Annotated in this window: 59 protein-coding genes (2 of these 59 cut by a window edge); 31 read left to right on the top strand and 28 right to left on the bottom strand. The window is 67.1% G+C overall.

The annotated features are described in order from the left end of the window. Positions 1–138, top strand: partial view of a mycofactocin-coupled SDR family oxidoreductase gene (locus QN358_RS03815; RefSeq protein WP_136640681.1) — the 3' end only. It extends 681 nt beyond the left edge of the window; only the last 138 of its 819 coding nucleotides appear in the window; its start codon lies off the left edge, out of view; its stop codon occupies positions 136–138. Here the strand turns inward: QN358_RS03815 and QN358_RS03810 are convergent. Next, positions 125–871 (bottom strand): glycosyltransferase family 2 protein, encoded by a 747-nt coding sequence (locus tag QN358_RS03810; RefSeq protein WP_323511649.1) that lies wholly within the window; start codon positions 869–871, stop codon positions 125–127. The genes QN358_RS03815 and QN358_RS03810 overlap by 14 nt on opposite strands. Before the next feature lie 164 nt (positions 872–1,035). Here QN358_RS03810 and QN358_RS03805 point away from each other — a divergent pair, with 164 nt between their 5' ends. After that, positions 1,036–1,176 carry a hypothetical protein gene (locus QN358_RS03805; protein WP_323511648.1) on the top strand — a complete coding sequence of 47 codons (141 nt, stop codon included), beginning with the start codon at positions 1,036–1,038 and terminating at the stop codon, positions 1,174–1,176. A gap of 146 nt (positions 1,177–1,322) precedes the next feature. On the opposite strand, the gene QN358_RS03800 is transcribed toward QN358_RS03805, so the two are convergent. Further along, entirely contained in the window at positions 1,323–1,502 is a 180-nt protein-coding gene (locus tag QN358_RS03800; RefSeq protein ID WP_323511647.1) for a hypothetical protein, read from the bottom strand. Between the two features lie 2 nt (positions 1,503–1,504). On the opposite strand from QN358_RS03800, the gene QN358_RS03795 reads away from it, so the two are divergent. Continuing rightward, entirely contained in the window at positions 1,505–1,966 is a 462-nt protein-coding gene (locus tag QN358_RS03795) for a HipA domain-containing protein (RefSeq protein ID WP_323511646.1), read from the top strand. Between the two features lie 25 nt (positions 1,967–1,991). Here QN358_RS03795 and QN358_RS03790 read toward each other — a convergent pair whose 3' ends face one another. Then, positions 1,992–3,044 carry an LLM class F420-dependent oxidoreductase gene (locus QN358_RS03790; RefSeq protein WP_136640684.1) on the bottom strand — a complete coding sequence of 351 codons (1,053 nt, stop codon included), beginning with the start codon at positions 3,042–3,044 and terminating at the stop codon, positions 1,992–1,994. A 113-nt stretch (positions 3,045–3,157) separates the two neighbouring features. Here QN358_RS03790 and QN358_RS03785 point away from each other — a divergent pair, with 113 nt between their 5' ends. Continuing rightward, positions 3,158–4,135, top strand: coding sequence for an SCO6745 family protein (locus QN358_RS03785; RefSeq protein ID WP_201799210.1), 978 nt, complete (start codon positions 3,158–3,160; stop codon positions 4,133–4,135). Position 4,136: 1 nt separating this feature from the next. Next, complete coding sequence (locus tag QN358_RS03780) at positions 4,137–4,754, top strand: GNAT family N-acetyltransferase (protein ID WP_323511645.1); 618 nt, start codon at positions 4,137–4,139, stop codon at positions 4,752–4,754. Here the strand turns inward: QN358_RS03780 and QN358_RS03775 are convergent. Further along, a complete protein-coding gene (locus tag QN358_RS03775) occupies positions 4,747–5,835 on the bottom strand; it encodes a hypothetical protein (RefSeq protein WP_323511644.1) in 1,089 nt (362 codons plus the stop codon). The genes QN358_RS03780 and QN358_RS03775 overlap by 8 nt on opposite strands. Before the next feature lie 203 nt (positions 5,836–6,038). On the opposite strand from QN358_RS03775, the gene QN358_RS03770 reads away from it, so the two are divergent. From QN358_RS03770 to QN358_RS03750, 5 genes are all read left to right on the top strand, one after another. Next, a complete protein-coding gene (locus QN358_RS03770) occupies positions 6,039–6,980 on the top strand; it encodes an NADP-dependent oxidoreductase (protein WP_323511643.1) in 942 nt (313 codons plus the stop codon). Positions 6,981–7,022: 42 nt separating this feature from the next. Then, positions 7,023–7,610: a hypothetical protein gene (locus QN358_RS03765; protein ID WP_323511642.1), complete on the top strand. Its 588-nt coding sequence runs from the start codon at positions 7,023–7,025 to the stop codon at positions 7,608–7,610. Between the two features lie 210 nt (positions 7,611–7,820). Next, positions 7,821–9,341: a chromosome partitioning protein ParA gene (locus QN358_RS03760; RefSeq protein ID WP_323511641.1), complete on the top strand. Its 1,521-nt coding sequence runs from the start codon at positions 7,821–7,823 to the stop codon at positions 9,339–9,341. A 36-nt stretch (positions 9,342–9,377) separates the two neighbouring features. Beyond that, positions 9,378–10,418 carry an ABC transporter ATP-binding protein gene (locus QN358_RS03755; protein WP_136640690.1) on the top strand — a complete coding sequence of 347 codons (1,041 nt, stop codon included), beginning with the start codon at positions 9,378–9,380 and terminating at the stop codon, positions 10,416–10,418. Next, the gene (locus QN358_RS03750; protein ID WP_136640691.1) at positions 10,408–11,322 is read left to right on the top strand and encodes an ABC transporter permease subunit; all 915 of its coding nucleotides are present in this window, start codon (positions 10,408–10,410) and stop codon (positions 11,320–11,322) included. The genes QN358_RS03755 and QN358_RS03750 overlap by 11 nt, the downstream gene beginning before the upstream one ends. A 24-nt stretch (positions 11,323–11,346) precedes the next feature. On the opposite strand, the gene QN358_RS03745 is transcribed toward QN358_RS03750, so the two are convergent. The 9 genes from QN358_RS03745 to QN358_RS03705 form a co-directional block, all read right to left on the bottom strand. Then, positions 11,347–11,832, bottom strand: coding sequence for a pyridoxamine 5'-phosphate oxidase family protein (locus tag QN358_RS03745; RefSeq protein WP_136640692.1), 486 nt, complete (start codon positions 11,830–11,832; stop codon positions 11,347–11,349). A gap of 121 nt (positions 11,833–11,953) precedes the next feature. Next, positions 11,954–12,994, bottom strand: a complete 1,041-nt coding sequence (locus tag QN358_RS03740; protein ID WP_136640693.1) for an NAD(P)-dependent alcohol dehydrogenase — start codon at positions 12,992–12,994, stop codon at positions 11,954–11,956. 70 nt (positions 12,995–13,064) lie between these two features. Next, complete coding sequence (locus QN358_RS03735; protein ID WP_323511640.1) at positions 13,065–13,763, bottom strand: N-acetylmannosamine-6-phosphate 2-epimerase; 699 nt, start codon at positions 13,761–13,763, stop codon at positions 13,065–13,067. A 39-nt stretch (positions 13,764–13,802) separates the two neighbouring features. Continuing rightward, a complete protein-coding gene (locus tag QN358_RS03730) occupies positions 13,803–14,849 on the bottom strand; it encodes an ROK family protein (RefSeq protein ID WP_323511639.1) in 1,047 nt (348 codons plus the stop codon). Next, positions 14,846–15,772 carry a dihydrodipicolinate synthase family protein gene (locus QN358_RS03725; RefSeq protein ID WP_323511638.1) on the bottom strand — a complete coding sequence of 309 codons (927 nt, stop codon included), beginning with the start codon at positions 15,770–15,772 and terminating at the stop codon, positions 14,846–14,848. Before QN358_RS03725 ends, QN358_RS03730 begins: the two co-directional genes overlap by 4 nt. 50 nt (positions 15,773–15,822) lie before the next feature. Then, on the bottom strand, positions 15,823–16,623 hold the full coding sequence (locus QN358_RS03720; protein ID WP_136640697.1) for an ATP-binding cassette domain-containing protein: 801 nt from the start codon (positions 16,621–16,623) through the stop codon (positions 15,823–15,825). After that, positions 16,620–18,644 carry a dipeptide/oligopeptide/nickel ABC transporter permease/ATP-binding protein gene (locus QN358_RS03715; RefSeq protein ID WP_136640698.1) on the bottom strand — a complete coding sequence of 675 codons (2,025 nt, stop codon included), beginning with the start codon at positions 18,642–18,644 and terminating at the stop codon, positions 16,620–16,622. Before QN358_RS03715 ends, QN358_RS03720 begins: the two co-directional genes overlap by 4 nt. Positions 18,645–18,646: 2 nt before the next feature. Further along, entirely contained in the window at positions 18,647–19,600 is a 954-nt protein-coding gene (locus QN358_RS03710; RefSeq protein WP_136640699.1) for an ABC transporter permease, read from the bottom strand. Further along, positions 19,597–21,198: an ABC transporter substrate-binding protein gene (locus tag QN358_RS03705; RefSeq protein WP_136640700.1), complete on the bottom strand. Its 1,602-nt coding sequence runs from the start codon at positions 21,196–21,198 to the stop codon at positions 19,597–19,599. Before QN358_RS03705 ends, QN358_RS03710 begins: the two co-directional genes overlap by 4 nt. A gap of 106 nt (positions 21,199–21,304) precedes the next feature. Between QN358_RS03705 and QN358_RS03700 the strand changes: the two genes are divergently transcribed. The 4 genes from QN358_RS03700 to QN358_RS03685 are packed head-to-tail and all read left to right on the top strand — an operon-like array spanning position 21,305 to position 25,279. After that, positions 21,305–22,039: a FadR/GntR family transcriptional regulator gene (locus QN358_RS03700; RefSeq protein ID WP_323511637.1), complete on the top strand. Its 735-nt coding sequence runs from the start codon at positions 21,305–21,307 to the stop codon at positions 22,037–22,039. Next, on the top strand, positions 22,036–23,040 hold the full coding sequence (locus tag QN358_RS03695) for a Gfo/Idh/MocA family protein (RefSeq protein ID WP_201799211.1): 1,005 nt from the start codon (positions 22,036–22,038) through the stop codon (positions 23,038–23,040). The genes QN358_RS03700 and QN358_RS03695 overlap by 4 nt, the downstream gene beginning before the upstream one ends. Then, a complete protein-coding gene (locus QN358_RS03690; RefSeq protein ID WP_323511636.1) occupies positions 23,037–24,182 on the top strand; it encodes a Gfo/Idh/MocA family oxidoreductase in 1,146 nt (381 codons plus the stop codon). The genes QN358_RS03695 and QN358_RS03690 overlap by 4 nt, the downstream gene beginning before the upstream one ends. Beyond that, positions 24,179–25,279 carry a DUF4862 family protein gene (locus QN358_RS03685; RefSeq protein WP_323511635.1) on the top strand — a complete coding sequence of 367 codons (1,101 nt, stop codon included), beginning with the start codon at positions 24,179–24,181 and terminating at the stop codon, positions 25,277–25,279. The genes QN358_RS03690 and QN358_RS03685 overlap by 4 nt, the downstream gene beginning before the upstream one ends. Positions 25,280–25,311: 32 nt before the next feature. Here the strand turns inward: QN358_RS03685 and QN358_RS03680 are convergent, their stop codons facing one another. Next, positions 25,312–26,091 (bottom strand): glucosamine-6-phosphate deaminase, encoded by a 780-nt coding sequence (locus QN358_RS03680; RefSeq protein WP_136640703.1) that lies wholly within the window; start codon positions 26,089–26,091, stop codon positions 25,312–25,314. Positions 26,092–26,219: 128 nt separating this feature from the next. On the opposite strand from QN358_RS03680, the gene QN358_RS03675 reads away from it, so the two are divergent. Beyond that, positions 26,220–28,259, top strand: a complete 2,040-nt coding sequence (locus tag QN358_RS03675; RefSeq protein ID WP_323511634.1) for a sialidase family protein — start codon at positions 26,220–26,222, stop codon at positions 28,257–28,259. 10 nt (positions 28,260–28,269) lie between these two features. Here the strand turns inward: QN358_RS03675 and QN358_RS03670 are convergent, their stop codons facing one another. After that, a complete protein-coding gene (locus tag QN358_RS03670) occupies positions 28,270–29,055 on the bottom strand; it encodes a hypothetical protein (protein WP_323511633.1) in 786 nt (261 codons plus the stop codon). A gap of 86 nt (positions 29,056–29,141) precedes the next feature. Further along, a complete protein-coding gene (locus QN358_RS03665) occupies positions 29,142–29,534 on the bottom strand; it encodes a PPOX class F420-dependent oxidoreductase (protein ID WP_323511632.1) in 393 nt (130 codons plus the stop codon). A 103-nt stretch (positions 29,535–29,637) separates the two neighbouring features. Here QN358_RS03665 and QN358_RS03660 point away from each other — a divergent pair, with 103 nt between their 5' ends. Continuing rightward, a complete protein-coding gene (locus QN358_RS03660) occupies positions 29,638–31,065 on the top strand; it encodes a protein kinase domain-containing protein (RefSeq protein ID WP_323511631.1) in 1,428 nt (475 codons plus the stop codon). A 63-nt stretch (positions 31,066–31,128) separates the two neighbouring features. Here QN358_RS03660 and lipA read toward each other — a convergent pair whose 3' ends face one another. From lipA to QN358_RS03635, 5 genes are all read right to left on the bottom strand, one after another. Next, positions 31,129–32,070, bottom strand: a complete 942-nt coding sequence (lipA, locus tag QN358_RS03655) for a lipoyl synthase (protein ID WP_201799212.1) — start codon at positions 32,068–32,070, stop codon at positions 31,129–31,131. After that, positions 32,067–32,714: a lipoyl(octanoyl) transferase LipB gene (gene lipB / locus QN358_RS03650; protein WP_323511630.1), complete on the bottom strand. Its 648-nt coding sequence runs from the start codon at positions 32,712–32,714 to the stop codon at positions 32,067–32,069. Before lipB ends, lipA begins: the two co-directional genes overlap by 4 nt. Before the next feature lie 121 nt (positions 32,715–32,835). Further along, positions 32,836–33,432 carry a DUF1992 domain-containing protein gene (locus QN358_RS03645; RefSeq protein WP_136640708.1) on the bottom strand — a complete coding sequence of 199 codons (597 nt, stop codon included), beginning with the start codon at positions 33,430–33,432 and terminating at the stop codon, positions 32,836–32,838. Between the two features lie 91 nt (positions 33,433–33,523). Further along, on the bottom strand, positions 33,524–34,468 hold the full coding sequence (locus tag QN358_RS03640; RefSeq protein ID WP_323511629.1) for an alpha/beta hydrolase: 945 nt from the start codon (positions 34,466–34,468) through the stop codon (positions 33,524–33,526). A 99-nt stretch (positions 34,469–34,567) separates the two neighbouring features. Continuing rightward, positions 34,568–35,587, bottom strand: a complete 1,020-nt coding sequence (locus tag QN358_RS03635; protein WP_323511628.1) for an LLM class flavin-dependent oxidoreductase — start codon at positions 35,585–35,587, stop codon at positions 34,568–34,570. Positions 35,588–35,764: 177 nt separating this feature from the next. Here QN358_RS03635 and QN358_RS03630 point away from each other — a divergent pair, with 177 nt between their 5' ends. The 5 genes from QN358_RS03630 (at position 35,765) to QN358_RS03610 (ending at position 40,024) form a co-directional block, all read left to right on the top strand. Continuing rightward, positions 35,765–36,679, top strand: coding sequence for an alpha/beta hydrolase (locus QN358_RS03630; RefSeq protein WP_323511627.1), 915 nt, complete (start codon positions 35,765–35,767; stop codon positions 36,677–36,679). 194 nt (positions 36,680–36,873) lie between these two features. Next, the gene (locus QN358_RS03625) at positions 36,874–37,548 is read left to right on the top strand and encodes a FadR/GntR family transcriptional regulator (protein ID WP_323511626.1); all 675 of its coding nucleotides are present in this window, start codon (positions 36,874–36,876) and stop codon (positions 37,546–37,548) included. A 113-nt stretch (positions 37,549–37,661) separates the two neighbouring features. Then, positions 37,662–38,555 carry a fumarylacetoacetate hydrolase family protein gene (locus QN358_RS03620; RefSeq protein ID WP_323511625.1) on the top strand — a complete coding sequence of 298 codons (894 nt, stop codon included), beginning with the start codon at positions 37,662–37,664 and terminating at the stop codon, positions 38,553–38,555. Continuing rightward, on the top strand, positions 38,552–39,340 hold the full coding sequence (locus QN358_RS03615; protein WP_323511624.1) for an SDR family oxidoreductase: 789 nt from the start codon (positions 38,552–38,554) through the stop codon (positions 39,338–39,340). The genes QN358_RS03620 and QN358_RS03615 overlap by 4 nt, the downstream gene beginning before the upstream one ends. Positions 39,341–39,376: 36 nt before the next feature. Next, positions 39,377–40,024: a Pr6Pr family membrane protein gene (locus tag QN358_RS03610; RefSeq protein WP_323511623.1), complete on the top strand. Its 648-nt coding sequence runs from the start codon at positions 39,377–39,379 to the stop codon at positions 40,022–40,024. Positions 40,025–40,041: 17 nt separating this feature from the next. Here the strand turns inward: QN358_RS03610 and QN358_RS03605 are convergent, their stop codons facing one another. From QN358_RS03605 to QN358_RS03595, 3 genes are all read right to left on the bottom strand, one after another. Continuing rightward, positions 40,042–40,908: an NAD(P)-dependent oxidoreductase gene (locus QN358_RS03605; protein WP_323511622.1), complete on the bottom strand. Its 867-nt coding sequence runs from the start codon at positions 40,906–40,908 to the stop codon at positions 40,042–40,044. A 91-nt stretch (positions 40,909–40,999) separates the two neighbouring features. Next, positions 41,000–41,437 carry a hypothetical protein gene (locus QN358_RS03600; protein WP_323511621.1) on the bottom strand — a complete coding sequence of 146 codons (438 nt, stop codon included), beginning with the start codon at positions 41,435–41,437 and terminating at the stop codon, positions 41,000–41,002. 206 nt (positions 41,438–41,643) lie between these two features. Further along, positions 41,644–42,009: a VOC family protein gene (locus tag QN358_RS03595; protein WP_323511620.1), complete on the bottom strand. Its 366-nt coding sequence runs from the start codon at positions 42,007–42,009 to the stop codon at positions 41,644–41,646. A gap of 52 nt (positions 42,010–42,061) precedes the next feature. Here QN358_RS03595 and QN358_RS03590 point away from each other — a divergent pair, with 52 nt between their 5' ends. Both QN358_RS03590 and QN358_RS03585 read left to right on the top strand, forming a co-directional pair. Continuing rightward, positions 42,062–42,418 (top strand): hypothetical protein, encoded by a 357-nt coding sequence (locus tag QN358_RS03590; RefSeq protein WP_323511619.1) that lies wholly within the window; start codon positions 42,062–42,064, stop codon positions 42,416–42,418. 90 nt (positions 42,419–42,508) lie between these two features. Further along, entirely contained in the window at positions 42,509–43,102 is a 594-nt protein-coding gene (locus QN358_RS03585; RefSeq protein ID WP_323511618.1) for an RNase H family protein, read from the top strand. On the opposite strand, the gene QN358_RS03580 is transcribed toward QN358_RS03585, so the two are convergent. Continuing rightward, positions 43,099–43,743, bottom strand: a complete 645-nt coding sequence (locus QN358_RS03580) for a TetR/AcrR family transcriptional regulator (RefSeq protein WP_323511617.1) — start codon at positions 43,741–43,743, stop codon at positions 43,099–43,101. The two genes, QN358_RS03585 and QN358_RS03580, sit on opposite strands and share 4 nt — an antisense overlap. Before the next feature lie 137 nt (positions 43,744–43,880). On the opposite strand from QN358_RS03580, the gene QN358_RS03575 reads away from it, so the two are divergent. Next, a complete protein-coding gene (locus QN358_RS03575) occupies positions 43,881–44,756 on the top strand; it encodes an LLM class flavin-dependent oxidoreductase (protein WP_323511616.1) in 876 nt (291 codons plus the stop codon). A 60-nt stretch (positions 44,757–44,816) separates the two neighbouring features. Here the strand turns inward: QN358_RS03575 and QN358_RS03570 are convergent, their stop codons facing one another. Then, complete coding sequence (locus QN358_RS03570; protein ID WP_323511615.1) at positions 44,817–45,596, bottom strand: SDR family NAD(P)-dependent oxidoreductase; 780 nt, start codon at positions 45,594–45,596, stop codon at positions 44,817–44,819. Positions 45,597–45,697: 101 nt separating this feature from the next. Between QN358_RS03570 and QN358_RS03565 the strand changes: the two genes are divergently transcribed. Then, entirely contained in the window at positions 45,698–46,567 is an 870-nt protein-coding gene (locus QN358_RS03565) for a helix-turn-helix transcriptional regulator (protein WP_323511614.1), read from the top strand. An 11-nt stretch (positions 46,568–46,578) separates the two neighbouring features. Here the strand turns inward: QN358_RS03565 and QN358_RS03560 are convergent, their stop codons facing one another. Next, positions 46,579–48,861, bottom strand: coding sequence for a transketolase-like TK C-terminal-containing protein (locus tag QN358_RS03560; protein WP_323511651.1), 2,283 nt, complete (start codon positions 48,859–48,861; stop codon positions 46,579–46,581). A gap of 193 nt (positions 48,862–49,054) precedes the next feature. Between QN358_RS03560 and QN358_RS03555 the strand changes: the two genes are divergently transcribed. Then, the gene (locus QN358_RS03555) at positions 49,055–49,573 is read left to right on the top strand and encodes an Lrp/AsnC family transcriptional regulator (RefSeq protein ID WP_136640724.1); all 519 of its coding nucleotides are present in this window, start codon (positions 49,055–49,057) and stop codon (positions 49,571–49,573) included. On the opposite strand, the gene QN358_RS03550 is transcribed toward QN358_RS03555, so the two are convergent. Beyond that, positions 49,522–50,460 carry an undecaprenyl-diphosphate phosphatase gene (locus QN358_RS03550; protein WP_136640725.1) on the bottom strand — a complete coding sequence of 313 codons (939 nt, stop codon included), beginning with the start codon at positions 50,458–50,460 and terminating at the stop codon, positions 49,522–49,524. The two genes, QN358_RS03555 and QN358_RS03550, sit on opposite strands and share 52 nt — an antisense overlap. A gap of 281 nt (positions 50,461–50,741) precedes the next feature. On the opposite strand from QN358_RS03550, the gene QN358_RS03545 reads away from it, so the two are divergent. From QN358_RS03545 to QN358_RS03525, 5 genes are all read left to right on the top strand, one after another. After that, positions 50,742–51,776 (top strand): LacI family DNA-binding transcriptional regulator, encoded by a 1,035-nt coding sequence (locus tag QN358_RS03545; protein WP_136640726.1) that lies wholly within the window; start codon positions 50,742–50,744, stop codon positions 51,774–51,776. Positions 51,777–51,929: 153 nt separating this feature from the next. Beyond that, complete coding sequence (locus tag QN358_RS03540; RefSeq protein WP_323511613.1) at positions 51,930–53,204, top strand: ABC transporter substrate-binding protein; 1,275 nt, start codon at positions 51,930–51,932, stop codon at positions 53,202–53,204. A 62-nt stretch (positions 53,205–53,266) separates the two neighbouring features. Further along, complete coding sequence (locus tag QN358_RS03535) at positions 53,267–54,220, top strand: carbohydrate ABC transporter permease (RefSeq protein ID WP_136640728.1); 954 nt, start codon at positions 53,267–53,269, stop codon at positions 54,218–54,220. After that, a complete protein-coding gene (locus tag QN358_RS03530) occupies positions 54,217–55,092 on the top strand; it encodes a carbohydrate ABC transporter permease (protein ID WP_323511612.1) in 876 nt (291 codons plus the stop codon). The genes QN358_RS03535 and QN358_RS03530 overlap by 4 nt, the downstream gene beginning before the upstream one ends. A 65-nt stretch (positions 55,093–55,157) precedes the next feature. After that, on the top strand, positions 55,158–56,084 hold the 5' portion of the coding sequence (locus QN358_RS03525; protein ID WP_136640730.1) for a family 1 glycosylhydrolase. 345 nt of this gene lie beyond the right edge of the window; 927 of the gene's 1,272 nt are visible here — the first part of the coding sequence; its start codon is at positions 55,158–55,160; its stop codon lies beyond the right edge, outside the window.

The following is a 56,084-nucleotide window of genomic DNA, read 5'->3' as shown; positions in this document are numbered from 1 at the left end:
GCACTGCAGAACCTGCTGCCGGTCGAGCTGATTCAGCCCATCGACATCAGCAACGCGATCGCGTGGCTGGTCAGCGATGAGGCGCGGTATGTCACCGGGGTCACGCTGCCGGTCGATGCGGGATTCACCGCGAAGTAGGGGCAGCCAGCGACCGCAGCAGCACATGCCGCCAGCGCAGAACCGACGAACTCGCCGGCCAGTGCAGCGCCAGCGTCTGAAAACCCCGGTGCATGCGGTACGCGAAGGTGCGCCAATCGGTCAACGGGCGTGACGAGATGCCAACCCAGACGGCGGTGTCGTACACAATCGTGAACCGTGGGGTCAAATGGATGCTCAGATCCACGTCGTCGTGCAGATCGGTTCCCCAGCAGTGCACCGAGCCCCGCACCTCACGCCACACCGACCGCCGCAGAAAGAAGGTAGACCCGAACAGCGGAACCGTCGCGAGCGCCAAGCGCATCGAGTGGAAGTACGCACCCATGTACAGCGCCCCGAGCATCCGACTGCCCCGCGCTGGGCCATCGTAGAAACGGCCGGGCCCGGTGACCGCGTCGACGCCGGGCTCTTTTTCGAGCCGCGCCAGGCCGTTCTCTATCCACCGCGGCGGCGGCACCGAGTCTGCGTCGAGACGCGCGATGACATCGAACCGGCACGCGTCGTAGCCCGTCGTGCTGGCTGCAGGGATGCCCGGCTCGGCCTCGTAGAGTACGCGGGCCCCCCACGCGGCGGCCACGTCACCGCTGTCGTCGGTGCTCGCGTTGTCGACCACGATCACCTCGTCTGGTGCCACGGTCTGTGCGGCGAGCGCCGCCAGGCAGCTCGCGAGCGCTCGGGAATCGTTCTTCACCGGAATGACGACAGAGACTCTCACCCCTTCACCGTACGATCAAATGCAGCGCGGCGTTGGGGGCTGACAACGGTTGCAATTCGTGTATCGACGCTGAGCCAACTACACATTTCGGGCAGCTCTCTCGAGGAACACTGCGCCGCCTTGAGCAGGGCGAAGGCGGGGCGAGCGTCGAGAGTCTGGTGCGGGTGCTTCGTTCGCTGGGCATCCTGCAGCAGGTTGTCGAGAGCGTCGACCCGTACTCGTCTGACGTGGGGCGGTTGCGTTCTGATGACATACTTCCCCAGCGAGTGCGGCGCCCCACCACCCTGAGAACCGACAATGGTTGACGAACGCGCCGAGGTGTGGGTGCAACTGCTTGGCTACGACCAGCTCGCCGGAACGGTGTTCGCGCACCCGCGCGGGCGCACCGGCGCGGGCGCACCGAAAGCGCTACCTTCAGCTACGCCGATTCATATCTCGCCACGCCGCTGGCCTATTCGGCGAACTCGACTAGGGTCATCGCGCTCGCGTAGCCGATGCGCGTATCGCCGTGTCTGTCGAATCTGCCGAGCACCAGCACGCTGCGGCCCGAGACCGTCATCAGCTCAGAGGTCGGGGTCTGGATGCCCGCCGCCGATTGAGCTCCCCGCGCCGACAAGCAGGCGCAGGACATCGTTGTCCCTGCTCGAAGCCCGCGACGGCGAACAGCGCAGCTCTGTCGAGATCGCCGAACTGATCGAGCAGTTCGCGTCGTTGCCGACAGCGCAGCTGGCCGAACTTTGGCGGCGCATGGTGTTCTCGATGCTCATCTCCACTACCGATGATCACCTTCGAAACCATGGCTCTCTGCCTGAAGACAGCTCGAACTCATGGAACCTCGCACCCGCATTCGACCTGAACCCGAACCCCGAGCCCGGCAACAAACAGCTCTCGACGGCGGTCGTTGACAACGACTTCGACATCGATGTGGAGTCGGCGCGGGCGGTCGCCGGTCTTTTCAGGCTCAGCCTCGCCCAGGCGAAGACCATCGAGGCCGAGGTCAGACAGAGTGTGGCGCGGTGGGCGGTCGAGGCGGCACGAATGCAAATCCGGCACTCAGAGATCGACTTGATGGCAGGGAGGTTCGAGGGGGCGTGACGCGATCGGCGTCAGGCGTCAGGCGTCAGGCGAGGGAGGCGAGCAGGTTCTGCGCGGCCTCGACGGCCGAGAGACGGGTGGTGCGCGAGCCGCCGAGGGGCTGCACGAGAATCGTGGTCACTCCCGAATCGAGCAGGGCGAGCATCCGGAGCCTGACCTCGCTCTCGGTGCCGATGAGGGCGGTCGAGCGCACGAGGTCGTCGGGTACGGCGGCGGCGGCCTCGGCTTTCTGGCCGGTGAGGTAGAGCTCCTGAATGAGGGCGGCCTCGTCGCCGTAGCCGTAGCGGCTGGCGAGGTCGTTGTAGAAGTTGGCCCCGCGGGCGCCCATGCCGCCCACATACAACGCCATGCGCTGGCGGTACTCGTCGAAGGCCTCGTCGGTGCTGTCGCCGATGAAGAGGGGCATCTCTGCAACGACGTCGAGCGCGCCGAGGGCCGGGTCGCGAAGAGCTCTGCCCTGCGCGAGAGCTGCGCCCCACGCGAGGTCGGCCCGCTCGGGGTAGTAGAACAGGGGCAGCCAGCCGTCGGCGATCTCTGCGGCCTGCGCCACGCTTTTGGGCGTGAGCGCCGCGACGGTGATCGGGATGCCCGGCCGCAGCGGTCGGTTGATGAGCTTCAGCGGCTTGCCGAGCCCGGTGCCCTCGCCCACCGGCAGCGGAATCGAGTAGTACCGCCCGGCGTGGTCGATCTTCTCGCGCCGCCACACGGCGCGGCAGATCTCGATGGTCTCGCGGGTGCGACCCAGGGGTGCGTCGAACGGCACCCCGTGGAAGCCTTCGATGACCTGCGGCCCCGAGGTTCCGATGCCGAGTTCGAACCGCCCGCCCGACAGCGAATCGAGCCCCGCCGCCGTCATGGCGATGAGCGTGGGCGTGCGCGAGTACAGAGGCAGGATGCCCGTGGCCAGCGTGATGCGCTCAGTGACGGCCGCGAGGTAGCCGAGCTTGCTCACCGCATCGAACGAGTACGCCTCAGAGACGCTGACCTGCTCGACGCCGAACTTCTCGAACTGAACCACGTCGGCTGCGGCCTCGGCGAAATCACTGGAATAGTCGACAACAACACCGAGTCTGGCCATCACACCACCGTAGCCGCCCGGCCTCGGGGGCGAAAGCCCGGGGTGGTGGGCTGCACGTATGCTCGAGGGTGTTGGGCGGCGGCGGGGCCGCGGCATGAGAACGGAAGGCGCACATGAGCAGTCGGGAACATCTGGTTCGAGCCCTCTGGACTCTCTTCGAGCCCGTTCACGCCCTCACCTACTTCTCGCCGCAGTCGCGCGACAGTTTCGCCGCCGCCGGCCTCACACGCTACTGGGACGGCTACTTCGCCGGCCGCGCAGCCCCCCTCGGAGCCATCTCGGGCGCGCCCGTGACCGCCATCTTCAGTGGTTTCGCGCCCGCGCTCGTCGAGCGGGCCCTGCCCGCGGTGTGGAGCACACTCACGCCCGAACGCGCTCTCGAGGCTCGCGCCGAGGGTGCCGTGGCCACGATTCGCGCACTCGCGCCCGACGAGTCGATCGTCGCCCGCGCCGCCGAGGCGCTGCTGCCGGCCGCGCTCGCTGTCGGCGCGCACGCCGTGGGTCGCCCCTTGGCCGCGGCCAACCACGCACTGCTCGCAGCCCTCGTCACCCCTGACCCGTACCGAGTGCTGTGGCAGTGCGTCACCACGCTCCGCGAACACCGCGGCGACGGACACGTGCTCGCGCTGGTGACAGAAGACATGGCGGGGCTGTCGACCATCGTGCTGCGCGCCGGGCTCGACCTCGACGCCCCCCACATGCAGCGCGCCCGCGGCTGGACCGACGACGAGTGGCACGCCGAACAGCGCTCACTGGTCGCGCGCGGCCTGCTTGCACCGGCCGCATCCAGAACCGACGCCGGCACATCACCCGCCACCGCACCGCACGCCGCCACGCCGTTGGGCGAAGCCGCCCTCGCGCGGGCGGAGCAGCTCACCAACACGCTCGCCGTGGGGCCGTGGCAGCTGTTCGACGACAATGCTCTGCGGGCGATCGCCGCGGCCCTCTACCCGGTGGCGGCGGCGTGCGCGCCGCTGTTCCCGTACCCGAACCCGATCGGCATGCCGCACTCGTGGAACCCGACGACCGACCCCGATGCCACCGCCGTACCCTCTGCTCCCGAACGAGGCGCAGCCCGTACGGCGGCGTGACATGGCCGGGTATGAACGCAGCCCGGCCGTGTCGCCGCATGACGGGGCCGCGCCCAAACGCGACCCAGCCCCGTGGAGGCTGCGGCCGAGCACGGCCGACGACGCCGCCTGGATCGCCGAGCTGCGCGCCGAGGTCATGCGCCCCGACCTCGAACGGCTCGGCCGGTTCGACCCCGACCGGGTGCGGCAGCGCTTTCTGAACGCCTTCGTTCCCGAATTCACCTCCGTGATCGAGGCATCCGGGGCCGGCGAGGCAGTCGGGGCCAGCAAGGCAGTCGGGGCCAGCGAGCCACCCGGGGCGCCAGAGTCACCGGGGTCGCCCGCTCCCGACGAAGACCGCACGCACCTCGCTCTCGGCGTGATCGCCGTGCGCCCAGAGCCCGACGCGCTGTGGATCGAGCACTTCTACCTGGCCCCGTCCCAGCAGGGTCACGGGCTGGGGAGCGCCGTACTGCAGCACGTGATGCGCGAGCACGCCGATGAACGCCCGTTTCGACTCGACGTTCTGCAGGGCAGCCCCGCTCGGCGACTGTACGAACGCCACGGCTTCGAGTTCGAACGCGAAGACGAGGTCGACGTCTTTCTCGTCAGGGCTCCCGACGTGAATATGCTCAGGTAGCGCGCGGCGGCGCCGGCGGAGAGCACACGATCACGTCGAGGGAACCTTGCAGGGTGACCTCGCCGGCTCCGAACGGCACCAGCACGGTCGTCCCCCGGCCAAGCCGCAGCGACAGCGACAGCGGCGCCGCGCTGGCTCCGATGGATGCAGCACCGGCGGCAGCACCAGCCTGCAGCGAGCCTTCCCCCGCCACCACCACCACCACCAGAATCGCGAAACCAGCCGCCAGCGTGGCCGCACCCTCGACATGCACCGAACGCGCCCGAAAGAACCGGTCGGCAGCCGGAGGAAAGTGGGTGGCCCCGTCGCCCCGCCCCTCGCCCAGAACCGCGAGTTGCTCCGGCAGCCACAGAGATCGGTCGAGCCCTGTGACGGCGGTTCGAACATCCAGCCCCAGCAGCGCACTCGACAGCGTGAAGCCGGGAAACCCCTGATATTCGAGCAGAATCGAGAGGTCGGTGGGCTCCTGCAGTTCGACCAGCGTGACGCCCGGCCCGATGCCGTGGGCGACGCCCGCCGGAACGAACAGAGTGTCGCCGGTCGCCAGCGCGACAGGGTTCATGGCGCCCACCATGTCGGGGACATCCTGCTCGGTCACCCAGTGCTCGGCCTCGACCGAGGAGATGGGGCGGTTGAATCCGAGCAGTGCATAGGCGTCAGGCCCGTCGGTGTCGATGACCACCCAGGCCTCGGTCTTGCCCACCGTTCGCCCGAGGTGCGCCGAAGCGAACGCCGCATCGGGGTGGTAGTGCACGAACAGCCGCTCGTCGGTGCTGAGCAGTTTGACGAGCAGCATGGGGTCGGCGCCGAACGCCTGCACGTGGTGCGGCCCGAGGTAGCCGAGGGGGTCTGCTTCGATCGCATCACGCAGGGAACGACCATCCGGCAGCACCGTGAGCCCCACCCCGTGGCCCGAGAACACCTCGGTGCTCGAGCCCACGAAGTCTTCGGGGGTGTACGGGTCGGTGTGGGCGGTGCCCCTGAACCGGGCGATTCCCGAGCCTCCGCGGTAGGGCCGGTTGAGGGGCTGGTTGGGCGCCAGGATGACCGGCGCCACACCCTCGTTTCGAATGTCACTCATGGCGGTCTCCGAACGTGAAGTCGATACGGTATTGCGCTGGTTCGCCTGCCGCCAGCGCTGGCAGCAGACCCTGCGCGTCTGCGGTGGCGCGCCCAGCGAGCGTAGCGCGCTTCAACGCGCCGCCGCCACGAGTGCGCCGCGGGGCCGACTCGCCGACCCGCCAGCCGGTTCTCATTCGCAGGCGACAAGCGTTTAATAGCCGTATGCAACGCAGATGGATAGCAACAGACTTCGGCGACCTCGACGTGTTCAGCGAAGTCGAGGCCGTCGTACCCGAACCGGAGCACGGCGAGGTGACGCTCGAGATTCGTGCGGCGGGCATGAACCCGGCCGACTACAAGCACGTCGCGTCAGGCAGTGACCGCAGCCAGCTGCCTATTGCGGTGGGGTACGAGGTGGCCGGCATCATCACCGCCGTCGGGCCCGACACCGAGATCGCGTCAGGCGGCGGCCGGGTCGGTGATGAGGTGATCGCATTCCGGGTTCAGGGCGGATACGCGTCGGCACTGACCGTGCCGGCGAAAGACGTCTTCGCGAAGCCAGAGGCGCTTGGTTTCGCCGAGGCGGCCAACCTGCTGCTCGCCGCAACGACAGCCAGCGAGATGCTGCACGTCACGAAGGTCGCGCCGGGCGACACCATCGTGCTGCACGGGGCATCGGGCGCGGTGGGCGTGAGTGTGCTGCAGCAGGCGAAACTCATGGGCGCGCGGGTAGTGGGCACCGCCAGCGAGAGCAGCTTCGAGACCGTGCGGCGCTTCGGCGGGCATCCGGTGGCGTACGGAGAAGGGCTCGAGGGCCGACTTCACGACGCTGCCGCCGAGGGGTTCGCTGCCGCGCTCGATGCCGTCGGCACCGACGAAGCGGTTGACGCGTCGCTCGCACTCGTTACGGACCGGGCGCGCATCGTGACCATTGCCGCACTCGCGCGGGCCACGGCAGACGGATTCGTCGCGATCGGCGGGTCGATGCCGGCCAGCGCGGCCTACCGCAACAGCGTACGGGCGCACCTCATCGGGCTGGCGGCGTCGGGCCGGCTTGTGGTTCCGATCGCGCGAACCTACCCACTCGACGACGCGCGCGCGGCCCTCGAATTTCTGAGCAGCCAGCACCCCGGCGGTAAGCTGGCGCTGATCCCTGAGCAGTGATTTCTGAGCACCGCAAACTGAGCACCAACGAAAGCGAAAGCCATGGTCGTCACCCGCTTTCGCCGAGCGGCTCGCCCGGCCCTCGCGCTGTCGTCTCCCCCGCTCGATCACGGTGTCGTTCAGCGGGCCGTCGATGAGGGCGTTCTCATCATGCGCCTCGCGCTCACCATGGCCACGAAGAACCACATCATCGTCGAAGCGCTGCGCGAAGATCGCTCGTTCGACGAAGAGGCCGTCGGCGGGTTCGTGCGGCGAGAGCTGCGGGCGCTTGCTCTCGAACAGGTGGGGTACGCCAACCGCATGCGCATCGAGATGCGCTCGCTCACCAGGCCACCGAGACGCTCCGCTTCGAAGCTCGAGGATGCCCGCACCCAGTTCTCCATGCTCACCCAGCGGCGCGTGACCTACTCGGCTCTCTCGTCAGAACTCGACCGGCTCACCCGCGACGAGCGGTTCGTGGCAGACGCCGTCGAAGCAGCCCGAGCCGCCGCGTGGGACGATCTCGCCGGCGCCCTGACGAGCCACCTCGACCGCGTCGCCGCCGTGCTGCTCGACCCGAACTACGCTGCCGAGCGAGGGGAGCGGATGCGCGCCGTGCGCTACATCGACCTGCCCCGCCTCGCCCGCTGACCCGCCACGCGCGGCCCGCTGACCTTCCCGACCGGGGCCCCCGACCCGCGGCGTGGCAGGGTTCCAAGGCCCGCCACGCTCCGGATGCCCCTAGCGGGTTTCGGCGTCGCCGAGAAGCTCCCCGCCGAGATGCCCGCCGTCGTCTAACCTCATATGAAGGGCACAGCGAGTGTTCCCGTACATTTTTGACGAAAAAGAAGGGGGTTCGGCATGGCAATCGACAAAAACCAGGTGCTTGCTGCCCCCGTGCTGACAGCCACACTGCGGCCCGACAACACCGGGGAACTTCGGGTTGACGGCACTGTGCACCGCATCACCGGCGCATCCGACGGCGAAGCGCTGCAGGCTCTGATCGCCCTGATGCAGGCGGAGGCGGCGCGTCTGGGCGGCCCCGTTCGGGTCACCACCCGCGCGCAGACCGGCGTGAGCGTGCTGCTCGTCGGCGTCGACGGAACGGTCGAAGAGGAGAGCTACACGCCGAACGAGGAGCTCGACGAGGGCGAGGGCGACGAGAGCGACGACGAAGACGTCGATGTCGATGTCGATGTCGATGTCGATGTCGACGGTATCGACGATGCCAGCGACGACGACCTGGATGACGATCTCGACGACGACTTCGATGATGACGGCGCCTCGTCGGCCGCATACCAACCGGTCTCGGCGGCCTCGCCCGCTCTGGTGACCTCGGCGCCCGCACCCGCAACACCGTCGTTGCCAGCGAGCACCGCCTCGCCCGACTCATCCAGAACCCCAGCCACCACCGTTTCACCCGCAGACACGAAAGACACCATGTCAAACCAAACACAGAGCCGTGACTTGCGTGACGCCCCCTCGTTTCTCGCCGCGCCCAGCAGCACCGAGCCCGCCCAACAGGGCTTCGCCGGCTTTCTCAACCACATCGGGTTTCATCTGGCACCGGGGCGGTCTGAGCAGAGCGAACGCCGCGACATCGAAGAAGTGACCCGTCGTTTCGACGCTCGGCGCACCGTCACCGTGATCAATCGCAAGGGCGGGGCCAACAAGACCCCCACGGTTGTGAACCTCGCCGCGGTCTTCGGACGCTACGGCGGCGGCAGCGTGCTCGCCTGGGACAACAACGAGACCATGGGCACCCTCGGCTGGCGCACCGAGCAGGGTACCCACGAATCGACCGTTCTCGACGTCATCGACAGCGCCGACGCACTGCTCAGCAGCGAGGCCGAGTTCGGCCAGATGTCGACCTTCGTGCACCACCAGCCGGCCGACAAGTTCGATGTGCTGCGCTCTGACGAAGACATCGCCGGCACCCATGAGGTCACCGCAGCCGAGGTCGACCTCGTGCACCGCGTCGCCGCGAAGTACTACCGGCTGATCTTCATGGACTCCGGCAACAGCGACCGTGCTGAGAACTGGCTCCGGATGATCGACCACACCGACCAGCTCGTGGTTCCGACCACCACCATGGAAGACCGCGCGCAGGCCGCGCTGCTCACCCTTCAGGCCGTACAGACGCGCAGCGAGAAGGCGGCTGAGCTCGCCCGCAACGCCGTCGTCGTGGTGTCGGAGTGGCAGCCGAAAGAGTCGAGCATCTCGCAGCGCATGGCCGACGAGTTTCGGCCGTACGTTCGCGATGTGGTCATCGTGCCCTTCGACCCGGCGCTGAAGGCGGGCCGAATCCAGCACGCGGGCCTCCAACCCGCGACCCGCCGTGCCTGGCTCGCCGCGGCAGCAGCAGTCGCCCGCGGCCTCTGACCGGTTGAACGACGCCGGCCTGGTACGGGAGAAGCGATGGCTGCCCACACCGGTGCTGCCGTCAGCACGAGCGCGCTGAGCAAGCGATTCGGTCGAGCCGTGGCGCTCGATGCACTCACTCTCGACGTCGCGGCCGGCAGCATCTTCGGCGTGATCGGCCCGAATGGAGCCGGCAAGACGACCGCGCTCCGGCTGCTGCTCGACATCATTCGCCCCACGTCGGGATCAGCCCTCGTGCTCGGAGTCGACCCCCGCATCGGGGGCCCGGAGCTTCGTCGCCGCATCGGCTATCTCCCGGGTGAGCTTCGCCTCGAGGGCCGCATCACCGGTCGAAACCTGCTCGACCAGCTCGCCCGCATCAGCGGGCCGGTCGCGCCCGGCGCCATCGATACCCTGGCCGAACGAGTGGGCCTTGATCTCACCCGTCAGGTGCGTACGCTGTCGAAAGGCAACAAGCAGAAGCTCGGCATCGTGCAGGCTTTCATGCACACCCCCGACCTGCTGGTTCTCGACGAGCCGACGAGCGGCCTTGATCCGCTGGTGCAGCAGACGTTTCTCGTTTTGGTCACCGAGGCCGCCGCCCGCGGCCAGACCGTCATAGTGAGTTCGCACGTGCTCAGCGAGATCGAGCAGGTCGCCGACAGGGTGGCCATTATGCGCGCCGGCCGAGTGGTTCGGCTCAGCTCGGTTCAGGAGTTGCGGCAGAGCGCCGCGCGGCACGTCCGTGCGACCCTCAGCGGCACCGATGTTGCGACGGTGCGTGCCGCACTCGAAGCCGACGGCGCACTGAGCGCGCTCAGCACGCTCAGTGCCGGGCTCAGCGCTGACAGCGCCGGGATCAGCGAACCTCTCGGCACGGGCAGCGTCTGCATCTCCGGCACCCTCAACGGCAGCATCGACCGACTCGTAAAACTGCTCGCGGGCTTCACCGTGGTCGACCTGCGCATCGAAGAACCCGACCTCGAAGAGTCGGTTCTGGCGCTGTACCGCGACGACGAACCCGGCAGCACGCGCGAGCACCACCGCGACGACCACCGCGATGGTAGACGCACGAAGAGGCACCCTCATGAGTCGTGACGCTACAGATTCGGTGGCCGAGAAACCTGATGACGAGCATCCTGGTGACGGGCATGCCTCAGCCGAGCATCCGGCAGCCCTGCAGGCTCCCGACGCCCACCCGCACACCCTCCCTCTTCTGAGGCAGTCGCTCGTGGGTAGCTGGCGATCGCTTCTCGCCTGGTCACTCGGTCTCGCCGCGACGATTCTGCTCTACATGCCCCTGTTTCCGTCTCTGGGCGGGGCCAATTCGCAGCTGTCGGCTCTGCTCGCGAGTCTGCCGCCGCAGCTCATCAAAACCCTCGGGTACACCGACATAGCGTCGGGTTCGGGCTATGCCGAGTCGACGTTCTTCGGCCTCGTCGGTTTTCTGCTGATGAGCGCCGCCGCCACGACCTGGGGTTCGGCTGCCATCGCCGGCGACGAGGAGAGCGGAGCACTCGAACTGATTCTCGCCCACGGAGTCAGCCGACACCAGCTCGTACTCGAGCGGAGCCTTGCCGTAACGGTGCGACTGGTCGTGCTCGCCGCCGTGAGCGGCGCCCTGCTGGCCGCCGTGAACCCGAGCTCACAACTCGGTTTGGCCGGCACCGACATCGTCGCCGCCTGCGCCGCCTTTCTCGGGCTCGGCCTCGTCTCGGGCAGCGCCGCCCTCATGGTGGGCGCGCTGACCGGCCGTAGGCTCTTCTCCACCGCTGCGGGTGCTGGTGTCGCCGCTGTGAGCTATGTGGTCAACGCCATCGGCAGTCAGTCGGCCGCTCTGGATGCTCTGCGATCGTTCACCCCGTACGGATGGGCCTATCGGCACACCCCTCTGGCCACCGGCGCTGACCTTCCGGGCCTGGCCCTGCTTTTCGGCCTGAGCGCCCTCTTCACCGTGGTGGCCGTCGCCGCCCTCCGCCGCCGCGACATCTCGGGCGCCTGACCGGCGGCGGGCGGCGGGCGGCGGCTAGAGCTCGACCTTCTCGTTCTCGGCACCGTCGTAGGCGTCGCCGGTCACCTTCGATTTCACGAAACTGAGCACCGACGCCACGCGACCACCGGGGGTGTCCCAGTACTCTGCACTCTCGCTCGTGAACTTGATCAGAGTCACGTTCGGGTCGCCGGGGCCGTCGGGAAACCACGCTTCGACCCACTTGTTCCACAGGTCATTGAGTTTGGCCGAGTCGGTGACCTCGCTGGCGGTGCCCGAGAGCGACACCCAGGTGTCGTTCGATGCGAACGACACCCCGACGACCGGGTTCGCCGCGATTTCGGCGATCTCGTGCGAGTCGTGCGCTGCGATGAACCAGAGGTCGCCGTCGAATTCGGCCTCCTGCACGGTCATCGGCCGAGCGACGAGCTTGCCGTCGGCACTGGTGGTCGTGAGCATTGCGAAACGAAAGTCTGTGATCAGTTCGGCGACTTTTGCTACGCCGGTTGTGCTGTCAGCCATTGTGGGCTCCTTACGTTGGGTTGTGCATCCACTCTTCGCTGCACACCAGCGCACTTCAAACCCTTGACTTCGAGCTCGCCTGCCCGGACAGACGTCACGCCGACACCAGACAGACGGGGGCTCAGATCGTCGAGGTATCGATCACGAACCGGTACCGCACGTCGCTCTTGACGACGCGATCGTATGCTTCGCCCACCTGGTCGGCACTGATGACCTCGATCTCAGAGCCGAGGCCGTGCTCGGCGCAGAAGTCGAGCATCTCCTGCGTCTCACGAATGCCACCGATATTCGAGCCGGCGAGGCTGCGACGGCCGGCGATCAACGAGAAGACGCGGAACGTCTGCGCGTTCTCGGGCAGGCCCACGAACACCATCGAACCGTTGAGCGTGAGCATCGAGAGGTACCGGTCGAGATCGAGGTCGGCCGACACCGTGTTGATGATCAGGTCGAAGCGCTTGCGGTTCGTCTTGAATGTCTGCGGGTCGCTCGTGGCGAAGTAGTCGTCGGCGCCGAGGCGCAGCCCGTCGTCGTGCTTCGAGAGCGTCTGGCTGAGCACGGTGACCTCAGCGCCGAGCGCGTGGGCGATCTTCACGCCCATGTGGCCGAGGCCGCCCATGCCGACGATGGCGACCTTCTTGCCGGGGCCTGCACCCCAGTGCTTCAGGGGCGAGTACGTGGTGATGCCCGCACACAGCAGCGGCGCAGCCACGTCGAGGCTGATGCCCTCGGGAATACCGAGCACGTAGTTCTCGTCGGCGACGATCTGCTTGCTGTACCCGCCGTAGGTCTCTTCGCCGCTGTACTGGCGGCCGTTGTAGGTTGCGACGTTGCCCTTCAGGCAGAACTGCTCTTCGCCTGCCAGGCAGTTCTCGCACTCGCGGCACGAGTCGACAAAACAACCGATTCCCACTCGGTCACCGACGCGGTAGCGCGTGACACCCGGGCCGACCTCGGCGACGATTCCCGCGATCTCGTGGCCGGGAACCATCGGAAAGATTGCGGTGCCCCACTCTTCGCGGGCCTGGTGGATGTCGGAGTGGCAGATACCGGCGAAGGCAATGTCGATCAGCACGTCGTGCTCGCCCACGTCACGGCGTTCAATTGTGGAACGTTCGAAAGCGGCCCCCGCTGAGGGGGTGACCAGGGCTGCAACAGTAGACATGAAATCCTCGCTCGACCACCACCAAGGGGGCGCCCGAATGCGCCCTGCGTCAGTGTGGTGTGTCTTAAGCCTACGACGCGGTTGCCCCTCTGATGGCACCGTCGAACCAGCGCGTGATGCTTGCCGGGTGTGTTATGGCAGTGCCCACCACGAGCGCGAATGCCCCGGCGCTGACGCAGTCGCGGGCGTGCTGCAGCGTGTGAATGCGCCCCTCGGCGATCACCGGAACATCGAGCGCGCCGGCGAGTTGCGCCAGCATGTCGAGGTCGGGGCCGTCGGTCGCCGTGCGCTCACCCGTGTACCCGCTCAGCGTCGTACCCACGCAGTCAGCGCCGTCATCGGCCGCGGCCAGGCCGTCGGCAGGCGAACCAGCGTCGGCCATGACCAGAACCCCGGTCTCGCCGTGCAGGCGGTTGATGGTCTCTCGCAGGGTCAACCCGTCGGGCCGGGGGCGGCGGGTGCCGTCGATGGCCACGATCTCGGCGCCCGCCTCAGCGACCCGACGGGCGTGCTCGAAGGTGGGGGTGATGAAGACTCCGGATGCCCCCACCTTCCACAGCCCGATCTGCGGAACTCTCACGCGCTCGTGTATGAGCGCAATGTCGCCCGGGCCCTGCGCCCGAATACCCACCGCTCCCCCGATCACCGCGGATTCCGCGAGCTCTGCCATGGTCTCGGGGTTTCGCATCGGCTCACCGGGGTAGGCCTGGCACGAGACGATGAGGCCGCTCTTCAGGGCGAGCAGGGTGGGGTGTATGGAGCGGGTCATTGGCGGTTCCGTTCGGGTTCGATGAGGGAGGATGCGAGGTCAGGAGCTCGTGACGACGCGGTGGCCCAGTGCCGCGGCCGGGTGGTCTCCGGCGGGGCTTCTGGCCCTCCGCACGAACGCGGCTGCCGCGCCGATGAGCGCTGCGTCGGCACCGAGTTGCGCGGGCACCAGGGGGCACCCGGCAACGCTCGGCATGAGCTCGGCAGCGGCGCCGCGCCGAACGGCAGACCACCAGAACTCTCCCGCATCGCTGAGGCCGCCGCCCACCACCACAGCGTGCGGGTCGAGGCTGTTCACCAGCCCGCCGATGGCGCGCCCCAGAGCGTACCCGGCCGTCTCGATCGTGCGCTCGGCGATCGGGTCTGCGGCACCGGAGGCGCGGGCGAAGACACCACGCGCATCGGTCACCACCGGGTCGCCACCCGCAGCGCGGTAGCGTTCGGCGATAGCGGGGCCGGAGGCGATCACTTCGAGATGCCCCTCGCGCCCACAGGTGCAGGGCAACCCGGCGGCCTCGGCGGCCGGGAGATGGCCGAAGTGGCCCGAGAGACCGGTGGCGCCCGCCCAGACGAGACCGTCGGTGACGAAGGCTCCCCCGATGCCTGTTCCCGCAGCGATCATCATCATCGACGGGCATCCGCGACCCGCACCGGCGAGCGCCTCACCGAGGGCGTGCGCGTGCACATCGTTCAGAACCGTCACAGGCAGCTCGAGGCGATCTTCGAGAACGGCCGCGAGCGGCGTGCCCGCCCAGCCGGTGAGCGACGAGGTGGCCGAGACAACGGTTCCGGTGGCGCGGTCGATGACGCCGGCCGAACCCACCCCGCAGCCCGCGACCGGATGCCCGGCCCGGCGCGCCTCGGCCAGCAGGCCCGAAGCGACGCGCACCACCTCGGCCACGATGGCAGCCGAGCCCAGAGCGGCCGGCGTCGGCGAGCTCGCCCGCGCCACCACCCTCGCGCCCCCGGCCAGATCGATACCGGCGAGATCAGCTCCTGCTGAGTCAGCCCCGGCCGCACCCGTGAACTCGACGAGGCCCACTGCGATCTTGGTTCCGCCGATATCGACGCCGAGCACGAACGTCATGTGACGAGCAGCCCCGAGCGGTCGACGATGGCGTGGATGCGTTCGACGGTGCTCTCGTCGAGCTCGGCAACCGGCTGCGACATACGTGAACTCGAGATGACGCCCAGGCGCGCGAGCGCCACCTTGAACGCCCCGATGCCGGCAGCTTCGCCGCTCACTCCCTGCGCCTGAAACACGATCTCGAACAGCGCGCACAACTCGTCTTGCAGCGAACGCGCGCGGGCCCAGTCGCCGTCGACGGCGGCCTCGTACATCTCGACGTACCGGCGCGGGTCGATGTTGCCGAGCCCGGGTACCACCCCGTGTGCACCCCAGAGCAGCGCACCGTCGGCCACCACCTCGTGCCCGGTGAAGAGCACGAGTGGTTCACCGGCGGCCCGGTTCGCGTTCACGAGGCGACGAAACGCCACGTCGTCGCCGCTGGAGTCTTTCACCCCGGCGAGGATGCCCTCAGCGCCGAGCCGCACCAACATGTCGACCGTCAGCTTGTTGTGCACCCGAACGGGAACGTCGTAGGCGAACAGCGGAAGAGCCGTTGCCCCGGCGATCAGGCGGAAGTGGGTCTCGATCTCGGCGGTGCTCGGCAGCGTGTAGAAGGGCGCCGTGGCAACGATCGCGTCGGCTCCGGCCTGCTCGGCGAGGCGAACCTGCTCGATCACGCGGGCGGGCGTCATCTCGTTCACCCCCACGATCAGGGGCACGCGGCCGGCGGTGACCCGAGCCGACTCTTCGATCACGCTCACCCGCTCGGCGTCGGTGAGAAACGCGACCTCGCCCGACGAGCCGAGCACGAAGAGGCCGTGCACCCCGCCTGCGAGCAGATGCTCGATGACCGAGCCGAGACCGGGCAGGTCGAGGGCGCCATCGGCTGTGCGCGGGGTGACGACGGGCGGAATGACGCCGTGAAAACGGGGTTCTGACATGGGTGTATCTCCTCTGGGTAGAACGGTGAAAGACAAAAAATGGGTGACGGTCAGTGCCGAAGAAGGCTGGGCGCGGCGCCCAGCAGAGTGCGGGTGTACGGGTCGGTGGGATGATCGAACACCTCGGTCGCGGTGCCCTCCTCGACGATGCGACCGAAGTACATGACGAGAATTCGGTCTGACACGTAGCGAACGGTCTGGATGTCGTGCGAGATGAACACCATGCCGAGGTTCAGGCGCGTCTTCACATCGCTCAGCAGGTTGAGAATCTGGGCGCGCACCGAGACATCCAGAGCCGAGGTCGGCTCATCGGCGACGATGATGTCGGGTTCGAGGGCCAGCGCCCGGGCAATGGCCACCCGCTGGCGTTGGCCGCCCGAGATCTGTCCTGGAACAACCTCGGCAGCCGAGGCCGGCAGCCCCACCAGGTTGAGCAGTTCGAAGACCCGCGCCTCACGCTGCGATTTCGACCCGATGCCATGCACGTTCAACGGGTCGCTGAGCACATCGTGCACCGTCATGCGGGGGTTCAAGGCCGTGGCCGGGTCTTGAAAGATGACGGAGACCGACTTGCCATACGTCTTGGCCACCGCTGCAGACCGGCGCCGAATGTCGGTGCCGCGAAAGTACACCGACCCCTCGGTCGGCGCCTGCAACCCCACCATCACCCGGGCGAGCGTCGACTTGCCGCAGCCCGATTCGCCCACGATACCGATGGTCTCGCCGCGGCGAACCGTGAGGCTCACATCGTTCACGGCGGTCACCGTGTCGCGACGAAACAGCGTGCCGGTGCGGGCGGTGTGCACTACCTTCACGTGCTCGAGGCGCACAATCTCTTCGTTCGCGCTCATCGGTACAGCTCCAGTTCATCGTCGGCGGGCAGATCGACCGGGTTGAAGCTCGCGAAGGCGTGCTCGGTGCCGGGAATGAACGTCAGGCCGGGTCGCTCTGCCCGCACGGGCGCGAGGCTGAGCGAGCGTGGGGCGAAGCGGTCGCCGGTGGCGAAGTCGCGGGGCGACGGCACCATTCCGGGTATCTGGTGCAGGCGATCGGCACCGTCTTCGATCGACAGCACCGACCCGAGCAGGCCACGGGTGTACTCGTGCTGGGGGCGCGCCAGCAGACTCTTCGTCGGCGCCGACTCGACCACCTGACCGGCATACATCACTGTGATGCGGTGGGCGAGTTCGGCGACCAGGGCCAGGTCGTGGCTGACGAACACCATGGCGAAACCGAGCTTCTCACGAAGGTCGTTGAGCAGGTCGATCACCTGTGCCTGCACGGTGACATCGAGAGCGGTGGTGGGCTCGTCAGCCACCACGAGCTTCGGGCTGCGGGTGAGTGCCAGCGCGATGAGTACCCGCTGGCGCTGCCCGCCGCTGAGCTCGTGCGGGTAGCTCTTCAGAGTTCGGGCCGGGTCGAGCCCCACCAGTTCGAGCAGTTCTTCGGCGCTTCGGGTGCCGCCGCGCCGCAGCAACTGGGTGAGCTGGCTGCGAATCAGCATCGACGGATTCAGTGAACTGAGCGCGTCTTGGTAGACCATCGACATGTCGTGGCCACGAAGCGCGTTACGGCGCTTCGGGTTCGCCTCGAGCAGGTTCTCGCCCTCGAAGAGCACCTCGCCGGTCACCTCGGCCGACGCCGGCAGCAGCCCCATGATGGCGAGGCTCGTGATGCTCTTGCCGCAACCCGACTCACCCACCAGCGCCATGGTCTCACCGGGGCGCACCGAGAAACTCACGTTGTCGACCACGGCGACGTCGCCGTGCCGTTCGGGAAACCGGATGCTCAGGTTCTTCACTTCGAGCAGCGGCGCAGCGTTCGAGCTGTAGACGAGCCTGTCGGTGCGCGTGCGCTCTGCGGTGCGCAACAAGGCGAGATGCCGCGTGAGAGACGCGGGTTCGGCACGGGCGGTGGGGGCCCGGGCATCCATCTCCCGAGGCGCACCGTCATGCGTCGATGCGGTCTCGACGCTCTCGCCATCGACGGCCGCGACCGCTTTCACCGCGGCCGCATTCTTTCGGATGCTCGGCCGTACCATGGCATCGGTCAGACCCTCGGCGAGAATGTTGAGCGCCAGCACGGTGAGCAGAATGAGCATGCCAGGGAAGAAGGTGGCCCACCATCCCCCGCTCAGCAGCAGGTTGCGCCCGTACGAGATGACGTTGCCCCACGACGGGGCGGGGTCTTGCACACCGGCACCGATGAACGACAGGCTCGCCTCGAACACGATGGCGTCGGCCACCAGAATCGTGGCGAAGACCATGACGGGAGCGGCGCAGTTGCGGGCCACGTGCTTCAGCAGAATGTACGACGTGCGCGCACCCATCACCTTCTCGGCCGAGACGTAGTCTTCACCGAACTGGCTGAGCACGTTGGCCCGCACGATACGGCTGAGCTGCGGAACGTACAGAAAGGCGAGGGTGCAGATGAGCACTGGCAGCGACTTGCCGAAGACCGCGACGAACACGACGGCCAGTGCAATGCCCGGGAACGACATGACAATGTCGAGCAGGCGCATGACGATCTCTGAGACGGCCTTGCTCGCCGTGGCAGCGATCGAACCGATCACCGCTGCGAACACCAGCGCAAGCGCCGTGGCGCCGAGCCCGATGGCCAGCGAGTACCGGGCGCCGAAGACCAGCCGGGAGAAGATGTCGCGCCCTGCACGGTCGGTGCCGAACCAGAAGTCGGCCGACGGAGGTTGGGCCGGGATGCCCGTGGTCAGCGGGTCGTGAGGCGCAACCAGTGGCGCGAAGACAGCCGCGAACACGATGACCAGAAAGAACCCGAGGGCGAATTTCGAACCCAGCGGAAGCGCGGCAATGCGCAGCCCCGGGGTGGCGAGCCGTTGGGTGAGAGTGCGACGCATGATTAGACCGCTCTGATTCGGGGGTTGATGACCAGGTACAGCAGGTCGACCACGATGTTGACGACGACGAAGGTGAGGGCGATGACCAGGGTGACGCCCTGCACGAGGTTGGTGTCGCCCGAGGTCACCCCGTTCAAGATGAGTTCTCCCATACCGGGCAGGTCGAAGATGACTTCTATGACGACGGCGCCGCCCAGCAGGTATCCCACCCGCAGGCCGAGCACCGTCACCGGGGTGATGAGCGCGTTGCGCAGCACGTTGCGGCCGACCACGACGTGCATCGGCAGGCCAGAACCGATGGCGGTTCGCACGTAGTCCCGGTCGAGTTCTTCGACCATCGATGTGCGAACCACCCGGGTGAGAGACGCGGCGACCGGCACACCGAGCGCCAGAGCCGGCAGCCACATCGAAGCGAACCAGCCGCCGAGCGAGTCGCCAGGGTTGACGTAGCCACCGCTCGGAAACCAGTTCAGATCGAGCGCGAAGGTCTTGATCAACAAAATCGCGAGCCAGAACGACGGCGTGGCGATGCCGGCGATCGACACGACGCGAATGACCTGGTCTGGCCACCGGTCGCGGTAGAGCGCGGCCGCCACACCCAACACGAGTGCGAGCACGACCGCGATCACCAGACCGAGGAAGGTCAGCTGCAGAGTGAGCGGGAACGCAGTGGAGATGAGCGTGGTGACCGGCTTGGCGGGCGGAACCGTGTTACCGAGATTGCCCGTGAACAGGCCGCCCAGAAACCGGAAGTACTGCTCGAAGACCGGGTCGTTCAACCCGTTTGCCGCACGATACGCCTGCTTCGCAGCTTCGGTCGCGCTCTCACCGAGCGCGTTGGTAGCCGGGTCGGTGGGCGAGAACTGCATGACGAAGAACACCAGCAACGTGATGCCGAGCACCATGAAGGGCAGCCACAAAAGGCGCCGCCCCGCCAGTCGAGCCAACGCGATCACGAGACGGTGGTTCCCACATCGAGAAACGACAGGCCCGAGATCGACAGCGGCTTGAACGCGGGAACATCGGTCGCGTTCCAGGCCGTCGGCAGTTTGCGGTGGAACAGCGGGTACAGCGGCACGTTGTCAGAGATGATGTCGAAGATCTGGCCCCAGGTGGCTTTCTGCGCCGCCGCATCCGACTGGGTCGAGGCGGTGTTCAGAAGGGCCGTGACCTGGGCGAACTCGGGGGTGTCGGCCCAGCGGTAGCGCGTCACGGGCCAGACGGTTCCCGCGAACCACCAGCGCAGCAGCAGGTCGACGTCGTTGCCGAAGACCGAGGGGTCGCCGGGCGCGACCATCACCTGTAGGGCGCCACCGTCGACCTTCTTGTACTGGCCACCCGACTGGCCGATGTCGAGGGTGGTGGCGATGCCCACGGCATCCAGACTCTCTTTGATGAGCGGAGCGACGTCTTTCACCCACGCGGTGTCGGTGGTCAGCAGCGTGATGGCGAGGTTCGACACACCGGCGTCGGCAAGTAGCTGTTTCGCCTTGTCGGGGTTGTAGCTGTAGACCGTCTTGGCCTCGACGTACGACGGGTGGTCTTTCTGCACGAAGCTGCTCGCGGCCGTGGCATTGCCGAGCAGAGCGGTGTTGATCACCTTATCCATGTCGATCGCGTAGAAGAAGGCCTGCCGAACGCGCTTGTCGTTGAAGGGGGCCACCGAGCAGTTGAACATCATGAAGAGCAGGCCGAACGACTGAACCGACTGAACCGTGATCTTCTTGGCGAGCGCATCGGCGTCGAGGTAGGGCACGTCTTCGATGGCTTCGACACGACCCGACTGGGCCGCGGTGACGCGGGCCGAGGCGTCAGAGAGCAGGTTCCACGTCATGGCGGCGGCCAGCGCGGGGCGCGTACCGTTGTAGGCGTCGAAGCGCTGAAACTCGATCTTGTCGTCTTTGGTCGCCGAGATCATCTTGTAGGGGCCCGAACCGGTGGGCAGGCTGTCGAACTTCGACTGGTCGGCCAGCACGAGGGCCTTGGGCACGATCTTCACGACCGAGATGCGCGAGGGGAAGAGGCTGAAGGCGTACTTCAGTTTGAACTGAACGGTGCTCGCGTCTTTCGCTGTCACGGAGTCGAGAAAGGGCAGAAAGCCCCGGTACAGCGAGTTGTTCGCGGGGTCGATGACGCGGGTGAACGAGAAGACGACGTCGTCGATGGTCACCGGGCTGCCGTTGTGGAAGGTGGCGCCGCTTCGAATCGTGGCCTCCCACGTCGTGTCATCGATCTGCGTCGGCATCGCCGTGGCGAGAGCGGCGTAGGGCTGGCGTGTGGCGGGGTCGAGGTCGACGAGGCCTTCGAGCACGTGCCAGTTGGCCGCGACGGTGAGGGCCGCCGAGGTGGTCATCGGGTCGAAGCCGGTCGAGAGCGGGTACGACATACCAGCGATGATCGTTCCGCTCGGGTTCACGGTTGCTGATCCGGCGCCGGCTGCCGTTGTGGAGCTCGGCCCGCTGCAGGCCGCGAGGGCGGCAACGATGCCCAGGGCACCGGCCGACTGCAGAAATACCCTGCGACTGGTCTGCACGTGGAGCGCTTCTTTCAACATGAATTGCCTCTCGGGAATGAATATCGGACATCTGATGTCCTATGTGGGTAAACTGACGGTAATACCTCGTTGTGAGAAAGGTCAAGTCGAAATGCAAATCACCCCGATGACGGCAGGAGAAATCTTTCCTGCCGACATGAGCCGCAGGCGGAATTCGGTCACCGACCAGATCAAGAATTTCATTCTGCGAAACGACCTGCGACCCGGCGATCTCATGCCCACCGAGTCGGAGATCTGCGCGACGCTCAACGTGAGTCGCTCGAGTGTTCGCGAAGCCATTCGCACTCTCGCCGCCCTCGACATCGTCGAAGTACGCCACGGCTATGGCACCTATGTGGGCAACCTCTCGCTCGCACCCCTCGTCGAAGGGCTCGTCTTTCGTGGGGTACTGAGCCCCGAAGACAACTTCGCAGCACTCCGCGAAGTAGTCGAAGTGCGCGAGGCGCTCGACCTGGCCATGGCCGGGCCCATCGTGACGGCATTGACAGGCCAGAACGACGAGCAACTGCGGGCCCTCGTGGGCACCATGGTCGACAAAGCAACTCGAAACGAAGCCTTTCCCGAAGAAGACCTCGCCTTTCACACCCGGCTTCTCAGCTATCTCGACAATGCCCTGGTCGGCCAGCTGGTCGCCGCCTTCTGGGAGGTCAACACCGTGGTCTATCCCCTCTTGGGGCTGGCCCCAGCAGCGGATATGGATGAGACGGCCAAAGCACACGGAACAATGCTCGATGCCGCAGAAGCCGGCCGCATCGACGACTACAAGCAGGCCGTGATCGACCACTACCTACCCCTCAGACGCGCGCTGCAGAAAGCGAACGCCCGACGAGCCGAGAAGTGACTCCGCTACGGGTAGCCGTGGTGGGCACCGGCAGTTTCGCCCGCGAACACGTCGTCGCGCTCAGCCAGCTTTCGGGGGTGCGCGTGACGCACGTCGCGGGCAGCGACCTCGGCCGCGCCCAGAGCGTCGCCGCACTCGCGCCCGGCGCCATCGGCACGACCGACATCGCCGGCACAGTAGGGCTTGACGGCATCGACGCCGTCGACGTCTGCAACGCAACTCCCGACCACAAGCGTTGGGTGATCGCCGCTGGCGACGCCGGTAAACACGTGCACGTAGACAAGCCCGCCGCACTCACGGTGGCCGACTTCGACGAGATGGTCACGGCCACCGAAGGCCGTGGCCGCACACTCATGGTGGGGCAGACCGTACGGTTTCAGCCCGTGATCGCTGAACTGCAGCAGCAGGTCGCGTCGGGTGACATCGGCGACCCGAAGCTGCTGCACGTGACGTGGTACACCGGCCACGTGTGGCCGAACGGCTGGCGCGGGTGGCAGCTCGACACGGCGCTCTCGGGCGGGCATCCGGTGCACAACGGCACCCACAGCATCGACCTCGCGGTATGGCTGATGAACTCCCGGCCCGTCGAGGTGTTCGCGCGGCAGTTCGCCACCTTCGCCGCCAACATGCCGATGCCCGACAGCTTTCAGCTTCTGGTGCGGTTCGAGAACGGCTCTCTGGCTACCCTCGAACTCTGTTACGCGCTTCGCCAGCCGGGCGAGTTTCTGCGCCGAATCGTGCTGGCGGGAACCGAGGCGACACTCGCGCACAGCACAGAGGCCGACCCGGGGCTGGCATCGCCCGGGCATCCGGTACCCCCAGCCTCGATCGAGGGCGCCCTCGCCGCCCAGCTCGCACACTGGGTGCACTCGATCCGAACGAAAGAGCCGTTTCTCGTGACAAACCGCCAGGCCCGCGCTGCACTGATGACGGCCGTGGCCGCCCAACAATCGCTCGACACCGGCCAACCCGTGCAGATCGAGCAGACGGTGGCACTGTGAGCGGCCGGCCGGTGCGCGTCAGTTTTGTCAGCGGCGTGCGGCACGCCGGGCCGTACCTCGAGATTCTGCGCCACGACCCACGCGTCGAACTCGTGGGCGTCGCCGAAGAACCGGGCGTACCCGAGTGGATGCTGCGCGACAGCCAGCATGTCGCCCGCCGCGCTGAGACGGCCTGGTTGCCGAGCGTCGACGATGCGCTCGACCCCGACAGAGTCGATCTCGCCTTCATCTGCAGCGAGCCCACCCGGCACGCACGCCTCGCGATCACGGCAATGAAACGCGGAGTGAATGTCGTCGTCGACAAGCCGGTCGCCACGACGCTCGACGATGCCGACCTTGTGCTCGACGCCGCGCGCGATGCCCGCGGCTTCTGCAGCGTCATCAATCGAACGCACTCCCCGGCGCTTCGCCGCACCCGGCGCTACGTCGACGCCGGGTACCTCGGGTTGCCGCGCCACCTCGACGTGGAATTTCTCGCCAGCGGCCGACACTTCAGCACCTCGGTCGAGCGTCCGGGGCTCGTCATCGACCCTGCTCTCAGCGGTGGCGGCGAACTGCTCAACTTTCTTGGCTACTGCGTCGACGCCGTTCGCTACCTGACCGGCCTCGAAGTCGAGTCGGTTTACGCGATGACGGGCGCACTGTTCGGAGCCGGGCATGCCGACCGCGGTGTCGAAGACACCGCCGTGGTGTCGCTCGGCCTCGAGCACGGGGTCACCTGCACCGTCACTGTGGGCCGGGTGGCATTCGCGCCCGGGCTCGGGCCGACCAGCTCGAGCATTCGTCTGCTCGGTTCGCACGGGCACGCCGTGGTCGACGACGACAAACCGGCCGTGCTGCGCTACGGCGGGCACCCCGCGCTGTCGGCGCACCCGGTGGGCGGCGATGGGTCTGCGGTAGCGCTGCGCCTGTTTCTCGACCACGTCGTGGGGCGTGCGGTCGAGGGCCGAGCACCCGACTACGGCCTGGCGGATGCCCGGGCAGGCCTCGCGGTGATCGATGCTGCCTATCGCTCGGTGGCTTCACGCGCGGTGTGCGCGCCGGCGAAGAGTGCTGGTGGCACGGCTGACGGCGCTGCTGAGGGTAGCGCTGCGGGTGCTGGCAGCGCTGCTGGCGCGGCACGAATCGGGGTGCACTCGTGAGCGGGTTCATTGTCGGCGCCTATGCCGCGGCCCCAGGCGAGCTCGACCTCGACCCGCGGGCCGAAGACGAGTGGTACCGGCACCTCCGCGCCATTCCGGGCGTGGGCGGCCTCGAGCTGGCGTGGACCGGCACCCTGCACCCCCGGGGCGTTGAACGTCTCGCCGAAGTGCTCGACCCGGCGTGGGGCTCCGTCGTGACCTGCATTCCGGGCACCGGTCGCACGCTGGCGACCGATCCCGTCTTCGGTCTCGCTTCTGACAACACCGACGGGCGACGCCGCGCCATCGACGACCTCGCCCGCGTGCACGCCGAGGTTCGTCGACTTCAGCACGAGCGGGGTGACGCCGCGGTGCTGGCCGTAGAGATTCACTCCGCACCGCACTCGTTCGAGGCGCGGTCGTCGACCGAGAGCTTCGCCGCGTCACTCAGCGAGGTGGCCGCGTGGCCGTGGGGCTCGGCCCGACTCATGGTCGAGCACTGCGACGCCGTGGTGCCAGCGGTTTCCGGCCGCGCACGTCTGCGTGCCCAGAAAGGGTTTCTGAGCCTCGCTGACGAGATCGCAGCCGTCGCTGCCGCGAATGCCGCGATCTCCGCCATGCAGGCATCCACGCAGACGGCTGCACCCGCATCGGCCACCTCCGCTCTGCGCCCAGCCATCGGCCATGCGCTCAACTGGGCACGTTCGGCCATCGAGACGCGAAGCGTCGACGGGCCGGCGGCCCACCTCGCCGCCATGGTCTCCGCAGGCACCCCCACCGCGGTCATGTTCTCGGGCGTCTCCCCCGTCGAAACCGAGTACGGCAAGGCGTTCCTCGACGCGCATCTGCCCGTCGCCGCCCCCGCGAACGGCTGGGCACGTGCCGCCGGGCATGGCCCGGTCACCGCCGCCGAGAACGACCGCAGAAGTGGCCTCGAGCCGACCTCGCTGCTGACCGGCGACATCGTGCAGAGCACCCTGGCGCTGGCAGGCCCGACCGGCTTCGCGTACGTCGGGGTGAAGGTGGGGGCATCCCGAACCCGACTGACCCACCTCGACAGGCTCGCCCCCACCCTCGCCACGCTCGCCGCCCTCGAACACGCCGCACTCACAGGCTGACGCCACCTCGGCCCGTCGGTCGGCCCGCTGAGTTACAGCTCCTGCCAGGCCGGCCGGTTGTCGAACACGTAGCGGTAGTAGTCCGCGTTGACGAGCTCGGCCGCGGCTGCCTCGTCGACGATCACCGTGACGTGCGGGTGCAGCGCAATCGCCGACGCCGGAACCGATGAGCTCACCGCCCCCTCGACCGCCGCCGCCAACGCGTGCGCCTTCGATGCCCCGAACGCCAGCAGAACCAGGTGCCGCGCCCTCAGAATTGTGCCGATTCCCTGCGTGATGCAGTGCATCGGCACGTCATCGATCGACTCAAAGAACCGCGCGTTGTCAGCACGGGTCTGCGGCGCCAGCGTCTTCACCCGGGTCAGTGAGGCGAGTGACGACCCCGGCTCGTTGAACCCGATGTGCCCGTCGGTACCGATGCCCAGAATCTGCAGGTCGACCCCACCCGCCGCAGCGATGGCCGCCTCGTAGTCGCGCCCGGCATGCTCTGCTGTCTCGATCTTGCCGTTCGGCACGGCAATCCGTCCGGCGTCGAGCCCCAGCGGCACCACCACTTCTCGGTCGATGACGGCCCGATAGCTCTCCGGATGCCCAGTCGGCAGCCCCACGTACTCATCGAGCGCGAACCCCCGAACCTGCCCGAGGTCAGCCCCAGCGAGCTGCACCGCGAGGTGACGGTACATCGTCAGCGGGGTTGACCCCGTGGCAAGGCCCAGCACAGCCGCCGGAGTCTGCCGCACCAGCCGCGCCACCACCGCCGCGCCAAGAGCACCGCCCTCGTCTGCGTCTTTCACAATGACCACTTCTGCCATGCCGCACTCTCCTCGATTGGAAATCATGACACCAGACATCAGATGTCCCTTCCATCCTATGGCGACTCCTTGCTAGAGTTACCGCAAATATGACGTCAGATGTCGTATCTCAGGGAAAGGATTCATAGATGATTCACGCACCCCTTAGCACCGCACGCACCGCACGCACGGCACGCACCGGTCGCACCGCACTCCTCGCAACCGCACTCACCGCCAGCCTCGCAGCCGCCGCACTGCTCGGCGCCCCCGCCGCCAGCGCGACCCCGAGTGATCCACCGGGCACGCTCACCACCACGAACCTGGCCCCCACGCTTGTCTCACCCTTTGCCGCGTACCGCATCCCCGCGCTCAGCTATCTGGGTGACAACGTGGTTGTCGCCGCCTGGGATGGGCGACCCGGCAGTGCGGCCGATTCGCCGAACCCGAATTCGATCGTGCAGCGCCGAAGCACCGACGGCGGCGCAACCTGGAGCACCCAGGCCACGGTTCTCCAAGGAAACCCCGACACGGCCGGCTCAGGAGCGAACAAATACGGCTACAGCGACCCCAGCTACGTTTACGATCACGTTGCAGGCACCCTCTTTCTGTTCTCGGTGTACTCGAAAGACCAAGGTTTCGGCGGCAGCACCTTCGGCAACGACGACGCGAACCGCCAGGTGATCAGCGCGCAGGTCTCGCAGTCGACCGACTTGGGTCTCACCTGGGGAGCGCCGCGGCTCATCACCTCCGTCGTCAAACCGGGAACCAGCAGCGCGGCTCCGGTTGCGGGCGATGTGCGGGGGATGTTCGCCACCTCGGGTTCCGGCATACAACTGAACTACGGCAGCCACGCCGGCCGGCTCATCCAACAGTTCGCCGGTGACGTTCGGCAGGCCGACGGTACGAACCAGGTCGAGGCGTACAGCGTCTACTCCGACGACCATGGGGCTTCGTGGTCGCGCGGCGCATTCGTCGGAACCGGTATGGACGAGAACAAGACGGTCGAGCTCTCTGACGGCCGCGTTCTCCTGAACTCCCGCGACCACGCGAACCAGGGCTATCGCAAGGTCGCCCTGTCAAGCGACGGTGGTGCAACGTACGGCCCGGTCACCAGCGACCTCGAACTGCCCGACCCGGCCAACAACGCCTCGCTCGTGCGCTTGTACCCCGACGCGGCGGCCGGCACGCCCGAGGCGAAAATACTGCTCTTCACCAACGCGAACTCGCAGTCGGCCCGGCAGAACCTGACCGCCCGTGTCTCGTGCGACGACGGCGCAACGTGGCCTTTCGCCCGCCAACTGAATGCCGGCTTCTCGGCATACTCAGTAGCGGCGAGGTTGGGAGGCGACTCTGTTGGTGTGCTTTATGAGTCGAGCTACTCCACGGGCATCCAGTTCGCCGCACTGAACGACGCGTGGCTGGCCTATTCGTGCGGTGGGGTCACCCCCATCGCGGGCACCACTGTCACAGGTCAGCGAACCGACGCCGCACGAAACCTCGGCACAGCACCGTACTCCGCGGGCGAGCAAGTGCCGTACTCCTTTCGCGTGACAAACCACTCGACGGGCACGGTCAGCACAACTCCCACGGCGGGCAACTTCACACCCCTCGTGGCCCCAGGAACGGGCAACTGCCGCTACCTCGCCCTGGCCGCCGGCGCCTCTTACACCTGTGCGACGCCCACCCATACCGTCACCGCAGCCGAGGCCAGCCAGGGCTACTTTGTGCCCGACACAACCTGGTCGGTCTCACCGTCGTCGAGCGGGAGCGGGCGTGTACTCGGGCTCCCGGTGAACCTGACCGCGGGTGTTCACGTCGACAGCGCAACGATTTCCGGCGTCAGCATCGTGGGCGCACGGGCCGACGCGGGCCGTGACGTGGCGGCAAGCCCGTATGCTGCCGGCGACACCATCGCGTACCGTTTCGCGGCGACCAACACCACCGCGACCACCGTCTCGGTAGCCCCCTCGAGCGGCAACTTCACGCCGCTGGTGGCTCCAGGAACGGGCAACTGCCGCTACTCATCACTGGCTGCCGGCGCCTCGTACACCTGCACAACACCCACCCACACCGTCACCGCAGCCGAGGCCAGCCAGGGCTACTTCGTGCCCGACACGACGTGGGGTGTGACAGTCGGCACCACCACCACCTCGGCCCGAATACTCGGAACACCGGTGAGTCTTCGCTAACGCGTGGGCATCACACCGCGGAGGGCCTCGTCACGGGGCTCTCTGCGGTGCGATGCCCCACCCGTTCGGCCAACCGCTCACGGTGGTGCCGCTCGCCGCGAATTGTCACGACGCCCACCACGATCACCCACGCGAGAAACGGAAAGGTGGCGGTCGCCGTCACCCCCGGGCCCCCCGCCGAGAACAGGTTCTTCGAGCTGGTGCCGTTGAAGATGGCCGGAACGGAGAGCAGATTGGTTGCCGCCACGGCGAATGCGAACCAGCCCGTCCAGCGAGGCAGGGTCGTCGACGCGAACGTCACATAGCCGGCCGCCGCCACGACGAGGGCTGTCAGCATGCCACCGATCGAACCGAACATCACGATGTGCCCTTCGATGAGCGCCCGGATGACCGTGCCATTGGGAGACTGGCCGACGGTGTCGAGCGCACCACCGGCATCCAGTGCATCACCCACCAGCGTCACCGCGACGAACACCAGCCCCGACCCGTAGCTGAGGTCGGCGACCCACTGCAGGTCGTGCCGGGCCACGGTGATGAGCTGGCGCAGGCTTGCGAGAAAGACAACCAGCGCGGCCATGAGGAAGATGTCGATGAAGATGACCGTCAGCGAAGCGTTCGCCACTTTCGCCGTGAAGGCGGCGAGCGCCGACTCGTCTGAGAGTTCGGGGCGCGAGCCCACTGCGGCCACCTTCACAACGAACTCGCTCGACATGAGAACAGCCACGGCGATGGCTGAGATACCCGTCCATCGCCGAACATCGGGCTTCAGGGTGTGCTGCGTCAGGATGCGTGGCATAGCGCGCTCTTTCTCCTCGGTGCCCCCAGTCTGCTGCAGCGCCCTGGCCCGCACACTGCGACGCGCAGACGAAGCACCCCCGCTGATCAGCCCTGTGAACTGATCTTGTCAGGCCGAATCACGAGGATGACCCGCTTCTGGTCGCGGCCCCCGTACCAGGGATAGGCGGTTCCGAGGTGATTCTGGGCGAGCTTCTCGATGTGCTCCACTGCTCCCTCTGTCTCGGTCGATGTCACGGTACCGCGAACCTGGTAGTACCGGCTGGGGTTGCCCGGGTCAGAGAGGGCGACGGCCACGCGAGGGTCTCGCTCGATGTTGCGCAGCTTCTGAAACCCCTCGACCGTGTTGATGATCACGTTCTCGCCATCGGTGTCGACCCACGTCTGGGTGAGCTGGGGCGAGCCGTTCGGCATCGTGGTGGCGATGTAGCAGAGTGCGCGTGAATTCAGCAGGGCCAGCAGTTCGTCAGAGAGCGTCATGCGAGCAGATCATACAGTACGCACGACACCCCGCCAGACGAAGCGTGCCCCTATGCGTGAGCCTCGCCACCGAACGTATGATAAAAAACGAGAGTGGGTGCACGTGTCCGAGGTGGTGTCTAAGGGTCCTTCCGAGAAGGTTCTGGGTGGTCGTTACCGCCTGGGCACGCCGGTCGGGCAGGGCGGAATGGCGACGGTCTTTCGGGCGCGCGATGAGATTCTCGGGCGCGAGGTGGCGGTCAAACTCTTCACCAACAGCGCCGCCGATGCGGGTCGAGAAGAGGGCGAACTGGCGGTTCTGGCAAGCCTTGACCACCACGCACTGGTGCAGCTGTACGACGCGGGTATCGACCGCGATGAGTACGGCCGTGCCCACCGCTACATCGTCATGGCGCTGGTCAACGGCAGCGACCTGCATGACCGGGTGGGGGTGTCGGCCCTGTCGGCCCGGCACATTGCCGAAATCGGCTACGACATGGCCGAGGCGCTCGACTACATTCACGCGCACAACGTCATTCACCGCGACATCAAGCCGTCGAACATTCTGGTGGTCGACTACGGCGACGGCTCACCCCGTGCCCGCGCCAAATTGACTGACTTCGGTGTGGCCCTGACCGCGGACATCGAAAGGATGACCGCCGAAGGCGCCACGACCGGCACCGCCGCCTATCTCAGCCCCGAGCAGGCCTCTGGGCGCCCGGTCGGGCCCGCGAGCGATGTGTATGCACTCGGCCTTGTGCTGCTGGAATGTTTCACGCGCTCACTCGAGTACCCCGGAAGCGTGGTGGAGTCGGCCATCGCACGCCTCCGCCGCGACCCCGTGATTCCCGCCGAGCTGCCCGACTACTGGCGACAGCTGCTCGGGGCGATGACGGCTCGCAACCCGCTCGAGCGCCCGGTGCGGCATGAGCTTGTCGCGATTCTGAAGCAGGTCGTCATCGCTGAGAGCGGGCGTCACAAAGACGAGGTGATGCACCCGTTGTTCGACGACGACGAGAAGCACCCTTCTCTGGCGCCGCGCCCCAGCGTTCTCGACACCCTGCCAGACGAAGCCCTCGATCGCGTGACGGTGATGGCGGCGCGGTTGTTCGCGGCGCCCATCTGCATCATCAGCGTTCTCGACCACGATCGGGTGTGGCTGAAGACGCACTACGACACGTCTGCAGAGCAGACGGCGGCCGGCAACCTGAATCTGACACTCACCGCGCAACCACAGTCCGAGCCAGTGGTCATCGAAGACACCATGCTCGACTCGCGCTCGAGCGACAGTTCTCTGGTGACAGGTGACTTCGGCATGCGCTTCTACACGAGCGTGCCGCTGAAACGTTCGAGCGGCACAGTGATCGGCACCCTCTGTGTCATCGATTTCGAGCCGCATGCAGTGTCGAACGAAGAGGTCGAGAACCTGAACGACCTCGCCGCCCTCGTCGTCAGCCAGCTCGAATTGCGTCACGTGGGAATGCGGACAACCAGCGAGATCCGTGTGAACACAGCACCGCCGGTTGCCGCCCTGGCCCCACTGGTTCACTGACCGCATCGGTCGCAACCGTGCAGGTCACCGATTCGACTACCGGGCCACGCCGATGAGCCATTGTCACACCGTGACGGAGGCCCATCCTTTTTTCTTCATCGACTCGCTCCACAGTCGGCCGGCGCGGTACGACGAACGAACCAGGGGGCCGGCGAGCACCCCGTGAAAACCCAGCTGCTCGGCCTCTTCGGCGATCTCGACGAACTCCTCCGGCCGCACCCACCGCGCCACCGGCAGGTGCCGGGGGCTCGGCCGCAGGTACTGGGTCACCGTGATGATGTCGGTCTTCGCGAGGCGCAGATCGCTCAACGCCTCACTCACCTCGGCGCGGGTCTCGCCCATGCCGAGGATGAGGTTCGATTTGGTCACCAGCTTCGCGTCGCTGGCCTGGGTGAGAACATCCAGTGACCGTTCATAGCGAAACGCCGGCCGAATACGCTTGAAGATACGCGGCACCGTCTCGACGTTGTGGGCGAAGACCTCGGGGCGCGAGGCGAACACTTCGGCCAGCAGTGCCGGGTTGCCCGAGAAGTCGGTAGCGAGCAGTTCGACCCCGGTGCCCGGGTTCTGCGCGTGAATCTGGCGCACCGTCTCGGCGTGCAGCCAGGCTCCCTCGTCGGGCAGGTCGTCTCGGGCGACTCCGGTCACCGTGGCGTAGCGCAGCTGCATCTGGTGCACCGATTCGGCCACGCGGCGCGGCTCGTCGGTGTCGTAGTCGGCGGGTTTGCCCGTGTCGATCTGGCAGAAGTCGCACCGCCTCGTGCACTGCGAACCGCCGATGAGAAAGGTCGCCTCGCGGTCTTCCCAGCACTCGAAGATGTTCGGGCAGGCGGCCTCCTGGCAGACCGTGTGCAGTCCCTCGCTCTTCACGAGCTCCTGCAGCTTGCGGTACTCGGGGCCGAACCGTGCCCGGGTCTTGATCCACTCCGGCTTCTTCTCGATGGGGGTCTCGGCGTTTCGAACCTCGAGCCGCAGCAGTTTGCGATCCCCCACGGTGGCGCTCATGCCGCCACCGCCGGCACGCGCTCGAGCACCCGACAGAGTTGCTCTTCGACTGCTGCCTGCACCTCCCGCGGTTCGATCCGTCGACCGAGTACCTCGGTCATCGTGGTCACGCCCGCGTCGCGAATACCGCAGGCCACAATGTGCTCATACGGTTCGAGGCTGTTGCTGCAGTTGAGGGCGAAACCGTGCATCGAGACGCCTTCAGACACCCGGATGCCGATGGCTGCGATCTTCGCCTCGGCTCCGTTCTGCGTCACCCACACTCCCGAGCGGCCCTCGACGCGATGCCCCTCAATACCGAACTCTGCTACCACGGCACTGAGCGCCGCCTCGAGGTCGCGCACGTACCGAACCACGTCGAGCGGTTCGGGCAACCGCAGAATGGGGTAACCGACGAGCTGCCCTGGGCCGTGCCAGGTGAGCTTGCCACCGCGATCAGAGACCACGACCTCCGAGCCATCGGTGGGCAGCTCGCTCGGTTCGGTGCGCTTGCCGGCGGTATACACCGCGCGGTGTTCGAGCAGCAGCACCGTGTCGGGTGCGGTGCGCGCGGCAACTCTTCGGTGCAGGTCGCGCTGGCGCTCGAGCCCCTCGTCATAGGGAATGAACCGGCTACCGAGGTCGAGCGGGCAGAATTCGATCATGCACCATGGTCGCATTAAATGTACTGAGTTCACAAAAGGCATTGACCGCTTGCCGGCGAGGAGCCCCGCTGCCCCCTGGGGTGCGTCAGATCCAGCGCATCTGATCGTGGCGGCACCGCGGTTACCCCCGCCGCCTCGCCCGCCGACGCTCCCGCCACGACATCGCCTCGAGGGCAGCGTCGGCCCGCTCGCGCGCCTGAAGCATCTCCTGATAGCGCTCGGCACGGCGTTGCCGCCACCGCTCGAGTTCGCTGTCGATGTCGCGCGTCGGTGTGATCACCGGCGGCCCGCCCTTCAGTTGCCGGCGCGCTTCGACGATGCGCCGATTGAAGTCGTCGAGCAGGTCGCGAACGGCCGTTTCTGAGGGCGCGGCGTCGAGCCGGGCATCCAGAGCCGTGTTCTCTGCGCGCAGAGTGAGCGCCGGCGGGCCGAGGCCGGTGATGTTCTCGCGTTCGATCTTCTTGCGGATCCACCAGTCGGGGTCGTACGTCTGCTGCAACCCGCTGAGGGGCTTGCCAGCGCCCGGCAGGTTGTCGAAATCGCCGCGGCGGATGGCCTGCTGAATGGCGATCTCGACGAACTGCGCCCGTGCCTCCATTCGGGGCTGGCCCGCGGTGTCGGCCTCGTCATCGGGCTCCGCGCTGCCGGGGGTCGTGCCATCGACTTTATACCGGGCCACATTCAGGCGAGCGTCACTGCGCTCGTTCTTGCCGCTCATGCGTCAAGCCTAAGTTCTGCCCAGCGCTTCGTCGAGGGGGCTCCGGATGCCCCGCGGGGCTGCCCACACCACCCCGCCGAGCCGCCTCATCTCAGCCGTCGAACCCGTTCACGAAGGTCACGCTGGCCTGCTCGATCTGCGTGCGGGCATCATCGTGAGAGACACCCGCCACCCCGTCTCCCGCCTGCGGGCCGTAATCGCCGAAGAACGCGTGCACTCCCCCGGCGATCACCACATACTGCGTGTCGGCGGGAAGCGATGGCTTCGATGCATCGATCTTCGCCGGCGTCGCAAGGCCGTCGTTCGACCCCGAAACCGAGAGCACCCGGGCGCCGAGGCCGCTCATGTCGGTGGCAGGGTACGACGCGTACAGCAGCAGCCCCACCACCTTCCAGGTGCTGGCGCCGGCGAACGAGCCTGCGTCGATGGCGGCGACGGTTCCACCGAGCGAGTGGCCACCGACCACCCACTGGGTCACGGAGGCATGCGCCGAACGCGCTCCGCCGAACGCGGCCGCCGAGAGAAAGGCGATTCCGAGCGGCTGCTTCGGAATGACAACGAGGTGCCCCGCCTCGGCAAGCGGCCTCAGAACGGCGGCGTAGGCCCGGGCATCCACTGTGGCACCCGGCTGAAAGAACACCCCGGTCGCCCTGACCGTGCCGGTCGGAGTCAGCACGATTTCTGTGGCGTCTTCGGTCACGGTGACAGCCGCATCAGAGCGCATTGCCGCGAGCGCCGGCTCGTCAGCCGACGACGGCACCAGCCATGCCACGGCTGCAATCACGATGACCCCCAGCCCGAACGCCACCACCCGCAGCGGTCGCAATCGTCGGCGCACCACCACTCGCCGGCGCCACGATCGCACCGCCACCACCACACACACGCCGAAGGTGACCGCCAGAATCACGGTGTATGCCGGATGCCCGTGCACCAGCATCGACCCGGTCGACACTGCCGCCCACACCGACACCAGCGCGCCGAGCGTCACCGCACTGCGCACCGCCCAGAACCCGATCACGTCTGTTCTACTCGCCACCCTGCAATTCTGCCGCACCCACGGGTGGCGTGCGGGGTTTCACCTGGTGCGCTCGCAGGGTGTAGCGAGGAGCGGCCTGCAGGCCCGGTGCAGAGGGCGCTACGCGCCCGGTTTCCAACCGAGCAAGGGGCCGAGCACCGTGGCGACGTCGGTGAGGATCTGAACGTAGTCGGCGTGCTCGAACGAGAAAGGCAGCGCGAAGACCACCTCGTCGACGGCCTGGAATCCGGCGTGCGCTCGCAGAGCATCCGCAATCTCGGCAGAGCTGCCCACGATGTCGGGCGCGAACAGAATGCGCTGCGGGCCCTGCGGCGTCTGTGTGCGCGCGAACCGGCTCTCGGCGTAGGCGCGGTACCTCGTCACCTGCTCGGGAGTCGCGGTGTCGGTCGGAATCACGACGAGCCCCTGCGACGCGCGTGCCGCCTGGCCGAGCGGGTGAGTCTGTCGAAAGAGGTCGATGTGCGAGCGCTGGATGCGCGCGAAGTCGTCGTCTTCTTCGGCCCGCACCACACTGCTCGTGAGTAGGTTCAGCCCGTTCTCGCCTGCCCATGCGGCCGAGGCGAGCCCGGCGGCGCCGTACCAGACGCGATTCACGAGGCCCGGCGAGTGCGGCTGGATGCGCGGCGAATAGGCCTCGATGCCCTCTGTTCCGGCGAACGTGCTCACCGCGTCTCCTCGCAGGTTCGCCAGCAGGCGCAGAACCCGATCGTGCCCGAAGTCCTCGCCCTCGGCCGTGTCGGGGTACAGGTGCGCCTTGATGTCGTCGAAGTGCGTGGGCGGCCCCACGCTCACACCGGCGTTCAGCCGGCCGCGGCTGAGAACGTCGACGGTAGCGAGGTCTTCGGCCAACCGAAACGGGTTCTCGAAGCCGAGCGGAATCACCGCGGTTCCGAGCTCGATGCGGGTCGTTCGCTGGCTCGCCGCCGCCAGCACCGCGACCGGCGATGAGATTCCGTACTGCAGGTGCCGGTCGCGCAGCCACGCGCTGTCGAACCCGAGCTGCTCGCCTAGTTCGATGATCTGCAGGGTGCTCTCGTGCCCAGCGAACGGGTCGGCCTCGTCGAACAGCCCGATGCTCAGAAAGCCCAGCTTCGCGAGGGGGCGTGCGGTGTCTGGCATGGTCTCTCCCGGGGTTCTGGCCTCCCTTCATTGTGCACCGCAATCGCCGCAGTCGGGCGCGCCGCTGTCAACCCTCCCAGGGTTTACCCCCGCCCGCCGCCGATCCGTGATTCAGTAAAACGGTACTGTTCGTCACGCGCCTCGCATGGCGCGACCGGCTCGAGGGGTGGCACGCGCGTGGCCAATCACAGATTCATGCTCGACGACGGGCGCGGCCTCGGCGTCTCGGCCGCCGGCGACCCGGCGTCGAAGCGCCTCATCGTGCTCTGCCACCCCACCCCCGGCGCGGGCGCATTCGACCCGAACCCCACCGTCACCGCCCAGTGGCCGGTTCATCTGCTGATGCTCGACCGCCCCGGTTACGGGGCCTCAGACCCGCTCCCAGAGGGGGCCATTCCGACCATCCAAGACCGGGCCGACGACCTGGCCATGTTCCTCGCCAGCTCAGAAGACGAAGCCAGAGCGGTCGGAGGCGCCGACTTCGGCACGGTGGGCGTGGTCGGCTGGGGCACGGGCGGGGCCGTCGCGCTGTCGCTGGCCGCGCGGCACCCCGACCTGGTCGACAGGGTTGTCGCTGTGGGGCTGCCCCGGGCATCCGCAGCCGCACTGGGCGACACCGTTCGCCGCCGCGTCGGCCTCTCATCGATGAACGCCCACGCCCCGCTGTCGCAACTCACCCGCGCACTGGGCGCCCGGCCCACCCTCACCCGCGCCTCCCTCGGCATCGCAGACGACGACCCAGCCCTCTCCCGCCCGGGTGTCGCAGGCCGCATCGACCGGATGCTCGCCGAAGCCAGCACGCAGGGCCCCTCCGGTATCGCCACCGACCTGCTCGCGTTCCGCGACCGCGGCTGGGTCGACGAGTTGCCGCGCATCACGGCCGCAACGCTGCTGGTCTACGGCGACCGGGCCGACGACGGCTCCGACGGCTCCGGTTCTGACACAGCCGCCACAGCGGCTGCGGACGGCCAGTGGTACCGCCGCCGCATCCCGCGCTCGCGTGTCATCCGCGCGGCCGGCGCCCGCGAGCTCACCCTCGTGAGCCACTGGCGGCGCATCCTCGCGCACGTCGCCCCCGCTCGCCGCCCCTGACCCCGGGCGCCCCGACGAGGCAAGGCCATTCTGGCCAGCAGACCGATGTGACACAGGGCATGCGGCACACGATCCCTCATACAAGAGCGGCGGCTCGATAGCCGCAATACTCAGCCATCGGTGCAGATCTCTGTTCAGTTGGCACGCCCGACACATAGGATGTCTGAACACCCTTCCCGAACCCGAGAGACCCCATGGCCGTCACTGACGAAGCGATCAGCCGCATCCGCGAGATGATTCTGCGCGGCGAACTGCGGCCCGGCGACCGCCTGCCCCCCGAGGCCGAGCTCAGCGAGCGGCTGGGTCTCTCGCGCAACTCCCTTCGCGAAGCGGTGAAGGCGCTCGAACTCATCCGGGTGCTCGACGTGCGCCGCGGTGACGGAACCTACGTGACCAGCCTCGAGCCCGGCCTGTTGCTCGAGGCCGTGCAGTTCGTCGTCGACCTGCACCAAGACCAGTCGGTGCTCGAACTCTTCGAGGTGCGCCGTATTCTCGAATCGTCGGCCGCCGCCCTGGCCGCCACACGGATGACACCGGATGCCCTGACCGACCTGCGACGCAGCATCGAACTCGCGGCCGCCACCGACGACGTCGCGGCCCTCGTCGAGCACGATCTCGACTTTCACCGGCGCATCGCAGCGGCCAGCCGCAACGACTACCTCTCGACGCTGCTCGATGCCCTCAGCAGCAAGACCGTCAGAGCACGGCTCTGGCGCGGAATCACCGAGGAGAACGCAGCCGGCCGCACGCTCTCAGAGCACGCGGCCATCGTCGAGGCCATCGCGGCGGGCGACGCCGAGCTCGCCAAGGGCCTCGTCACGGCCCACATCGCCGGCATCGAGGGGTGGATCAGGCGCGCCACCACCTGAGGTCGAAAGCCGAGCGTGGCACACTGCTGCCCGAACCCGCTCTAGCGCCGAGCGGCGGCTAAACATAGGATGTATGGAGTCACCTCAACCCCACCGCCTACAGAAAGCCCTGCATGAAGCTCCTGCGCCTCGGCCCCCTCGGCCACGAGATCCCCGCCGTTCTCGACGAGCACGGCACCCTCTTCGATCTCAGCTCCCTCACCGCCGACCTCGACGGCGCCTTCTTCGCGCGAGGCGGCATCGCCGAGGTGGCTGCTGCCCTCGTAGCCGGCACCCTCGCCACGCTGGGCGACCCGAGTGACGGCTCGGTGCTCCGCGTCGGTGCCCCCATCGCCCGCCCGACCGCCGTGATCTGCATCGGCATGAACTACGCGGCCCATGCCGTCGAGTCGGGTTCGCTGCCGCCCACCCAGCCCGTGATCTTCTTCAAACACCCGAACACTGTCGTCGGCCCCTACGACACCGTGCTCATCCCGCCGGGCTCGACGAAGACCGACTGGGAGGTCGAACTCGCCGTGGTCATCGGCTCTCGCGCCCGCTATCTCAGCAGCCCCGACGAAGCGCTCGGCGTCATCGCCGGTTTCGCGGTCTCGAACGATGTCTCAGAGCGGGCCTACCAGATCGAGATCTCGGGCGGCCAGTGGAGCAAGGGCAAGAGCGCCGAGACGTTCAACCCGCTCGGCCCGTGGCTGGTGCCGACGGCAGAGGTCGGCGACGGGTCGGGCCTGCGCCTCTCCTCAACTGTCAACGGCGAGCCGCGCCAGGATTCCAACACCAGCGACCTCATCTTCGACGTGGCCACCATCGTCTACCAGCTGAGCCAGTTCATGGTGCTCGAGCCGGGCGACCTCATCAACACGGGCACCCCCGAGGGCGTCGGCCTGTCGGGCCGCTTCCCGTACCTCGCCGACGGCGATGTGTTCGAGTGCAGCATCGATCTGCTCGGCACGCAGCGCCAGTCTGTGCGCCAGACGGTACTGCCAACCCACCCCGGGAGCCCCTCGTGACCGACAGCACCCTCACGCGACGGGCCGACGACGGCAGCTACGACGGCACCGTCGCCGTGGTCACCGGTGGAGCATCCGGTCTCGGCAAAGCCATCGCCGAAGAGCTCTACCGCCGCGGTTCGACCGTGTACTGCCTCGACCTCACACCCGAGCAGGTCAGCGCGCCCCTCATCGGCGTGCACTGCAACATCGGTGAGACGACCAGCGTCACGGCGGCCATCGCCGAGGTCGTCGCCAGCGCCCACCAGCTCGACATCGTGGTGGCGAACGCCGGCATCGGAGCCCAGGGCGACATCGAGGCAAACGACGACGACGAGTGGATGCGCGTGCTCAACATCAACGTCATCGGCTCCGCTCGCACCGTTCGTGCCGCACTGCCGCACCTGCGCGAGTCGTCGAAGGCCGCCATCGTCTTCACCTCGTCGATCGCAGCCTGGGCCGGGCTGCCGCAACGGGCGCTCTACTCCGCCTCGAAGGGGGCCATCTCGGCCCTCACGTTGGCGGTGGCCACCGACTGCCTTCCGCTGGGCATTCGCGTCAATGCCGTCGCACCGGGCACCGCCGACACCCCATGGGTCGGCCGGCTGCTCGACTCGGCCGCCGACCCCGCGGCAGAACGCGCAGCCCTCGAGAGCCGCCAGCCCACCGGCCGGCTGGTTCAGCCGAACGAGGTGGCCGAGGCCGTCGCCTACCTGGCCTCCCCCACCTCGCGGAGCACGAACGGCGTCATTCTCGCCGTCGACGGCGGCCTGTACTCGCTGAGGCCGCGCCCGAATCAGGGGTGAGGCAAGCGCTCACGCCCTCGGCGTCGAATACCCACCATGAACAGACGCGCAGTCGGAGCAGTGCGGCTCCTGGTGGGGCTCGGCCTGCTGGCCACCATCGTGATTCAGATCGCCGATCGCGTGGTGCACAACGCCTTCGACCCGTGGGAGTACTTCAGCTACTTCACCATCGAAACCAGTCTGTTCAACATCGTGGTGCTGGTCGTCGGGGGCGTCATGGCGCTGAGGCTCGCCCGCGACACCACGCTGTACACGACCGTGCGCATGGCCACTCTCACCTACGCCATCGTCACCGCGGCGGTCTACAACCTGCTGCTGCGTGGGGCTCCCTCGCCCGGCTTCCAGGGGCTCAGCTGGCCCAACGAGATCGTGCACGTCTGGGTGCCGATCATCATCGTGCTCGACTGGCTACTCTCGCCCGGGCGGCCGGTGCTGCGCTGGCGCACTCTCTGGGTGGTCGTGACCTACCCGATCGCGTGGGCCGTCTACACGTTCGTTCGCGCTGCCGCAAGTGGCGGCACCATCTACCCGTACCCGTTTCTCAACCCCGCCAACGGCGGCTGGGGCAGCGTCATCGGCTACATCGTGGGCCTCACCGCGTTTCTCGTCGGCCTCGGCGCGCTGGCGGTCGGGTACGGCCGGGGCCGCTCTCGTGCGGCGGAGCGGGCCCGGCTACGGGCGTGAGTCGCCCCCACTTCGTACTACGGGCGGAAGGCCGTCACGACCGCCGCGATGTCGTCTGACCCGTGCCCGAGCGCACTCGCCCGCCCGAACAGCCCGGCGAGGGCCTGCAACATCTCGGTCGGAGCCTCGGAGCCCGAACGGGCATCCTGAACCGCCTCGAGCATCAGCCCCAGATCTTTCGCCAGCCCATCGACCGCGAATGACGCCGTGAAGTCGTCGTCGATCATCATGCCGCCCTTGAGCTGCGCGTAGGGCGTGTTCGAGGGGCCGCCGTCGATCGCGTGCAGAAAGAGGGCTGGGTCGACTCCGAGCAGCCGGCACATCTCGACCGACTGCGCCGTGGCCGCGGTCAGCGACGCCACCCACGCGTTGCACGCCAGCTTCAGCGCGCTCGCACTGCCGGGTGCGTCGCCCACCTCCACCGTCTTCGAGCCGATCGCGTCGAGCACGGGCGCCAGGCTCCGGATGCTCGCCGCCTCCCCCGACACCAGAACCACGAGCGTGCCCTCGTCGGCCGGTTTCTTCGTTCCCACCACCGGGGCGTCGACCATGCTCACCCCGTGCTCGGCCGCACGTGCCTGGAGCCGGCCCACCCCCGCCACCCCCACCGTTGCGCACTGCATCCAGACGGCATCCGGGGCCATGTTCGCCAGAAACTCGACCGCCACCTCGGTCACGGCGGCTTCGTCGAACAGCATCGTGAGCACCACGTCGGCCTCACGAACCGCGTCTGACACAGACTCGGCGACCGTCGCGCCGTCGCTCTCGAGGGGTTTCGCCTTCTCGCTGTGGCGGTTCCAGACCGTCACGTCGATTCCCGCCCGCAGCAGCGAGCGGGCCATTCCGGCGCCCATCGTTCCGGTTCCGAGTAGTGCGACCTTCATGGTGTTCTCCCTGTTGTTCGGTTATTCGGTTGTTCGTCAAGCTTCTCGCCGGGCTTCGCCGGCACCGCTGGTCACGCCTTCGCGCTGCCGGTCACGCCGTAGCGCTGCCGATCACACTGTCGGGTACCTCCCGCAGAAAGATGTCTGCCGTCTTCGGGCCCATACCCTTCCACTCCAACATCGTCGCTTTCAGCTCCACACGCGACCCGGCCCGCTTCACCAGCTGGCTCACTGACCCGTGCTCAGACTTCACCCGGTGCATCACCTCGTGCAGCTCATCTGTCATCACGTAGTCGATGCGCGCATAGTGCCCCTCATCGAGCAGCGCCCGCAGCCCCTCGCGGTCGTACTCTGCGAACCGCCCCGGGCTCGTCAGCCCGTGCTTCACCAGCACCCGCCACGTCGCGGCCGACACCTCCTGCTGCACCGGCCGCCCAAACAGCAGGCTCGCCAGAAACCACCCGTACAGGTCTTTCGCCCGTCCCGAATCCGGTTTCAACCCCAAATCGCCTGCCGTCATGTTCGCCACTGCGGCCTCCTCTTCGTCACATTGCTCTCTCAATCGAGTCAACGCTTTCTTCACCGACCTCGTCTACCGCTTGACTCGCAGCCGTCGGGCTGTTGTTGCGCTCATACCAGAACTTCGGATGCTCGATCGCGCACCAGGTTCGTTGTCTCCGGTGTGCGAGATGAAGACCTCGTCTCCCTGAAAACACTGGCCTCCAGGGGCAAACGCTAGTCGGCGGGCCTGACGAGGCAGAACGGGTGGCCAGCGGGGTCGAGGTACGCGCGAAACGTCGTGGCTCCGGCACCGGTGAGCGTCGCGCCAATGGCGAGAACCTGTTGCTCGCCCACGTCGAGGTCGTCGACCTTCACGTCGAGGTGCAACTGCTGCGGAACATCCTGACCCGGCCACTGGGGCGCCCGATACCCGTCGGCCCGCTGAAAGGCGAGGAACGGCCGAGCGTCACCGGGTGGCACGATCTCGCACCAGTCGGCGTCGCGCGACACCGTCTGCATTCCGAGCAGCTCGGCGTAGAAGTCGGCCAGGCGCTCGGGGTCGGGGCAGTCGACAACAACAACGTCCAGGGTACCGATCATGCCAAAAAGCTAGGGCTTCGGCGGGCGGGATGCAAGCGGGTAACTTTGAAGGATGCCCGGCCGATGGTTTCGACGAAGCACGCCACCCGCGAGCGTGCCCGAATACTGCGCCACGATCGTCCTGTACCAAGCCATCTCGAAGCTCGACGCCCTGGCCGTGATCTCGCTGGCCGTCGACGCGCCGGTCGAGAACGCCAAGCTCGGCATGCCGAGAATCGCCCTGGCCGACGGCGCGTGGGTCGAGGTCGAGCTGCCGAAGTTCGGCGAACCGCCGCCGCTCGCCCTCGACGTGTACAGCACAGTGAGCACCGACCAGGCTCGACTTCAGGCCCTGACACTCATTGCAGCGCTGCGGCGGCAGACGGCCTGGGATGTTCGCCCCGACTTCGGCGCGCACGACGACGACTGAGGCGCCGAAGCACTGGCGCATGCGGCAGACGCACTGCCGCACGGGCACCCGAATCAGAGCACTCGGCCCGGCACCGGTACCCTTGGGGCAATGACTATCACCGCATCAGCCGACGGTTCTGCCCTCGGCAACCCCGGGCCCGCCGGCTGGGCCTGGTACATCGACGACTCGACCTGGGGCGCCGGCGGCTGGCCGCACGGCACGAACAACATGGGCGAACTGAAGGCAGTGCTCGAGCTGTTTCGCGCCACCGCACACGTCGACGACGACCTGCACATTCTCTGCGACAGCCAGTATGTGATCAACACGATCACCAAGTGGATGCCCGGCTGGAAGCGCAAGGGGTGGCGAAAGGGTGACGGCAAACCGGTCATGAACCTCGACCTCATCAAAGAGATCGACGACGCCATCGTGGGCCGTCGCTACCGCTTCGAGTGGGTCAAGGGCCACGTCGGTCACACCCTGAACGAGGCAGCGGATGTTCGTGCCCGCGGTGCCGCGGAAGCCTACGCCAAGGGCCGCACCCCCGACACTGGCCCAGGCTACCCGGGAGGCGCCCCGCGCATCGACGGTTCCGCGGCTTCTGCGGCTTCTGCAGCAGCCCCGGCCACACTGGCGGCGCGACCGGTGTCTGCACCACAGGCATCAGCCAGCCAGAGGCCAGCACACGACACTCTCTTCTAAGGCCGCTCGGCGCCTCTTCGCAGCCCCGCGATGAGCAGCTGCACGAGGCGACGCGCGTCGTAGCCGGGGTCGTGCTCGGCTCCCGCGCAGAGGTTCCCGATGCCGCGCATCAGCTGATACGCGGTGACGCCAGGCTGGCTCTCGCCGGCGGCGACCGACGCCGAGAGCAGGTCGGCGCAGACCGGCACGAGCCTGTCGATGAAGTACGCGTGCAGAGAGTCGAAACCGTCGCGATCTGATCGCAGCGCAGCCGCGAGCCCGTGCTTTGTCACGAGAAAGTCGACGAAGAGGTCGACCCACCGGGCGAGCGCCTCGGCGGGCGACCTGTGCGACGCGAGCAGAGCCGGCCCGGCCTCAGCGCAGGCTTCGACCTGGTGCCGGTACACGGCCACGACGAGGTCGGCGCGGGTGGGGAAGTGCCGGTAGATCGTTCCGACACCCACCCCGGCCGCCGCCGCAATCTCGCGTACGGGCGCATCGACGCCCGAGCTCACGAACACCGAGGCTGCGGCGTCGAGCAAAGCCTGCTCGTTGCGGCGCGCGTCAGCACGCTTCGGCCGCCCGGGCACCACGGGCACCGCGGGCACCACGGGCACCGACGCCGGCAGCCCGGCCGTGGCACCCTCGTCGACAACTGTCATGGCTGGCCCTTCGAGTAAAACCGATTGCAAAACGGAATATCGTTCCGTATAGTCTCTAGCGGATCATGGTTCCGCTTGTACATGATCGCACACCCGACGCGCGAGCGCGAAAAGGCGAAATCTCGATTGGATCACCCATGCCCCGACCACTCCACCTCAGCTTCGGCATCGCCACCGCCCCCACGCAGGTCGACTACGCCGACATCCTGCGGGTCTGGCTCGAGGCCGACGCCGTCGACGAGATCGAGCACGCCTGGCTCTTCGACCATCTGATGCCCATCTGGGGAGACCCGAACGGGCCCACGTTCGAGGGCTGGACCTTGCTCGCGGCCCTCGCCGCCCAGACCCACCGGCTGCGCCTCGGGCTGCTCGTCACGAGCAACCGGTTTCGCCCGCCGGCGATGCTCGCGAAGATCGCCGCCACGGTCGACGTGGTGTCAGGCGGGCGGCTCGACTTTGGTATCGGCGCGGGGTCTCGCCCCGATCATCCGGTCGCCCGGCGCGAGTATGCAGCGCACGGCCTGCCGTTCGAGAATTTCGCGCATGCGGTGGGCAACCTCGACGAGGCGCTCACGGTGATGCGGCGACTGTGGGTGGAAGAGCAGCCGTTCGACTTCGATGGTGCCTACCTGCACCTCACCGGGGCGTTCTGCAACCCGAAGCCCGTGCAGCGGCCAGCCCCGCCGATCATGATCGGGGGCCGCTCAGCGGCCCTGCTGCGCGTGGTGGCGAAGCATGCCGACCAGTGGAACATTCCGGGCGGCGACCTTGCCGATGCAATCGAGCGAAGCGCCCTGCTCGACACCTACTGCGCCGACATCGGGCGCGACCCGGCCACCATCGTGCGCTCGATGCACGTGTCAGTGTCGTATGACGACCCCGCCGACACACGACAGGCCATCACCGACGCTGCCGAGGCGGGGTTCGGGCACTTCGTGCTGTCGCTGGGCGCACCCTACCCCGAGAACGTGGCGCGCTGGGTGGCCGACGAGATCATCGAGAACGTGCGGTAGCCACCCGCGTCAGGCAGAGCGCTGGCGGCACAATCGTCGCCGCCAGCGCCTCACCACCGCTCAGAAGCGCGCGACGCCCGCCCGGTCGATGAACGTGCCCGTCGGGCCAGCTCCCCCGCGTGTCGCCAGGTCGACAACCGCGTCGGTGCCCTCTTCGACCGTCTGCAGACCGTTGTTTCCGTTCAGATCGGTCGCCGTGTAGCCCGGGTCTGCCGCATTGATGCGCATCTCGGGGAACGCCTTCGCGTACTGCACCGTCAGCATCGTCACGGCCGACTTCGACGACTGGTACAGCGGAGCGATGATGTTCGACTCGAGCCGCTGCGGGTCGAGCACGGCGTCGAACGACCCCATCCCGCTCGACACGTTGACGATCGTGGGGGCATCGGATGCCCGCAGCAGCGGCAGCATTGCATGCGTCACCCGCACAATACTCACCACATTGGTGCCGAACACCAGCTCGGCGTCGGCCGCCGTCAGCTCGTCGATCGCGCGGCGCGGGCCCGTGATGCCAGCGTTGTTCACGAGCACGTCGAGCCCACCTGCCGCCCCGATGGTCTCGGCGGCCGCAGCCACCGACGCGTCGCTCGTCACATCGAGCTGCACGAACCGGCCGCCCAGCGCCTCGGCCGCGGCCCGGCCGCGCGCCTCGTCGCGAGCGCCCATCCAGACGGTGTGCCCCGCCGCGATGAGGCGGCGTGCGGTTTCGTAGCCGAGGCCCTTGTTGGCCCCGGTGATCAGTGTGGTCGGGTTCTGCGCTGTGGTCGGGCCGGGTGTTGTGGTCGCGCCGGGTGCTGTGGTCGCGTTCGGCACTGCCGCCGCGTCAGGTGTTGTAGTCATGGCTCGAGTCTGCTGCCCGCAGGCCGCAGTGTCGTGGCCCGGCCGAACAGGAGGACTCGCGGTACCACCCAGAATGGGCCTCACGCTGGCAGACTGGGCAGATGCAGGATGCTCAGCACGGCGATCTCGCGGCACTCCTCCGCTCCTGGCGCGATCGTCTCTCGCCGATCGACGTGGGGCTGCCCGCGGGCGACTCCCGCCGGGCATCCGGTCTGCGACGGGAAGAACTCGCCGCGCTGGCAGGATTGAGCGTCGACTACGTGGTTCGCCTCGAGCAGGGCCGCGCCCGCCGGCCGTCGGCGCAGGTCGCCGCCTCTCTCGCCCGGGCCCTGCAGCTGAGCGACACCGAGCGCGACCACCTCTTCGTGGTGGCGGGGCTGCTGCCGCCGTCGCCGCGTGAGGTTCCGTCGCACATTCCGCCCGGGGTGCAGCGCCTGGTGGCGCGGCTGAGTGAATCACCGCTGGCCGTATTCACGGCCTCGTGGGACCTCATCACCTGGAGCCCGCTCTGGGCGGCGCTGCTCGGCGAACCCGTGAGGCCCGCCGGCGGCGGGCGGCCGAACCTGATTCGCTCGCTCTTCACGGGCGCCGCCCTGCACGACGGCGAGGCAGCGATCGTGAGCCGGTCGGGCAGCGTCGATGCGTTCGGAGCGTCTCTCGTGGCAGATCTCCGCCGGGTGCACGGCCAGTACCCCGATGACCGCGGGGTCGACGCGCTCGTCACCGAGCTGACAGCAGCGAACGACACCTTTCGGGAGCTCTGGCAGAGCGGGGCGGTTGGCGAACACCAGTCAGAACGAAAAGTGGTGCACAGCGCGCTCGTCGGCGATGTAGAACTCGACTGCGATGTGTTCAGCGTGGCCGGAACCGACCTGCGCATCGTCGCGTACACCGCCGCGACCGGCTCGGAAGCTGCGGCGAAACTCGACTTCCTGCGCGTGTCGGCGGTGGCCGCACTGCCGGTGGCCTGAGCCACTCGGCCTCAGGCGACCACGTCGAGCGCCGCCCGCACGATGCTGTCGGTATCGATGCCGTGATACCGGTACACCTCGTCGATCGCCCCGGCCTGGCCGAAACCGCTCACCCCGAGGTTGCGACTCTTCACCTGGTTCACCGAGGCGAGAAACGCGAGGGTGTGCGGATGCCCGTCGAGCACGGTCACCATGGGCGCAGCCTTCTCGCGGGGCAGTATCTGGTCGAGAATCCAGGTCTCGGCCGAGCCCTGTCCGTTTCGACCCTGCAGCGCTTCGTAGAGCAGCCCGGGGCTCGTGACACAAAGCACATCGACGGGCGTGCCAAGCATTTCGAGACGATCGGCGGCCGCCAGGGCATCCGGAACCAGCGCGCCCATGGTCACGATCGTCACCGCGGGATGCAGCGCCGCTCGCAGTAGGTACCCGCCGGCCACGACCTGCCGGCGACGACGCTCGCGCGCAGCGGGGTCGGTGGGAATCGAGGCCAGCTGCTGATCGACCGGCTTCGTCGACAGCCGGAGGTAGGCCGACGTACCGCCCTCGCGGCCCATCTGGGCCATCGCGGCAAGAAGGGTCCACTCGACGTCGAGCGCGAACGCGGGTTCGTAGCTGATGCAGTTCGGCTGCTCGAGGCCGATCGAGGGGGTCTTGATCGACTGGTGGGCACCGCCCTCGGGGGCGAGTGTCACGCCAGAGGGCGTGCCGACGAGAATCGACTGGCCGCCGGCGTAGATGCCGTATGACCACGGTTCGAGCGCGCGCTCGACGAACGGGTCGTAGAGCACCCCGATGGGGAAGAGCGGCTGGCCCCAGCGACTCCACGTGGCGCCGAGCTCACCGATCAGGCTCACGAGGTTCACCTCGGCGATGCCCAGTTCGATGTGCTGGCCGGTGGGCTTCTCTCGCCAGTGCATGATGGTCTCGGCATCGTCGCTGAACCAGTCCTGGCGCTCTTCGGTCGACCAGACACCCACCTTGTTCACCCAGCCGGCCAGGTTCGTGCTCGAGCTGACGTCGGGGGTCACGGTGACCACGCGGCGTGCAGCCTCGGGCGCCGCGCGGGTGAGGTCGAGCAGCGCGCGGCCGAGGGCGGCCTGCGTCGTAGCGGTGCCCGCCGGTGTGCGGCCGAAGTCGGCGGGCACGGCTGGCGGCAGTACCGCTTCGATGGGGTCGCGGTGCAGCCGCTCGGCGGTCGAAGCGCAGAGCACTCCCCCGGCCGAGCCCGCCGCGAATCGCTGCCACGGGTGAGCGGCATCTTCGCCGAGCTGCTCGGCGAGCGCCCGGTACTGCTCGACGCTCAGCAGCGACGAGTGGTTCTGCGGGTGCCCCTCTGTCGGCAGCCCGTACCCCTTGATCGTGTAGGCGATGATGACGGTCGGCCGGGTGTCGTCGATCTCCGCGTACGCCTGCTGCAGCGCGGCGAGGTCGTGCCCGCCGAGGTTGCGGATCGCCGCCAGCAGCGTCTCGTCGTCGATCGTGGCCAACAGATCGGCAATCGATTGCCGGGCCGACCCCGTGCCCGGCAGGCGGTCGCGCAGCTCGTCGGCGGCGCAGCGCAGCAGACGCTGGTACTCGGGGTTCGGCATCGCAACGATGCGGTCGCGAAGGGCTGGGCCACCGTCGCGGTCGAACAGGCCCTCGAGCAGACTGCCGAAGCGAACGGCGATCACCTGCCAGCCGGCGGCCTCGAACATCCGCTGAATCTTGCCGGCAGCACTGTTCGGCACCACCCGGTCGAGCGACTGTCTGTTGAGGTCGACAATCCAGACGATCTCGCCCAGCTCGGCCACGCTCGAATCGAGCACCGCCTCCCAGATGGCCCCTTCGTCGAGTTCGGCGTCGCCGACCAGCGAGTACTGGCGCCCGCGGCTGGGCGTGCCCGTGATCGTCTCGGTGTATCTGCGCGAGATAGCGCCCCAGATCGGCGCCGTCGCCCCGATGCCCACCGACCCCGTCGAGTAGTCGACCGGGTCTGGGTCTTTCGCCCGGCTCGGGTAGCTCTGCAGCCCGCCGAACTGCCGCAGTGTGGTGAGGTATTTCTCATCGAGGCTGCCCAGCAGATAGTTGATGGCATGCAGCACCGGCGAGGCATGCGGCTTGACCGAGACACGGTCTTCGGCGCGCAGCTGACCGAACCAGAGTGACGTCATGATCGTGTTGATCGAGGCGCTCGATGCCTGGTGCCCGCCCACCTTGATGCCTGAGGTGTTCTCGCGCACCCGGTTGGCATGATGGATGATCGAGGTCGACAACCACAGCACCCGCCGTTCGATCGCGGCCAACGTAGCCAGGCGCGACTCGCCGCCCGCATCGTCGAGGCGGGCGCGATTCTCGTTGAGCGTGCTGTGTTCCACCGGGCTTCCTTAGGTCAGAGGAGTGACGCACCGAGTCGACCACAGATGACGCTCTCTGCGCAATCGACGTGACCTAAACTAAGCAGGATGCTCACCTGAACCCAAGCCGGCCCCGAAGAAAGTGATCACAATGCCACGAAAACGCCAGGCCGACCAGGTCGACGCAGCCATTCTGCAGCGGCTGGTCGCCGACCCCGACGTCACCAACCTGGCCATCGCCGCCTCGACAGGGCTTGCCCGCAACACGGTTCGGGCCCGCCTCGACCGCTACACCGCCGAGGGCGCGCTGCGCTCGTTCGAGAGGCGCATCGACCCGGCATTTCTCGGCTACCCGCTGCGCGCCTACGTGGTCACCCGCGTCACCCAGCGCAAACTCGACCGTGTCGGGGCCGCCCTCGCCACCGTGCCCGAGGTGCTCGAGGTGCACGGCCTCACCGGCGTGAGCGACCTGCTCGTGCACGTCGTCGCTCGCGACGCCGACGATCTGTACCGCATCACCGGCCACATTCTCAGCATCGACGGCGTGAAGCGCACCAATACCGGCCTGGTCATGCGCGAACTGGTGGGCTACCGCATCGCCCAGCTCATTGACCCGCCTCAGCGAACCGCGAAGAACACGATGCAGAACAGTCCGCCGACGACGCTGTAGACAGCGAACGGAACGAGGGTGCGCGAGCGAAAATAGCGGTCGAGAAACCTGACCGCTATGAAGGCGCTGACGAACGCCGCCGCGCTGCCGGCGAGCACCTGGCCCTGAATGCCCTGCCCGAGGGGCCCGAACAGGTCGGGCAGTTTCAGCACTCCGGCGGCGAGGATGACCGGGGTTGCGAGTAGAAACGAGAACCGTGCCGCCTCGCGGTTGCTGAGCCCGGCCGCCATGCCGCCGACCATCGAAATGCCCGAACGGCTGATCCCTGGCAGCAGCGCGAGGATCTGCGAGGCACCCACCGCGATCGCGCGCGGAAAACTGAGGGAGCTGACCGCGGCATCCACTTGTGCGTCGTCGTCATCGGGCTCGACCGAGCCGATGGCCGCGTGGGCACCGACAGTGACCACCGCTCTCGGCGTGCGGGCGCGGCTGCGCCGACCGAACCGTTCGCTGAGCAGCAGTACAAACCCGTTCACCGTGAGAAAGATCGCGGCGATCATGGGAACACCGAGTACGCTCCGAAAGACGTGGTCGAGCAGCAGGCCCGCTATCGCGACCGGAATCGTGGCGATGATCAGCAGCCACGCCAGGCGCTCCGGTGCCGTACTGATGCGTCGGTACCTGATCGACGTGACCAGCCCCACCACGATGCGCGCCCAGTCCTTGCGAAAGAACACGATCAACGCGAGGGCGGTCGCGACGTGCAGCCCCACAATGAACGCGAGGTATGGCGAATCGGGCGCAGAAACGTTCATGTCGGTCGCCCACGAACCACCCACGATCGCCGGGATCAGAATGGAGTGTCCCAGACTTGAGATCGGGAACAACTCGGAGATGCCCTGGATGACGCCCATGACGATCGCTTCCAGGTACGTCAGTTGGCTCATACTGCCACGCTACGCACACCGTGCACTCGGCCGCGTCATCCGAGCGAGTGACCCTCGTACACACATGTAATGATCCGTCGGGCGATTCACGCCAGGTGCGGCACTCGGCAGGCCCCGAGCTGCGCAAATCGGGGCTTCAGTCAGTGGGCACCCGCAGCGCCACGCACTTTCGCCCAGCCGTTGCCCTCATTAGGCACGCCCGTTTCAGCGCGGCTGAGTGGTGACGCTTTACTCAGTTCCGCTAGGTTTTTCTCAACACAATTTGTCAGTGGGGTGCTCGGATGGCGTGGTCGAATCGTCCGGCGGCGACGATGCAAGACGTGGCGGCCCGGGCTGGGGTGTCTGTCAAGACGGTTTCGAACGTCTTGTCGGGCTACGAGCATGTGTCGGCGAAGATGCGAACCAGGGTCATGGCAGCGGTCGACGAACTGAGTTACGAGATCAATATTGCGGCCCGCAACCTGCGCGTGGGCCGAACCCACGTCATCGGCCTCGCGATACCCGAACTCAGCCAGGCGTACTTCGCCGAGCTGGCGGACGCGGTGATCAGGGCCGCCGGCCAACGAGGCTACACGGTATTGATCGAGCAGACGGTCAGAGAAGACTCCACCGAGATCAGTGCCGTCTCGAACATGCGCAAACACTCGATCGACGGATTGATCTACAGCCCGCTCACGCTCGCCCCGGCAGACGTGACTCAGCTCAACGTCGACTTTCCGGTGGTCGTTCTCGGTGAGCGTGTGCACGGCAGCCAAGCAGACCACGTGACCATGTCGAATGCTGCCGCGACGCGCGCAGCGACGACTCACGTGCTGGAGCTCGGCCGTCGACGCATCGCCGTTCTCGGCGTTCAGCCGGATGGGCCCGTCGGCACCGCCGCCTCGCGGCTACAGGGCTACGAAGACGCCCTGACGAGCTATGGCATCGAACCAGACCCGAAGCTGTTCGCGGCCGCATCTCTCTGGCATCGAAGGAACGGCGTCGAGGCGACAGAACGGTTGATCGCGACGGGCGCGACATTCGATGCCATCGTCTGCTTCAACGACGCCCTCGCCCTCGGCGCATTGCGGGCGTTGAAGCACAACGGTTTGAGAGTGCCCGAAGACGTCTCTGTTGTCGGTTTCGACGACATCGAAGACAGTTCGTATTCCACGCCGTCGCTGAGCACGATCTCCCCCCGGCGCGACGAGATCGCTCAGGAGGCGGTCGCGCTACTCGTCGAGCGAATCGAAGGCACGGCGCCCAGCACCGCAGCGCGCGAGGTCGTGACGGGGTTCGCCCTGATCGTTCGGGAATCAACACTCGTTCCCTTCTGAACGGGCACGACTCAGTCGTAAAACAATCTCGAAGATGACTCTTGACAGAGTTCGATGGCTGCCGTAATTTCAAACTTACATCGATGTAAATTTGTACGAACCCATTCGAATCGCCCCTAAACAGAGACGTTAGAGGCAGTAAGTAGGTATTCAGTGAAGAAGCTGATCAGCGTCGCGGCAACGGCTGCCGTGGTCGCCATCGCACTCTCGGGTTGCTCCGGCTCGGCGGGTTCCTCGTCAGACCAGGCCAACGGAAAAGTCGCTCTGACGTTCTGGCACGGCTACACCGAGGCAGACGGCGGTGTGCTCGACAGCATCGTCAACGATTTCAACGCCTCGCAGAGCAACATCACCATCTCGACGCAGACCAAGACATGGTCTGTCATCGACGACACGCTGCTGCCGGCCCTGTCATCGAAGAATGGCCCTGACATCGTTGCCATGACCTCCGACCGACTGCCCGTGTACGCACAGAAGAAGGCATTGGTCAATCTCGACGACTTCTACGCCCAGGATTCCAGCAACACCAAGGCGCTGAAGCCCGAAGCGGTGAACATGGAGACCGTCAGCGGCAAGAAGTACGGCGTTCCGAGCGGTTTCGTGCCCCTGTCTGTCATCTACAACAAGACGCTCTTCGCCCAGGCCGGCATCACCACGTTCCCCACCACGTGGGATCAGTGGGTCGCTGACGCGAAGAAGCTGACGGTCGATTCCAACGGCGACGGAACACCCGAACAGTACGGCCTCGCGCTGCCAGACCACGCAACCGTGGGCAACGGAATCTGGCCGAGCCTGTTCGAAGGCAACGGCGGCTCGGTCACGAGTTCCGACGGAACCCAGGCCACCGTCAACTCGCAGGCCAACATCGACACTCTCACCTACTGGGCTGGTGCCATTCAGAAGGACAAAATCTCGCCGACCGGTCTTGACGGCATCGGGGCAGACAAACTCTTCACCGCCGGCAAGGCAGCCATGGAGGTCGGAGGCCCCTGGATGGCAGGAGTCGCGACCACGTCGAACATCGACTACGGCCTTGCCGCAATTCCGGCCGGCCCGAAGGCGCAAGTCGCCTCGGCAATCGGCATCTCACTGGCTGTGACGGCGCAGACCGACGCCACGAAGCAGCAGGCGGCCGAGAAGTTTCTCGCCTACTTCAACGACAAGACAACCGCCGTAAAATGGTCGCTCGGCTCGGGCTGGCCGCCGCTTCGCACCGACATCTCGTCGGCTGACGTCAACTCGAACGCAACCGTCGCCAGCCTGACCGAGATCGCGCCCAACACCGTGGCACTTCTGCCCGGAGTGGTCGACAGCGCCGACGTTCTGACCGCGGTTGACACCGCCACCCAGAAGGCCGTTGCCGGTGGTGACCCGAAGCAGCTCCTCGATGATGCCCAGACGAGCATCCAGCAGGCCTTGAAGGGTTAGAGCTCGCGCCCCAACTGTCACGTGGGGGCCCAACGGGGCCCCCACCAACCGTGGAGAGATTCATGACCACCGCACGTCTTCAGCGAACCCGCCCGTTTCGGCCACATGGCCAACTCGGTGGCCGCACGCCGCTCAACGGCACTTTCAAACGCCGCGCAACCATCGTGGGCTTTCTGGCCCCGGCGCTCGTCATTCTGGCGGCCTTCGTCGGCTGGCCGATGATCTCGGCGTTGCGGTTGTCGTTCACCGATGCCAGCGGTTTCGGCACCCCGACCTTCGTCGGACTCGACAACTACACGCGAATCTTCACCGACCCCGAGATTCTGCACTCCATGGGCAATACGGCGTATTACGCCGTCATGTTCACGCCGGTGTCGATCGCCGTCGCGCTCATGCTGGCTCTCGCGATCAACAGCCCGCGGCTGCCCTTTCGGAGCTTCTTCAGGTCGACGCTCTTTCTGCCGTTCATCATCTCCCTCGCCGTCGCCGCGTTCGCGTGGTCATACCTGCTCGACCCGCAGATCGGGCTTCTCAACTACTGGCTGGCCGCTGTGGGCATCCATCTCGGCAACGTGCTGCAAGACCCTGTGCTCGCCATGCCCACCGTCGTGCTCGTAGCCGTATGGAAGAACTTCGGTTTCTACATGGTGATCTTTCTCGCCGGCCTTCAAGAGATTCCGACCAGCTTGTACGAAGCGGCCCAGCTCGATGGGGCGAACGGGTGGAGACGGTTCACCAACGTCACCTTCCCGATGCTCAGCAACACGATGGCGTTCGTTGTCGTCGTCGCCCTGATCGCCGCGCTGCAGGCCTTCGACCAGATCTACGTACTCACCGGCGGCGGCCCCTATCGCAGCACAGAAACGATTGTCATGCAGATCTATCAGTCCGGATTCAAAGACCTCGACCTCGGATTCGCCTCCGCCCTTTCGTACGTGTTGCTGATCGTGACCCTCCTCCTCAGCCTCGTGCAGTTTCTGTTCTTCGGTCGTCGCGGAGAGGCGAACAACTCATGACAACTTTCGCCCAGCCCAAAGCGCTCACCCTCAGTGGCACGCACACCCGACGCCGGGGCGACCCGATGCGGTGGGCGTACTTCGCCGGATTTCTCATCGTCACTCTTGCTCTGATGCTGCCGGTCATCATCATCGTTCTCACTGCGTTCAAGCCCGCTTCAGAGGTGAACGCCTACCCGCCCACCCTTCTGCCCCACCAGTGGACGCTCGACAACTTCGCGGCGATCTTCTCCCAACTGCCCTTCGGCCGGCTGCTCGGCAATAGTTTCGCGTTCGCGGGCGGGGTGACCATCTTCGCCCTCGTCTTCGACTCGCTCGCCGCATATGCTCTCGCCCGGCTCGACTTCAGGGGCTCCCGGGTGCTTCTGATCGTGATCGTCGCGAGCCTGATGATTCCGTTCCAGGCCACACTGATTCCGATCTACCAGCTCGTGTCGCAGTTGGGCTGGGTGAACACCTTCGCCGGGCTCATCGTACCCCGCGCAGCCGATGCCTTCGGTATCTTCTTCCTCCGTCAGTTCTTCGTGTCACTCCCCCGCGATCTTGACAACGCGGCGCGAATCGACGGGGCGTCTGAGTGGCGCGTGTTTCGAAGCGTGGTTCTGCCGAACGCTGTTCCGGCGCTTCTCACCCTGGGCATCTTCACCTTCGTGAACAACTGGAACGACCTGCTCTGGCCGCTGGTCTTCACCACCGACCAGAACATGGGCACTGTCACCTCGGGGCTGACGCTTCTGACCGGCCCGGGTGGAATCATCCCTCAAGGCGTAATGATGGCCGGTGCTCTGGTGGCCGTGCTGCCGCTCGCGATCATGTTCTTGCTCGTGCAACGACGCTTCATCGAAAGCGTCGCCAGCACCGGACTCAAGTGACCCGCCGGCATTCGCACAGAGCCGCCCACCTGTCTTTTTTGATCGACCCTGAGACGAGCACGCCCATGAAATGGTTCGACGACGACAAATTGCACTTCGCGCTTGGAATCGAAGACACCTTCGTTCCGCAGACCCGCGAGGGTGAACGCGCAATCGACGAATACGAACTCACCGAGCACTACACCCACATCGACACCGATCTCGCACTGGCCACCGGCGTCGGTGCCGAGATGCTCCGTTGGGGAGTACCGTGGCACCGGGTGGCAGCGGCCCGCGGCCAGTGGGACTGGTCGTGGCTCGACCGGGCACTGAACAGGTTTCAGCAGCTGGGCCTCCGACCGATCGTCGACCTTCTGCACTACGGCACGCCGCTCTGGCTCGACGACCAGTTCGCGAACCCCGACTACCCGAAGCACATTGCCGAGTTCGCTGCCCGGTTCGCCGAACGGTACGCCGACATGGCGACCGACTACACGCCTGTCAACGAGCCGATGATTCACGCCCTCTTCTCCGGCGAGTACGCCTACTGGCCGCCGTACCGGCACGGGCCGACGGGCCTCATCACGATCGCCGCAGCGCTTGCTGAAGGGTTTGTGCTCACCCAACAGGCGATCGCCGGCGTGCTCGGTGACGAGGCGACCTTTGTGCACGTCGATGCCGGCATGCGGTACGTGGGAGACGTCGACGACCCGGAACATCGCGAGACCGTGGCGCGACTGCAGCAACAACGCTTTCTGGTCGAAGACCTCGTGACCGGAAATGTGCGGGAAGGCCACCCCCTTCTAGCGCAGCTGCGCCAGGGGGGCGTGACCGACAACCACCTGTCCTGGTTCGCCGACAACGCGGTTCAACCCGATGTGATGGGGGTGAACTACTACCCGCTGCACTCAACCGAAGTCTTCGAGAAGAATGTGCACCACGGCGGCGGGTTCGCTGACCCTCGCCCGTTCCGTGACGCGGGAACGGAAGGGCTCCGCGAGGTTCTCACCACC

Source organism: Subtercola sp. RTI3 (genome assembly GCF_035018625.1).
Lineage (GTDB): Bacteria > Actinomycetota > Actinomycetes > Actinomycetales > Microbacteriaceae > Subtercola > Subtercola vilae.
The sequence above is the reverse complement of the archived record's forward strand: the minus strand, read 5'-3'. Positions and strand labels throughout refer to the sequence as shown.

Coding starts and splice junctions, on each gene's coding strand:
- QN358_RS03800 (WP_323511647.1), bottom strand. CDS start 1,502: ATGTCCTGCGCCTGCTTGTCGGCGCGGGGAGCTCAATCGGCGGCGGGC.
- QN358_RS03790 (WP_136640684.1), bottom strand. CDS start 3,044: ATGGCCAGACTCGGTGTTGTTGTCGACTATTCCAGTGATTTCGCCGAG.
- QN358_RS03785 (WP_201799210.1), top strand. CDS start 3,158: ATGAGCAGTCGGGAACATCTGGTTCGAGCCCTCTGGACTCTCTTCGAG.
- QN358_RS03780 (WP_323511645.1), top strand. CDS start 4,137: ATGGCCGGGTATGAACGCAGCCCGGCCGTGTCGCCGCATGACGGGGCC.
- QN358_RS03775 (WP_323511644.1), bottom strand. CDS start 5,835: ATGAGTGACATTCGAAACGAGGGTGTGGCGCCGGTCATCCTGGCGCCC.
- QN358_RS03770 (WP_323511643.1), top strand. CDS start 6,039: ATGCAACGCAGATGGATAGCAACAGACTTCGGCGACCTCGACGTGTTC.
- QN358_RS03765 (WP_323511642.1), top strand. CDS start 7,023: ATGGTCGTCACCCGCTTTCGCCGAGCGGCTCGCCCGGCCCTCGCGCTG.
- QN358_RS03760 (WP_323511641.1), top strand. CDS start 7,821: ATGGCAATCGACAAAAACCAGGTGCTTGCTGCCCCCGTGCTGACAGCC.
- QN358_RS03755 (WP_136640690.1), top strand. CDS start 9,378: ATGGCTGCCCACACCGGTGCTGCCGTCAGCACGAGCGCGCTGAGCAAG.
- QN358_RS03750 (WP_136640691.1), top strand. CDS start 10,408: ATGAGTCGTGACGCTACAGATTCGGTGGCCGAGAAACCTGATGACGAG.
- QN358_RS03745 (WP_136640692.1), bottom strand. CDS start 11,832: ATGGCTGACAGCACAACCGGCGTAGCAAAAGTCGCCGAACTGATCACA.
- QN358_RS03740 (WP_136640693.1), bottom strand. CDS start 12,994: ATGTCTACTGTTGCAGCCCTGGTCACCCCCTCAGCGGGGGCCGCTTTC.
- QN358_RS03735 (WP_323511640.1), bottom strand. CDS start 13,763: ATGACCCGCTCCATACACCCCACCCTGCTCGCCCTGAAGAGCGGCCTC.
- QN358_RS03730 (WP_323511639.1), bottom strand. CDS start 14,849: ATGACGTTCGTGCTCGGCGTCGATATCGGCGGAACCAAGATCGCAGTG.
- QN358_RS03725 (WP_323511638.1), bottom strand. CDS start 15,772: ATGTCAGAACCCCGTTTTCACGGCGTCATTCCGCCCGTCGTCACCCCG.
- QN358_RS03720 (WP_136640697.1), bottom strand. CDS start 16,623: ATGAGCGCGAACGAAGAGATTGTGCGCCTCGAGCACGTGAAGGTAGTG.
- QN358_RS03715 (WP_136640698.1), bottom strand. CDS start 18,644: ATGCGTCGCACTCTCACCCAACGGCTCGCCACCCCGGGGCTGCGCATT.
- QN358_RS03705 (WP_136640700.1), bottom strand. CDS start 21,198: ATGTTGAAAGAAGCGCTCCACGTGCAGACCAGTCGCAGGGTATTTCTG.
- QN358_RS03700 (WP_323511637.1), top strand. CDS start 21,305: ATGACGGCAGGAGAAATCTTTCCTGCCGACATGAGCCGCAGGCGGAAT.
- QN358_RS03680 (WP_136640703.1), bottom strand. CDS start 26,091: ATGGCAGAAGTGGTCATTGTGAAAGACGCAGACGAGGGCGGTGCTCTT.
- QN358_RS03675 (WP_323511634.1), top strand. CDS start 26,220: ATGATTCACGCACCCCTTAGCACCGCACGCACCGCACGCACGGCACGC.
- QN358_RS03670 (WP_323511633.1), bottom strand. CDS start 29,055: ATGCCACGCATCCTGACGCAGCACACCCTGAAGCCCGATGTTCGGCGA.
- QN358_RS03665 (WP_323511632.1), bottom strand. CDS start 29,534: ATGACGCTCTCTGACGAACTGCTGGCCCTGCTGAATTCACGCGCACTC.
- lipA (WP_201799212.1), bottom strand. CDS start 32,070: ATGAGCGCCACCGTGGGGGATCGCAAACTGCTGCGGCTCGAGGTTCGA.
- lipB (WP_323511630.1), bottom strand. CDS start 32,714: ATGATCGAATTCTGCCCGCTCGACCTCGGTAGCCGGTTCATTCCCTAT.
- QN358_RS03645 (WP_136640708.1), bottom strand. CDS start 33,432: ATGAGCGGCAAGAACGAGCGCAGTGACGCTCGCCTGAATGTGGCCCGG.
- QN358_RS03635 (WP_323511628.1), bottom strand. CDS start 35,587: ATGCCAGACACCGCACGCCCCCTCGCGAAGCTGGGCTTTCTGAGCATC.
- QN358_RS03625 (WP_323511626.1), top strand. CDS start 36,874: ATGGCCGTCACTGACGAAGCGATCAGCCGCATCCGCGAGATGATTCTG.
- QN358_RS03620 (WP_323511625.1), top strand. CDS start 37,662: ATGAAGCTCCTGCGCCTCGGCCCCCTCGGCCACGAGATCCCCGCCGTT.
- QN358_RS03610 (WP_323511623.1), top strand. CDS start 39,377: ATGAACAGACGCGCAGTCGGAGCAGTGCGGCTCCTGGTGGGGCTCGGC.
- QN358_RS03605 (WP_323511622.1), bottom strand. CDS start 40,908: ATGAAGGTCGCACTACTCGGAACCGGAACGATGGGCGCCGGAATGGCC.
- QN358_RS03595 (WP_323511620.1), bottom strand. CDS start 42,009: ATGATCGGTACCCTGGACGTTGTTGTTGTCGACTGCCCCGACCCCGAG.
- QN358_RS03590 (WP_323511619.1), top strand. CDS start 42,062: ATGCCCGGCCGATGGTTTCGACGAAGCACGCCACCCGCGAGCGTGCCC.
- QN358_RS03585 (WP_323511618.1), top strand. CDS start 42,509: ATGACTATCACCGCATCAGCCGACGGTTCTGCCCTCGGCAACCCCGGG.
- QN358_RS03580 (WP_323511617.1), bottom strand. CDS start 43,743: ATGACAGTTGTCGACGAGGGTGCCACGGCCGGGCTGCCGGCGTCGGTG.
- QN358_RS03575 (WP_323511616.1), top strand. CDS start 43,881: ATGCCCCGACCACTCCACCTCAGCTTCGGCATCGCCACCGCCCCCACG.
- QN358_RS03570 (WP_323511615.1), bottom strand. CDS start 45,596: ATGACTACAACACCTGACGCGGCGGCAGTGCCGAACGCGACCACAGCA.
- QN358_RS03565 (WP_323511614.1), top strand. CDS start 45,698: ATGCAGGATGCTCAGCACGGCGATCTCGCGGCACTCCTCCGCTCCTGG.
- QN358_RS03555 (WP_136640724.1), top strand. CDS start 49,055: ATGCCACGAAAACGCCAGGCCGACCAGGTCGACGCAGCCATTCTGCAG.
- QN358_RS03550 (WP_136640725.1), bottom strand. CDS start 50,460: ATGAGCCAACTGACGTACCTGGAAGCGATCGTCATGGGCGTCATCCAG.
- QN358_RS03545 (WP_136640726.1), top strand. CDS start 50,742: ATGGCGTGGTCGAATCGTCCGGCGGCGACGATGCAAGACGTGGCGGCC.
- QN358_RS03535 (WP_136640728.1), top strand. CDS start 53,267: ATGACCACCGCACGTCTTCAGCGAACCCGCCCGTTTCGGCCACATGGC.
- QN358_RS03530 (WP_323511612.1), top strand. CDS start 54,217: ATGACAACTTTCGCCCAGCCCAAAGCGCTCACCCTCAGTGGCACGCAC.